The organism is Pseudomonas sp. R4-34-07, assembly GCF_003852375.1.
Taxonomy (GTDB): Bacteria; Pseudomonadota; Gammaproteobacteria; order Pseudomonadales; family Pseudomonadaceae; genus Aquipseudomonas.
Genome location: NZ_CP027760.1, coordinates 4234120 through 4290397, shown reverse-complemented (window position 1 = coordinate 4290397; position 56278 = coordinate 4234120). Strand labels below are relative to the sequence as shown.

54 protein-coding genes, 1 other RNA gene and 1 pseudogene (2 of these 56 running past the window's edge) are annotated in these 56278 nt (G+C 60.3%); 26 read left to right on the top strand and 30 right to left on the bottom strand.

What is annotated here, in order from left to right; translation table 11 throughout:
* From ligA to C4J85_RS19690, 6 genes are all read left to right on the top strand, one after another.
* A protein-coding gene (gene ligA, locus C4J85_RS19715) for an NAD-dependent DNA ligase LigA (protein WP_124410534.1) crosses the window boundary here: on the top strand, positions 1-1237 show its 3' portion. 1121 nt of this gene lie to the left of the window's left edge; only the last 1237 of its 2358 coding nucleotides appear in the window; its start codon lies off the left edge, out of view; its stop codon occupies positions 1235-1237.
* 162 nt (positions 1238-1399) lie between these two features.
* A complete protein-coding gene (locus C4J85_RS19710) occupies positions 1400-2566 on the top strand; it encodes a putative zinc-binding metallopeptidase (protein ID WP_124410533.1) in 1167 nt (388 codons plus the stop codon).
* Positions 2567-2790: 224 nt separating this feature from the next.
* Positions 2791-2887, top strand: an RNA gene (gene ffs, locus C4J85_RS19705) — signal recognition particle sRNA small type.
* Positions 2888-3015: 128 nt separating this feature from the next.
* Positions 3016-3450 carry a hypothetical protein gene (locus C4J85_RS19700; RefSeq protein ID WP_124363906.1) on the top strand — a complete coding sequence of 145 codons (435 nt, stop codon included), beginning with the start codon at positions 3016-3018 and terminating at the stop codon, positions 3448-3450.
* Positions 3451-3455: 5 nt separating this feature from the next.
* Entirely contained in the window at positions 3456-3731 is a 276-nt protein-coding gene (locus tag C4J85_RS19695; RefSeq protein ID WP_124410532.1) for a hypothetical protein, read from the top strand.
* Between the two features lie 29 nt (positions 3732-3760).
* A complete protein-coding gene (locus tag C4J85_RS19690; RefSeq protein WP_124410531.1) occupies positions 3761-5722 on the top strand; it encodes a hypothetical protein in 1962 nt (653 codons plus the stop codon).
* Between the two features lie 10 nt (positions 5723-5732).
* On the opposite strand, the gene C4J85_RS19685 is transcribed toward C4J85_RS19690, so the two are convergent.
* Positions 5733-6458 carry a retron system putative HNH endonuclease gene (locus C4J85_RS19685; RefSeq protein WP_124410530.1) on the bottom strand — a complete coding sequence of 242 codons (726 nt, stop codon included), beginning with the start codon at positions 6456-6458 and terminating at the stop codon, positions 5733-5735.
* A complete protein-coding gene (locus C4J85_RS19680; RefSeq protein ID WP_305955163.1) occupies positions 6455-7831 on the bottom strand; it encodes an AAA family ATPase in 1377 nt (458 codons plus the stop codon). The genes C4J85_RS19685 and C4J85_RS19680 overlap by 4 nt, the downstream gene beginning before the upstream one ends.
* A gap of 336 nt (positions 7832-8167) precedes the next feature.
* Here C4J85_RS19680 and C4J85_RS19675 point away from each other — a divergent pair, with 336 nt between their 5' ends.
* The 6 genes from C4J85_RS19675 to recR all read left to right on the top strand — a co-directional run bounded on the left by C4J85_RS19675 (position 8168) and on the right by recR (position 14185).
* A complete protein-coding gene (locus C4J85_RS19675; RefSeq protein WP_124367935.1) occupies positions 8168-9214 on the top strand; it encodes an N-acetylmuramidase family protein in 1047 nt (348 codons plus the stop codon).
* Between the two features lies 1 nt (position 9215).
* Positions 9216-9806, top strand: a complete 591-nt coding sequence (locus tag C4J85_RS19670; RefSeq protein WP_124367934.1) for a hypothetical protein — start codon at positions 9216-9218, stop codon at positions 9804-9806.
* 96 nt (positions 9807-9902) lie between these two features.
* Complete coding sequence (dnaX, locus tag C4J85_RS19665; RefSeq protein WP_124410529.1) at positions 9903-11966, top strand: DNA polymerase III subunit gamma/tau; 2064 nt, start codon at positions 9903-9905, stop codon at positions 11964-11966.
* A gap of 43 nt (positions 11967-12009) precedes the next feature.
* Positions 12010-12348, top strand: a complete 339-nt coding sequence (locus tag C4J85_RS19660) for a YbaB/EbfC family nucleoid-associated protein (RefSeq protein WP_124363899.1) — start codon at positions 12010-12012, stop codon at positions 12346-12348.
* Positions 12349-12481: 133 nt separating this feature from the next.
* Positions 12482-13516, top strand: coding sequence for an NADP-dependent oxidoreductase (locus C4J85_RS19655; RefSeq protein ID WP_124367932.1), 1035 nt, complete (start codon positions 12482-12484; stop codon positions 13514-13516).
* Positions 13517-13582: 66 nt separating this feature from the next.
* Positions 13583-14185 (top strand): recombination mediator RecR, encoded by a 603-nt coding sequence (recR, locus tag C4J85_RS19650; RefSeq protein WP_124410528.1) that lies wholly within the window; start codon positions 13583-13585, stop codon positions 14183-14185.
* A gap of 155 nt (positions 14186-14340) precedes the next feature.
* On the opposite strand, the gene C4J85_RS19645 is transcribed toward recR, so the two are convergent.
* Both C4J85_RS19645 and fnr read right to left on the bottom strand, forming a co-directional pair.
* Positions 14341-14889: an adenine phosphoribosyltransferase gene (locus C4J85_RS19645; RefSeq protein WP_124363896.1), complete on the bottom strand. Its 549-nt coding sequence runs from the start codon at positions 14887-14889 to the stop codon at positions 14341-14343.
* A 78-nt stretch (positions 14890-14967) separates the two neighbouring features.
* Complete coding sequence (gene fnr, locus C4J85_RS19640; protein WP_124363895.1) at positions 14968-15702, bottom strand: fumarate/nitrate reduction transcriptional regulator Fnr; 735 nt, start codon at positions 15700-15702, stop codon at positions 14968-14970.
* Between the two features lie 151 nt (positions 15703-15853).
* On the opposite strand from fnr, the gene C4J85_RS19635 reads away from it, so the two are divergent.
* A complete protein-coding gene (locus C4J85_RS19635; RefSeq protein WP_124410527.1) occupies positions 15854-16321 on the top strand; it encodes a hypothetical protein in 468 nt (155 codons plus the stop codon).
* Here C4J85_RS19635 and hemN read toward each other — a convergent pair whose 3' ends face one another.
* The 15 genes from hemN to ccoN (C4J85_RS19565) all read right to left on the bottom strand — a co-directional run bounded on the left by hemN (position 16322) and on the right by ccoN (C4J85_RS19565) (position 30608).
* Positions 16322-17704 (bottom strand): oxygen-independent coproporphyrinogen III oxidase, encoded by a 1383-nt coding sequence (gene hemN / locus C4J85_RS19630; protein ID WP_124367930.1) that lies wholly within the window; start codon positions 17702-17704, stop codon positions 16322-16324. It lies immediately after the preceding gene.
* Between the two features lie 102 nt (positions 17705-17806).
* Positions 17807-18490: a sulfite exporter TauE/SafE family protein gene (locus tag C4J85_RS19625; RefSeq protein ID WP_124407881.1), complete on the bottom strand. Its 684-nt coding sequence runs from the start codon at positions 18488-18490 to the stop codon at positions 17807-17809.
* Entirely contained in the window at positions 18483-18695 is a 213-nt protein-coding gene (gene ccoS, locus C4J85_RS19620) for a cbb3-type cytochrome oxidase assembly protein CcoS (RefSeq protein ID WP_124367928.1), read from the bottom strand. Before ccoS ends, C4J85_RS19625 begins: the two co-directional genes overlap by 8 nt.
* A 22-nt stretch (positions 18696-18717) precedes the next feature.
* Positions 18718-21162 carry a heavy metal translocating P-type ATPase gene (locus tag C4J85_RS19615; RefSeq protein WP_124407880.1) on the bottom strand — a complete coding sequence of 815 codons (2445 nt, stop codon included), beginning with the start codon at positions 21160-21162 and terminating at the stop codon, positions 18718-18720.
* Positions 21163-21281: 119 nt separating this feature from the next.
* On the bottom strand, positions 21282-21824 hold the full coding sequence (locus C4J85_RS19610) for a FixH family protein (protein WP_124410526.1): 543 nt from the start codon (positions 21822-21824) through the stop codon (positions 21282-21284).
* 15 nt (positions 21825-21839) lie between these two features.
* Entirely contained in the window at positions 21840-23243 is a 1404-nt protein-coding gene (gene ccoG, locus C4J85_RS19605; protein ID WP_124363889.1) for a cytochrome c oxidase accessory protein CcoG, read from the bottom strand.
* Positions 23244-23508: 265 nt separating this feature from the next.
* Positions 23509-23664 carry a hypothetical protein gene (locus C4J85_RS27540; protein WP_164487729.1) on the bottom strand — a complete coding sequence of 52 codons (156 nt, stop codon included), beginning with the start codon at positions 23662-23664 and terminating at the stop codon, positions 23509-23511.
* A 116-nt stretch (positions 23665-23780) separates the two neighbouring features.
* Complete coding sequence (gene ccoP, locus C4J85_RS19600) at positions 23781-24758, bottom strand: cytochrome-c oxidase, cbb3-type subunit III (RefSeq protein WP_124410525.1); 978 nt, start codon at positions 24756-24758, stop codon at positions 23781-23783.
* A complete protein-coding gene (locus C4J85_RS19595; protein WP_003193169.1) occupies positions 24755-24940 on the bottom strand; it encodes a CcoQ/FixQ family Cbb3-type cytochrome c oxidase assembly chaperone in 186 nt (61 codons plus the stop codon). The genes ccoP (C4J85_RS19600) and C4J85_RS19595 overlap by 4 nt, the downstream gene beginning before the upstream one ends.
* 5 nt (positions 24941-24945) lie before the next feature.
* Positions 24946-25554 carry a cytochrome-c oxidase, cbb3-type subunit II gene (gene ccoO / locus C4J85_RS19590; protein WP_124363885.1) on the bottom strand — a complete coding sequence of 203 codons (609 nt, stop codon included), beginning with the start codon at positions 25552-25554 and terminating at the stop codon, positions 24946-24948.
* On the bottom strand, positions 25554-26996 hold the full coding sequence (gene ccoN / locus C4J85_RS19585) for a cytochrome-c oxidase, cbb3-type subunit I (RefSeq protein WP_124363884.1): 1443 nt from the start codon (positions 26994-26996) through the stop codon (positions 25554-25556). Before ccoN (C4J85_RS19585) ends, ccoO (C4J85_RS19590) begins: the two co-directional genes overlap by 1 nt.
* Before the next feature lie 420 nt (positions 26997-27416).
* Complete coding sequence (gene ccoP / locus C4J85_RS19580) at positions 27417-28364, bottom strand: cytochrome-c oxidase, cbb3-type subunit III (protein WP_124367923.1); 948 nt, start codon at positions 28362-28364, stop codon at positions 27417-27419.
* Positions 28361-28561: a cbb3-type cytochrome c oxidase subunit 3 gene (locus C4J85_RS19575; RefSeq protein WP_124363882.1), complete on the bottom strand. Its 201-nt coding sequence runs from the start codon at positions 28559-28561 to the stop codon at positions 28361-28363. Before C4J85_RS19575 ends, ccoP (C4J85_RS19580) begins: the two co-directional genes overlap by 4 nt.
* Before the next feature lie 3 nt (positions 28562-28564).
* Complete coding sequence (gene ccoO / locus C4J85_RS19570) at positions 28565-29173, bottom strand: cytochrome-c oxidase, cbb3-type subunit II (protein ID WP_124367922.1); 609 nt, start codon at positions 29171-29173, stop codon at positions 28565-28567.
* 10 nt (positions 29174-29183) lie between these two features.
* The gene (ccoN, locus tag C4J85_RS19565) at positions 29184-30608 is read right to left on the bottom strand and encodes a cytochrome-c oxidase, cbb3-type subunit I (RefSeq protein WP_124407876.1); all 1425 of its coding nucleotides are present in this window, start codon (positions 30606-30608) and stop codon (positions 29184-29186) included.
* Positions 30609-30687: 79 nt separating this feature from the next.
* Between ccoN (C4J85_RS19565) and C4J85_RS19560 the strand changes: the two genes are divergently transcribed.
* Positions 30688-31380, top strand: coding sequence for an alpha/beta family hydrolase (locus C4J85_RS19560; protein ID WP_124367921.1), 693 nt, complete (start codon positions 30688-30690; stop codon positions 31378-31380).
* Positions 31381-31475: 95 nt separating this feature from the next.
* On the opposite strand, the gene C4J85_RS19555 is transcribed toward C4J85_RS19560, so the two are convergent.
* Positions 31476-33041, bottom strand: coding sequence for a PAS domain-containing methyl-accepting chemotaxis protein (locus C4J85_RS19555; protein WP_124410524.1), 1566 nt, complete (start codon positions 33039-33041; stop codon positions 31476-31478).
* A gap of 108 nt (positions 33042-33149) precedes the next feature.
* Positions 33150-34064, bottom strand: a complete 915-nt coding sequence (locus C4J85_RS19550; RefSeq protein ID WP_124367919.1) for a DMT family transporter — start codon at positions 34062-34064, stop codon at positions 33150-33152.
* Positions 34065-34217: 153 nt separating this feature from the next.
* Between C4J85_RS19550 and aceK the strand changes: the two genes are divergently transcribed.
* On the top strand, positions 34218-35948 hold the full coding sequence (gene aceK / locus C4J85_RS19545; protein WP_124367918.1) for a bifunctional isocitrate dehydrogenase kinase/phosphatase: 1731 nt from the start codon (positions 34218-34220) through the stop codon (positions 35946-35948).
* Between the two features lie 133 nt (positions 35949-36081).
* On the opposite strand, the gene C4J85_RS19540 is transcribed toward aceK, so the two are convergent.
* A complete protein-coding gene (locus C4J85_RS19540; protein ID WP_124410523.1) occupies positions 36082-37143 on the bottom strand; it encodes a hypothetical protein in 1062 nt (353 codons plus the stop codon).
* Between C4J85_RS19540 and C4J85_RS19535 the strand changes: the two genes are divergently transcribed.
* From C4J85_RS19535 to C4J85_RS19515, 5 genes are all read left to right on the top strand, one after another.
* On the top strand, positions 37111-37311 hold the full coding sequence (locus C4J85_RS19535; protein WP_124410522.1) for a hypothetical protein: 201 nt from the start codon (positions 37111-37113) through the stop codon (positions 37309-37311). The genes C4J85_RS19540 and C4J85_RS19535 overlap by 33 nt on opposite strands.
* Before the next feature lie 340 nt (positions 37312-37651).
* On the top strand, positions 37652-41563 hold the full coding sequence (hrpA, locus tag C4J85_RS19530; RefSeq protein ID WP_124367916.1) for an ATP-dependent RNA helicase HrpA: 3912 nt from the start codon (positions 37652-37654) through the stop codon (positions 41561-41563).
* 296 nt (positions 41564-41859) lie between these two features.
* A complete protein-coding gene (locus tag C4J85_RS19525; RefSeq protein ID WP_124367915.1) occupies positions 41860-42981 on the top strand; it encodes a beta-ketoacyl-ACP synthase III in 1122 nt (373 codons plus the stop codon).
* A 26-nt stretch (positions 42982-43007) separates the two neighbouring features.
* Complete coding sequence (locus C4J85_RS19520) at positions 43008-43622, top strand: RNA polymerase sigma factor (RefSeq protein WP_124367914.1); 615 nt, start codon at positions 43008-43010, stop codon at positions 43620-43622.
* Positions 43616-43849 carry an anti-sigma factor gene (locus tag C4J85_RS19515; protein WP_124410521.1) on the top strand — a complete coding sequence of 78 codons (234 nt, stop codon included), beginning with the start codon at positions 43616-43618 and terminating at the stop codon, positions 43847-43849. Before C4J85_RS19520 ends, C4J85_RS19515 begins: the two co-directional genes overlap by 7 nt.
* A 113-nt stretch (positions 43850-43962) precedes the next feature.
* On the opposite strand, the gene C4J85_RS19510 is transcribed toward C4J85_RS19515, so the two are convergent.
* Entirely contained in the window at positions 43963-45285 is a 1323-nt protein-coding gene (locus tag C4J85_RS19510) for a putative porin (RefSeq protein ID WP_124407869.1), read from the bottom strand.
* Positions 45286-45568: 283 nt separating this feature from the next.
* Here C4J85_RS19510 and C4J85_RS19505 point away from each other — a divergent pair, with 283 nt between their 5' ends.
* Positions 45569-46693: a GNAT family N-acetyltransferase gene (locus C4J85_RS19505; protein ID WP_124410520.1), complete on the top strand. Its 1125-nt coding sequence runs from the start codon at positions 45569-45571 to the stop codon at positions 46691-46693.
* A 205-nt stretch (positions 46694-46898) separates the two neighbouring features.
* On the opposite strand, the gene C4J85_RS19495 is transcribed toward C4J85_RS19505, so the two are convergent.
* The 4 genes and pseudogenes from C4J85_RS19495 to C4J85_RS19480 all read right to left on the bottom strand — a co-directional run bounded on the left by C4J85_RS19495 (position 46899) and on the right by C4J85_RS19480 (position 50604).
* The gene (locus C4J85_RS19495; RefSeq protein ID WP_124410519.1) at positions 46899-48731 is read right to left on the bottom strand and encodes an ABC transporter ATP-binding protein; all 1833 of its coding nucleotides are present in this window, start codon (positions 48729-48731) and stop codon (positions 46899-46901) included.
* Positions 48732-48825: 94 nt separating this feature from the next.
* Positions 48826-49389, bottom strand: a complete 564-nt coding sequence (locus tag C4J85_RS19490; protein WP_124371471.1) for a peptidylprolyl isomerase — start codon at positions 49387-49389, stop codon at positions 48826-48828.
* 3 nt (positions 49390-49392) lie between these two features.
* Positions 49393-49651 (bottom strand): annotated as a pseudogene (locus C4J85_RS19485) (alpha/beta fold hydrolase); the annotation flags it as partial.
* Positions 49652-49680: 29 nt separating this feature from the next.
* Entirely contained in the window at positions 49681-50604 is a 924-nt protein-coding gene (locus C4J85_RS19480) for a LysR family transcriptional regulator (RefSeq protein WP_124363864.1), read from the bottom strand.
* A gap of 49 nt (positions 50605-50653) precedes the next feature.
* Here C4J85_RS19480 and C4J85_RS19475 point away from each other — a divergent pair, with 49 nt between their 5' ends.
* From C4J85_RS19475 to C4J85_RS19465, 3 genes are all read left to right on the top strand, one after another.
* Positions 50654-50968, top strand: a complete 315-nt coding sequence (locus C4J85_RS19475; protein ID WP_124367909.1) for a 3-phosphoglycerate kinase — start codon at positions 50654-50656, stop codon at positions 50966-50968.
* A 151-nt stretch (positions 50969-51119) separates the two neighbouring features.
* A complete protein-coding gene (locus C4J85_RS19470) occupies positions 51120-51719 on the top strand; it encodes an FMN-dependent NADH-azoreductase (protein ID WP_124410518.1) in 600 nt (199 codons plus the stop codon).
* Between the two features lie 202 nt (positions 51720-51921).
* Complete coding sequence (locus tag C4J85_RS19465; RefSeq protein WP_124363861.1) at positions 51922-52785, top strand: carboxylate/amino acid/amine transporter; 864 nt, start codon at positions 51922-51924, stop codon at positions 52783-52785.
* Here the strand turns inward: C4J85_RS19465 and C4J85_RS19460 are convergent.
* Entirely contained in the window at positions 52778-53095 is a 318-nt protein-coding gene (locus tag C4J85_RS19460) for a hypothetical protein (protein ID WP_124410517.1), read from the bottom strand. The genes C4J85_RS19465 and C4J85_RS19460 overlap by 8 nt on opposite strands.
* 148 nt (positions 53096-53243) lie before the next feature.
* On the opposite strand from C4J85_RS19460, the gene C4J85_RS19455 reads away from it, so the two are divergent.
* The gene (locus C4J85_RS19455; protein WP_124363859.1) at positions 53244-53609 is read left to right on the top strand and encodes a histone-like nucleoid-structuring protein, MvaT/MvaU family; all 366 of its coding nucleotides are present in this window, start codon (positions 53244-53246) and stop codon (positions 53607-53609) included.
* A gap of 4 nt (positions 53610-53613) precedes the next feature.
* Here the strand turns inward: C4J85_RS19455 and C4J85_RS19450 are convergent, their stop codons facing one another.
* Both C4J85_RS19450 and C4J85_RS19445 read right to left on the bottom strand, forming a co-directional pair.
* Entirely contained in the window at positions 53614-54675 is a 1062-nt protein-coding gene (locus C4J85_RS19450) for an SDR family oxidoreductase (RefSeq protein WP_124410516.1), read from the bottom strand.
* A gap of 132 nt (positions 54676-54807) precedes the next feature.
* Positions 54808-55620 (bottom strand): DUF1206 domain-containing protein, encoded by an 813-nt coding sequence (locus C4J85_RS19445; protein WP_124407863.1) that lies wholly within the window; start codon positions 55618-55620, stop codon positions 54808-54810.
* A gap of 107 nt (positions 55621-55727) precedes the next feature.
* Here C4J85_RS19445 and C4J85_RS19440 point away from each other — a divergent pair, with 107 nt between their 5' ends.
* Positions 55728-56278 carry the 5' portion of a methyltransferase domain-containing protein gene (locus tag C4J85_RS19440; RefSeq protein ID WP_124410515.1) on the top strand. 211 nt of this gene lie beyond the right edge of the window, so 551 of the gene's 762 nt are visible here — the first part of the coding sequence; its start codon is at positions 55728-55730; its stop codon lies off the right edge, out of view.

The following is a 56278-nucleotide window of genomic DNA, read 5'->3' as shown; positions in this document are numbered from 1 at the left end:
GATCGGCGATACAGTAATCATCCGCCGCGCCGGGGATGTGATCCCGCAGGTGGTGTCGGTGGTGGCCGAGCGTCGCCCGGAGCACGCACGCGCCGTGCAGATCCCCGAGCACTGCCCGGTATGCGGTTCCCATGTGGAGCGCACGCAGCTGGTCAAGCGCAGCAAGGGCAAGGAAACCGTCAGCGAAGGCGCGGTGTACCGCTGCGTCGGGCGCCTGGCCTGTGGCGCGCAGCTCAAGCAGGCGATCATTCATTTCGTCTCGCGCCGCGCCATGGACATCGACGGCCTGGGCGACAAGACCATCGAGCAACTGGTGGATGAAAAACTCATCGGCTCGCCCGCCGACCTCTACAAGCTCAAGTACGAGCAGATCATCGACCTGGAAGGTTTTGCCGATATTTCCAGCAAGAAGCTGATCGCCGCCATCGAAAACAGCAAGACGCCGACCCTGGCGCGGTTTATCTACGCCCTGGGTATTCCCGATGTGGGCGAGGAGACCGCCAAGGTGCTGGCGCGCTCCCTGGCCTCCCTCGAGCGTGTGCAGAAGGCATTGCCGGAAGTGCTGACATACTTGCCGGACGTGGGCCTGGAAGTGGCGCACGAGATCCATAGCTTCTTTGAAGACAGCCATAACCAGGACGTGATCGGCGCGCTGCTTTCGCCCGATGAATGCGCCCTGCAATTGCAGGAGCAGGGCGACCTGAGCGCCGAATTCGCCGCCAGCACCACCCTGGGCGGCCTGCTCGACAAGCTGCACGTGCCCTCCGTGGGGCCGGGCGCGGCGCAAAAGCTGGCGGATAAGTTCGGCAGCCTCGAAGGCGTGATCAAGGCCGACTGGCTGGACATGCGCCAGGCACTGCCCGAGAAACAGGCCAAGGCCGTGCGTGAGTTTTTCGACAATCCGGACAACGCCCGCCACGCCCTGGCCATCGAGCAGCAGCTCAAAGACTTCGGCATGCACTGGCAGAGCGAGAAGAAGGTCGTCGAAGGCCTGCCGGAAGCCGGGCACACCTGGGTGCTCACCGGCTCCCTGGAGTTGATGAGCCGCGACGTGGCCAAGGACAAGCTGGAAAGCCTCGGCGCCAAGGTGGCCGGTTCCGTTTCGGCCAAGACCCATTGCGTGGTGGCCGGCCCCGGCGCTGGTTCCAAGTTGGCCAAAGCCAGCGAACTGGGGCTTAAAGTGCTGGACGAGGAGGCCTTCGTCGCGTTCCTGGCCGGGCACAATATCCCCGTATGACGATCGTTCCCACGCTCCGCGTGGGAATGCCACCCCGGACGCTCCGCGTCTGCTCTTCCAAGGCATGACGCGGAGCGTCACCGTATGCATTCCCACGCTGAGCGTGGGAACGATCCTGCGAGGGAAATGATCTAGTCTCAGTCATCCCAGGGAAAGATCGCCATGTTCCGCTACTTCGACCAGCTCAGCTCGCGTATCGCTGCACCGTTCATGGCCGGATCTTCGCGTAACAGCAAGGTATGGCAATGCCGCTGCGGCCAGTCGTTGTTCTTTCGCAACAGCCAATGCCTGGCCTGCTCGGCGCTGCTGGGCTATCACCCCTGGCAAAGTCGCCTGTCCTCACTGCAGCCCGGCCCCGCAGTCGGCACTTGGCTCATGGACGACAACCTCGACGCCGGCGCCTTTCGCCGGTGCGCCAACCTCGAGACCCCGGCCGCCTGCAACTGGCTGATCCCGGCGCATAGCACGTTGCCCTTATGCGTGGCCTGCAGCCTGAACCGCACCATCCCCGACTTATCCGTCCCGGAAAACCCCGAGCGCTGGCGCAAGGTGGAAACCGCCAAGCGTCGACTGGTGGCGCAACTGATCAGCCTGGGCCTGCAGGTGGTGCCCAAACGCGTCGACGAAGACACCGGCCTGGCGTTCGACTTCGTCGGCGTCGACCTGCAAGGCAATGCGCCCACCACCGGTCACGCCAACGGCCTGATCACCCTTGATATCAAGGAAGCCGACGACGCCCATCGGGAAAAGATCCGCGTGCAGATGCGCGAGCCCTACCGCACGTTGCTCGGGCACTTTCGCCATGAGGTCGGCCACTATTACTGGGATCGCCTGATCGCAGGCAGCCACTGGCTTGAGCCGTTTCGCAGGCTGTTCGGCGACGAACGCGCCAGTTACGCCGACGCCCTCGACCAGCACTACCAGAACGGGCCCCGCCCGGACTGGCAGCAAAACTGCGTCAGCGCCTACGCGACCATGCACCCTTGGGAAGATTGGGCCGAAACCTGGGCGCATTACCTGCACATGATGGACGCGGTCGACACCGCCTTGGGCTTCGGCATGAGCGCCCGCGAGATGGACCTGGATTACCAGCCGTTCCCCCTGACCACGCTGTACGACCCCGAGCACCCTGGCGGTGCGGCGTTCCTCTCCTTCGTCAACGCCTGGATCGAACTGGCCGGCATGCTCAACGAATTGTCGCGCAGCATGGGCCAGCCGGACTTTTACCCCTTCGTGCTGCCGCCAGCGGTGATCGCCAAGCTGCACTTCATCCACCTGGTAATCCAGGAAGAGGGCGGCAGGGCCGATGAGGTCCTACAGGCACAATGATAAAAAAATGTGGGAGGGGGCTTGCCCCCGATGACGGAGTGTCAGTCTACTCATCAGTGGCTGACCCACCGCCATCGGGAGCAAGCCCCCTCCCACATTGGATAGCGTCATTGTTGAAGGCCATGGCAAGTACTTGAAGCTTCTCATTTTTTACGGTTGTAACTTCCGATGAGATCGGTACAATGGCCCCGCTTGCCGAGAGGCGAGCGTCGTTATGGTGACCCCATCGGTCCCCCCGCAACGATTACCCGTGAACCTGGTCAGAGCCGGAAGGCAGCAGCCACAGCGGGAACATTGTGTGCCGGGGTGTGGCTGGTGGGGTTGCCTCCATAACGCCCCCTTCTGCTGTTCCTTTTCACTATCAAATCTGAAAATGCTTTAAAGCCATCTGCCATCTCGCAGTCCATGGCGGCATACTCTATTGCCTGGAATTTTTGGAGATAGCACGCGTGGAAAAAGTGGACGACCTCACTCGCGAAAAATTGCGGGATTGGCAGATGCGGCGCTTGGAAATCAAGGATCGTATTCAATCGTACCCTGAGCAGACTCTTGAATTATCGAAGGTGCTCGATCTCATGGACGATGAGCACGCAGAGATTCTCAGTCGGGCAGAAATAATCCGAACCGCAAAATCGGCTCCTGACGTCGCTATTGCCGGCGAGGAGATACAGCCTCCTTTGCAAACCGCCTACACGGTGGAGCTGAAGGTATCTGCATGCAGCGCTCAGGATTTACGCAGACTGCTCGACGTCGCTTTCTACGAATTGCAACAGCAGCTTGAGGCGAAGAAGACATTGGTAGCCAATGATCGACGGCGATACGGGGGCGGCATGTCGGGCACATTAGGCGACTATAACTTTGAGCTAAGCATCGGAGGGGAATAACCGCGATGGCTGATTCGTTTGTCCCAAAGGTGCCGGACTGGATGGATGCTCGGACCCTGGCAGAGCATCTTGTGCCTCTCCTTGAATATTACGACGTGAAATGGCGAGGACACGGTTTTATTTATGTCAACCATGAAAGCTACAATATCGTCACCGCCCAACAGATTTTGGCGGACTTGAGTACTGATCTAGGCGTATCGGTACACGAAGTACATTCCAGACTAATTGCATTGGGGTGGCTTAACGATGTCCGCTACATCGTAGTGAATGAGCAGAACTGACCGCACAATGCGCCTGACCGTGAGGAAGTATGCAACCGGAACATTTCGATTTATCCAGCCCGGTCTTTTTGCCTGTCACGGAAGAAACCTGTGCAGCCCTGCTGGGTTCCGAAAGCGCTAATGTATTGGCTAGGCTGACGGACCCGGAGCTGGCCGCGGTGCTGGTCATCCAGAATTTGGCACAGGCTCCGGAGAAGGAGCTGACCTGTACTGGCGCTGAGCGCATCCTGGCCAAATTGATCGGCTGGGCGGTAGACACTTCCACCTCCAGCGCGCCGACGTTGCTATCCGAAGCCCAGCGACTATTTGATCCTCGCAAATTGTATTTCGGCCTCAATGTCATCAAAAACTTGAAGCTGCGCCTGCTTCTGGCTGAAGAAATCGCGGCGCGTGATTATTTGCTACCCACTGGCAAATGGGATTTTGATTACAAGGTCCGCCATTTGCGCGGTAATGACCCCTTCAGCCAGCAGATGATTACACCCAAACACCGTGAGCACTGGCTCAGTCCGGCCCAAGACAAACTGGTGCGAACCTTTCGCGCGAATTTGAATGAAGACTTGCACGTTCAGGGGTACGCAGGGATCGGTAAAAGCCACTTGCTTGGAGCGTTAATGGAGTGCCTGCGCCCTGAAAAAACTTTGGTACTGGCGCGCACTGGCGCAAAACTGGCGACACTGCACGAGCGTATGGGCTTGGCACCGGACAGCAAGACCGGATCGACATTTGCTGCTTTTGCCAAGGCGCTGTTGCATGGTTCACGGCCAGTCGACGTTAGCCCGTCGCTTAAGTCTCCCAGCAAGCAAGCCGTGGCAGAGGCCTTGGATATCCACGGTTGGCGTAGTCATGATGGCCAAACGACTCTCGACGTTTGTCTGAAGGTACTCGAAAACTACTGTCAATCCGGACATCACAGCCTATCCAGCCGGCATTTCCCTCACTTCAAGCAGCCCTTGTCCAGCATGGATGCCCGAGTTTTATTGGAGTATTCAAGTCGCGTGTGGGCCTACCTTGATCGTAATACGCAATGGGCCTCCCAGACTGACTTCCCAGCATTGCTTCTGATAAAGCGCGCCTGTCTGGCTGGCTGCGCAGTGCCACCCCGGTATACCCATGTGCTGATTGATGAAAGCCAGGATATTCCTTCCTCCTTATTGCAGATCATCGAGCGCGGCCGCCAGGTTTTGATCACGCTGGGTGACGAATATCAGTTGGCCAAAGGAGAGATAGTCAGAAGAAAGCGTGAAGTTCGGCACTGTGATATCAGCTACTCCGTGCGTTCGGGTCGCAATGTGGAGCGTTTGGTCAACCCGTTGATCAGTGTGCATTCGGAGAAGAGCAAGATCCCCTTCGAGGGGGCTCGCGATGCCGATGTCGGCATCGAACATTACCCACAGGGTTTTGTGCCGCCAGAAGGTTGCGTGGTGTTGACGGCCTCCCACTGGGACACAATGAAATGGGCCATTCAACTGCATCAGGCCAACTGTCCGTTCGGGTTCCCTGACAGAAGAACGCAGCAGGATCTTGCAAGCTTCATGACCAGCGTCGTGGCGCTATTCAAACCGGACTTTTACAGCTCCGAGCACGACACCAAGGGCCTGCATGCTCATTTTAATGACATGGACGACTGGCAGCAGGTACGCAAAGCAAGTCAGTTCGATGAATCGTTTCTATGGATCGAGAACGAATTGGAAAGCGGTTTCAACGCCGCTGATATCACGCGCTTGAACCGCCTCAACGGTCATTCCGGCCAACACTGCATGCTGATGCTAGCTCAAGACGCCGGTGGCATGGAGTTCGACCGGGTGCTGCTTACTCCCGAGTTGTTGACCAATGTGAAGTTCAAGGATGCCTATGCATTCGATCAGCGACTCTGTGAGGTATACATCGCGATTTCCCGTGCCAGGGTGCAGCTATATCTGCCCTATGATGTCGTTGAGTGGATTGACTACCACAAGCAACAGAAAGCCCGTGAATTGCATGGCTTTTGAATGCCTTGTACTAATTGAAGTCAACGGAATTCTGGTCCAGGACCTCCTCTGCAATTTCTCCGAAAAATATCCTCGTGAGGCTGAAGAAAGGGCTTAGCTGTTTGCCGCGAGGAATGAGGTCTATACCTGCAAAGCAATGTAGGCTCATGTCTTGATCAATATGATTCTCGAACAACAACTGCAATTCGTCCCACCATTGCTGACGCAGATTCTGAAGGAAGGGGCTATTCAAATTGAGCAGACCGATGCTGTATAAAGCTCGGTCTTCGTCCTGCGCGGATAACTTATCGGCGGGCACTATGCGGCCATCGGACAGATAAGAGAAAAAACGGCTGCAGTCGGGTTGATGGCAGGAGACAAAGCGGTTGATATCAACGGCATCCGATTTTCCGAGGGCGTGTCCGCCGAAGACCTCTGATGCCCGTCCCTTGAATGCATGTAAATCGGTCTCACTGTCCAGGGCGGAAGCGGCGAGATTGCTATAGTCAAAAGTACGCTGAGGGTTCTGACTCTTGTTTTCGACGTGTTCTATATGAAAACCCAGGCCGATCTGGTCGGGTCGAATCTCGCTGTAGCAACACAGTCCATATTGCTCCTCCAGCAGGTAGTCTAGAACCTGTTGCTTATACCCAAACCCTGACCATCGACTGGCCGCCATTTTGGCAGAGGAAGGTGGATTTGCATGGGAGTGGTTCAATTGATAGGGACCATGGCCACGTTTGCGAACGGCCCTCATCTTTTAAGCGCTCTCTGCCGTTTGATGCTGCGCTGTAGACGCTGAAGCTGGGGGTGCTGGGGGCTCAATGCTTCTGTAAGCCGTTCCATCAATTCAATCGCAGGCTCTTCGTCATATCGCCCCTTGTCTACCCATTCGGTGAGTAGTAACAACTCAGGCTTTTCAATGACCGGCGGCTGAGGATCTACTTGCATTACGCTGTGCAGAACGCTGCTGCTCGGCTCCCCATAAGTCATCGCCAGGGGAGGCGAGGCGACCAGATTGCCTTGCACATCCTTGCCAATCACTCGAATGTTTTCGCGCCGCACTGTACTCAAAACTTGTGGGCTGTGTGTGGTAACAATGAATTGCATGGCCGGAAATGCCTCACGCAATGAACTCAGAATGGTTTGTTGCCAATGAGGGTGAAGGAACATGTCTACCTCATCGATTAAAGCGATGCCGTGTGTTTTCAAAGGGGCTTCAGCCTCCAGGTGCGGATTCAGCTTGCAAGCCCGAAAGGCAAGGTCCGCAACCATAGCGATGGCGTTACGCAGGCCATCGCTCAGCATTTCCACAGGCAATATGCCTTGTTCGGGATGATGCATGATCAACTGTTGTTGATGGCTCTCGCTGTACTCCAGGCTGTGCCAACCGGTTGGAGCTTGAATCAATCGATCAATCGCCTCTTTAATCGATTTGATGATTTGTCCGAATCGGATGCCAAGTTCAGACAGCTGTGCGTTGCGTTCCAAGGCAACCACTTGAGCTTCCCGATAGCTGCGATAGATCCAGCTATACCATGCTGTAAAGGTTTTGAAGCTTGACGAATAAGAGAGGCAATTCAGATAGCCCGATGTCCTGGAGTACTCAGATTTATCCAGGGTGGTTTGGGCGGCAGCCGAGGTAAAGCGCCCCTCAAACCAGAGCCGAGAGGTTCCCAGATAAGTGACTAGCGGTAATACGACAGACTCATCACGGCGTACTTTTTCCTGAAGGAATTTGCCATATCCCGTCAGTGCTTTAGAACCGCTGCCTGCGAGCGTGTTGGTCGATTTTTTCAAGCTCGTGCGTTGTTGCAACCAATGACGTTCCGGTTTGCCATCACCCCACGGGCCCGACGCCTCGATAATACTGGGTATTTGGGACTCCATATTGTCGTTGGTAAGGCGGGCTAAGCGTACGTCATCGATTTGAATTGTCGCGGATTTCCCGGTCTGGCTACCGAGGTCAAAACCTTTCACAAACGGCCATAATGCAACCCGGGCGGCATCCAGAATGGTGGTTTTTCCGCCTCCGTTGGAAGCAATCAATACAGTCAGATGGGGGTCGAAGTCGATCTCGAACTCTCCAAAGCAGCGGTAATTCTGCACGCGCAGTTTGTCGAGCCTCACAGTCGTTTCTCCGATTTGATTATCTGACTAGGCATAGGGTCGTCCTTATGCATTCCGGGGTGGTACAGCATACTAGAGGGGAGAAGGAAAACGTTAAGTAAAGCCGGGTGGAGTAACCGTTTATGCTTGAATGTCTGCAGACTTTCTTTGGCCGTCAGATGGAACTGCCGCCGGTGACGGCCTCTATCGATAGCTGTCTCACAACTTTTCTATACCCCTCTGGACAACCTCAAGGCACCTTGTTAGCTTCCGCCGGCCACTTGTTTCAGAGTATGACAAGGGCGTGGACTTGATATCGAAGCGCAATCGCTTCTTTACCTCACAAGGATGTCTGTCATGAAAAGCCTGCAAGGGTTGCCTCGTCTTATCAGTGCCTCGGTCGGCGCGCCCGGTAAAGCTCGCAACTTGCCTGCCGATGTTCAGTGCATCCAGTATTTATTCAACCTGATCATCCCCAAAATGGGTTTCCCCCTGCCCGAAAACGGCAAATGCGACGGCCAGTTGGTGCAGTGCATCAGCCAGTACCAGTTCCGTCATCTCAAATATGCCCACCCCGATGGCGTCATCGACCCCACCGGGCGCACCTTCAACAGCTTGATCGAAGAGGCGGTGAAGGTGCCGGTGCAGGCCTTCCCGACCACGCGTATTCCGAGCTTTCTCAACGCGTTCGGCAATAACAATGCCGATGCGGTGCAGGCCACGGTCAATGTCTACCTCAACCAGGTGCGCGCGGTGATCGAGGCCGAACGGCGTAACCGGCAGCTGATGATGCAGGCCACCTGCGACGGCGGAACGACGCTGAGCGAAACGGACTTCCAGAACGCTGCCAAGCAACTGGGCAACGGTATCTCGGTGAATGTCATCAAGGCATTCGCCACCGTGGAGTCGGGCGGGAAGGTGGGCTTCGGGCCGGCCAAGTTGCCGATCATCGCCTTCGAAGGCCATCAATTTCGCAAATACACCAAGCACATCTACGACCAGGCGCACCCGCTGCTGTCGTACATCTACAAGAAAAAAGCCGGGCCGCAGTGGCAGGCCAACAACAAGGATCAGGTCAAGGCCTGGGAAACCATGGCCACTGCGTTCGCGCTGGACCAGGAAGCAGCGTTGATGTCGGCCTCGTGGGGCATGTTCCAGATCATGGGGTTCAATTTCGCGTCGTGCGGGTTCAAGACGGTATTTGAGTTCGTAGCGTCAATGAAAGTGAATGCCGGCAATCAGCTCAAGGCCTACCTGGCCCTTTGCGGCAAAAATACCGCGTTGATGAGTGCGATGAAAAACAAGGACTTTACCGCCATGGCCCGCAACTATAACGGTGAGGACTATGGCAACTACGACGTGCTGATGAAGCAGGCCTACGACCTACTGGAAGGGAAGAAATAAGATGATTCGTTTTCTGGCGGTAGGTGTGTTGTCGCTGTGCGCCGTGGTGCCGGCCCTGGCAGGCTCGGCCGCGTTGCATTCGGGTAAGTACGAAGGGCTGATGCTGGCAGTGACGCCGCAGCAGCAGGTCGAAGGGTTCTACTCGGAAAGCCTGGGCGAGGGCGTGACGCGGGGCTGCAGGTTTTTTCTGCAGGGCACGCCCGCGGCGCTGACCACCTGGCTCGATGTGGCGTATCCCGGCAGCGTGGCGGCAGCGTCCGACGGGGTGAGCCTGACCGTGGCGCAAGGCCGTCAGCACCCTGGTTGCATCAATGTGTTGATGCCAGAGATTGCGACGGGCCTGGAGTTGAGCCAGACCGCCAGGAAAAAATGGATCGGCCTGGTGACGGTGTCGGCCGACAAGGCTTACCTGTTGAAAGCCCCGGGTGCCAAAGCCGCCAAGCGACCCTACATCGTCAAGAATGATGTGGTGGGGGTGCTGGCCTTCAAGGACGGCTGGGCGCAGGTCGAGTTCATCAATGCCGATGACCGTTCGTTCACGGGCTGGATCAGCCAGGAGCAGTACGCACGGTTGGTGGCGCCGAAGATTTAAACCGGCGGGAGGCGACTTTATGAGCGTGCCGGATGCAATTTCCCCCCTGCTCCGCTAGCATTACCGGCTTCCGCTTCCCAGTTGCGACGGTTTTCGATGAGTTATCAGGTTCTTGCACGTAAATGGCGCCCGCGCTCGTTCCGCGAAATGGTCGGCCAGACCCATGTGCTCAAGGCTCTGATCAATGCCTTGGACAGCCAGCGGCTGCACCACGCCTACCTGTTCACCGGTACGCGCGGGGTGGGCAAGACCACGATTGCGCGCATCATCGCCAAATGCCTGAATTGTGAAACCGGTATCACATCGACCCCTTGCGGCACCTGTTCGGTGTGCCGCGAGATCGACGAAGGGCGTTTCGTCGACCTGATCGAGATCGACGCCGCCAGCCGCACCAAGGTCGAAGACACCCGCGAGCTGCTCGACAACGTGCAGTACGCGCCGAGCCGTGGCCGCTTCAAGGTCTACCTGATCGACGAAGTGCACATGCTGTCCAGCCATTCCTTCAACGCGCTGTTGAAAACCCTGGAAGAGCCGCCGCCCTACGTCAAATTCATCCTGGCCACCACCGACCCGCAGAAACTTCCTGCGACGATTTTGTCGCGGTGCCTGCAGTTCTCCCTGAAGAACATGACCCCTGAGCGGGTGGTCGAGCATTTGACCCACGTGCTGGGCGTCGAGAATGTACCGTTCGAAGACGACGCGCTGTGGCTGCTTGGCCGCGCTGCCGATGGCTCGATGCGTGATGCCATGAGCCTCACCGACCAGGCCATCGCCTTCGGAGAAGGCAAGGTCCTGGCCGCCGATGTGCGCGCCATGCTCGGCACGCTGGACCACGGCCAGGTGTTCGACGTGCTGCACGCGCTGATCGAGGGCGACGCCAAGGCGTTGCTCGAAGCCGTGCGCCACTTGTCCGAGCAGGGCCCGGACTGGAACGGTGTGCTCTCGGAAATCCTCAATGTGCTGCACCGCGTCGCCATCGCCCAGGCATTGCCTGAGGGTGTCGATAACGGCCATGGCGACCGCGACCGCGTGTTGGCGCTGGCCCAGGCGCTGCCGGCCGAAGATGTGCAGTTCTATTACCAGATGGGCCTGATCGGCCGCCGTGACCTGCCCCTGGCGCCGGACCCGCGAGGGGGCTTCGAGATGGTGCTGCTGCGGATGCTGGCCTTCCGGCCCGCCGACTCGGCGGATGCGCCGAGACAGCCGCTAAAGCCAGTGGGGATCAGCCAGGCCACAGTTGATTCCGCCAAACCAGTGGCTGGCGCGGCGGTGGTTGCGCCAGTAGTGGCTGCGCCCGCAGCGGTTCCCCAGCCTGTGGTTGCCGCCCCGGTGGCCGCGCCTGAAGCGGTTATCGAGCCAGAACCAGAGCCTGAGCCGCAAGTCGCCCCGGTGGTCGATCTGCCCTGGAATGACCCGGTTGAAGCGCCCGTCGAGCCCGAGCAACAGCCCGCCGTGGAGCCGGTGCTGGACACCACTGGTGAGCAGCCGGAATTGACGCCCATGCCCACGCCGACCCCGGACAGCGTGGTGCCGGATGCGCCGGAGTGGGTATCCGCGCCTGTGCCCGAGCCGACTGTCGCCCAGGTTGAGGCGGCCACCCCCGGCATCGACCTCGACGACGAACCGCCGCTGGACGAGGACTACATCGAGCCGGACATGGATTCGGCCTACAGCTACCTGGACGAACTTGCCAGCGAACACACCGCCGAGCCGGCCCCCGAGCCGGAGGCGGAGCCTGCCGCCGCCCCGGCCACCGGCCTGGCCCTGCAATGGCTGGAATTGTTTCCAAAATTGCCGATCTCCGGCATGACCGCCAGTATCGCGGCCAACTGCACGTTGATTAGCATCGACGGCGACCACTGGCTGCTGCACCTGGACCCGGCCCACAGCGCCTTGTTCAATGCCACTCAGCAGCGCCGGCTCAACGATGCGCTCAACCAGTACCATGGGCGCACGCTGACCATCGCCATCGAGTTGATCAAGCCCGAGCAGGAAACCCCGGCCCAGGCTGCGACGCGTCGGCGCCTGAACCGCCAGCGCGACGCCGAGGCGTCGATCCAGGCTGATCCGCTTATCCAACAAATGATGCAACAGTTCGGTGCGGTCGTCCGTCACGATACTATTGAACCTGTCGAAGCCCCGGCGCCCCAGGCGTCATGAACCGGGCGACTAATTTGATCCACGTACTTTTGAGGTAATTCCCATGATGAAAGGTGGCATGGCCGGCCTGATGAAGCAGGCGCAGCAGATGCAGGAAAAGATGGCCAAGATGCAGGAAGAACTGGCCAACGCCGAAGTCACCGGTAAAGCCGGTGGCGATATGGTCAGCGTGGTGATGACCGGTCGTCACGACATCAAGCGCGTCAGCATCGACCCCAGCCTGCTCGAGGGCGTCAGCGATGACGACCGCGAAGTGCTGGAAGACTTGTTCGCCGCTGCCGTCAACGACGCCGTGCGCAAGATCGAAGCCAACAGCCAGGAAAAAATGGGCGGCGTGACCGCTGGCATGCAACTGCCACCGGGTATGAAGCTGCCGTTCTGATTGACCGGCTTTGCGCTGCACCCGAATGCCAGGCCTCGTGCCTGGCATTTTTGTATGTGCCTATTGGATCTGAACCCTGGTGCAACAATCAGGGTCTGCACCCTATACGCATGCATTCGCTAAGGAGCCCCTGATGCCTCAAGAACCGACGCTCAACCAACGCATCGTCCTGGTTTCACGCCCTCAAGGCGCGCCGACCCCGGAAAATTTCCGCCTCGAACGGGTAACACTGCCAGAGCTGGAGGATGGCCAGGTGCTGCTCAAGACGCTCTACCTGTCCCTGGACCCCTACATGCGCGGACGCATGAGCGACGCGCCGTCCTACGCCGCGCCGGTGGAAATCGACGAGGTGATGACCGGTGGCGCTGTCAGCCGTGTCGAGCAGTCACGTCATCCGAAATTCGAAGTGGGCGACCTGGTCGTGGGCTCCACCGGCTGGCAAAGCCACAGCATCAGCGATGGTCGCAACCTGATGCCGGTGCCCAATGGCTTGGCGAGCCCGTCGATGGCCCTGGGTGTGCTGGGCATGCCAGGCATGACTGCCTACATGGGCCTGATGGACATCGGCCAGCCCAAGGCCGGTGAAACCCTGGTCGTGGCGGCTGCCTCCGGTGCGGTGGGCTCGGTGGTGGGCCAGGTCGCCAAGCTCAAGGGTTTGCGCGTAGTGGGGGTTGCTGGCGGTGCGGACAAGTGCCGCTACGTGGTGGATGAGCTGGGCTTTGATGCCTGTATCGACCACAAGGGCGCAGATTTTGCCAACGAGCTGGCGCAGGCCTGTTCCAGCGGCGTGGACATCTACTATGAAAACGTCGGTGGCAAGGTGTTCGATGCCGTGCTGCCGCTGCTCAACCCCAAGGCGCGGATTCCGCTCTGCGGGCTGATCGCCGGGTATAACGCCCATGAAGCGCCAAGCGGCCCGGATCGCCTGCCGGCGCTGCAACGCACCTTGCTGACCAAGCGGGTGCGCATTCAGGGCTTTATCGTGTTTGACGACTACGGTGATCGTCAACCCGAGTTCCTGAGCGCCATGGCGCCTTGGGTGCGCGATGGCAAGATCAAGTTCCGCGAAGACGTGGTCGACGGCCTGGAGCAGGCACCTGAAGCCTTTATCGGTTTGCTCGAGGGACGCAACTTCGGCAAGTTGGTGGTGCGCGTCGCACAGGATTGAGCATTTGACGCTAATCCGAGGCGCGGGTATAAACCGCGTCTCGTTGTTTTGTCGGACCCTTCGCCCATGAGCTTCAGCCCCCTGATTCGCCAACTGATCGACGCCCTGCGTACCTTGCCGGGCGTCGGCCAGAAAACCGCCCAGCGTATGGCGCTGCAATTGCTGGAGCGCGATCGCAGCGGCGGCACCCGTTTGGCCCAGGCCTTGAGCCAGGCCATGGAAGGCGTAGGCCACTGTCGCCAATGCCGCACCCTGACCGAAGAAGAACTCTGCCCGCAATGCGCCGACCCACGTCGCGACGACACGCTGCTGTGCGTAGTGGAAGGGCCGATGGATGTGTACGCGGTGGAGCAAACCGGTTACCGCGGGCGTTATTTCGTGCTCAAAGGCCATTTGTCGCCGCTCGATGGCCTGGGGCCGGAAGCCATCGGCATCCCGCAACTGATGGCGCGGATTGAAGAGCAGGGCACCTTCAGCGAAATCATCCTGGCGACCAACCCGACGGTGGAGGGCGAAGCCACGGCGCATTACATCGCCCAATTGCTGAGCAACAAAGGGTTGATCACCTCGCGTATCGCCCATGGTGTGCCCCTGGGTGGCGAACTTGAACTGGTCGACGGCGGCACCTTGGCGCACTCCTTCGCCGGTCGTAAGCCGATCGCCCTCTAACGACCACTGCAAACACCAGATGTGGGAGGGGGCTTGCTCCCGATAGCGGTGTATCAGCCAATGAATCTGTTGACTGACATATCGCCATCGGGAGCAAGCCCCCTCCCACAGTTTGATTGGTGAACACAGTGTGGGAGGGCCTGTCAGGGCACTACTTATCGCTCGGTCAGGGCAAACTGCGTCAGGCAAAACGTCGGGATGCCCATGTCTTCCAAGCGCTGCGACCCACCCAGCTCCGGCAAATCGATGATCGCCGCGGCTTCAAATATTTTTGCGCCCATGCGCCGCACCAGGTTCGCCGCAGCAATCAGGGTGCCGCCCGTGGCGATCAAGTCATCGAACATCAGCACCGAGTCACCTTCGCACAGGCTGTCGGCATGCACTTCAAGGAAGGCTTCGCCATATTCGGTCTGGTAACCCTCAGCCAGGACGTCGGCCGGCAGCTTGCCTTGCTTGCGGAACAGGATCAGTGGCTTGTTGAGCTGGTAGGCGATGATCGAGCCGATCAGGAAACCGCGCGCATCCATCGCGCCGATATGGCTGAAATCGGCTTCGACATAGCGTTGGGCAAAGCTGTCGGCGACCAGGCGCAGGGCACGGGGTGATTGGAACAATGGCGTGATGTCACGGAAGATTACCCCAGGCTTGGGGAAGTCGATGACGGGGCGGATCAGGGATTTGATGTCGAACGAATCGAAAGTCATCGTCGAAGAGTCCTGGGCGGAAAACGGACTCGAAGTATACCTGCGGCCTCGCGGGTTCGCTTGGCCGCAGGCCCTGGATCACATTTCCAGGGAACCGCCGGCCAGCGCGCACAGCTGGATGGGGTCGAGGATATGCACTTCCTTGCCCTCGGCGGCAATCAGCGCATTTTGCTGGAAGCGGGTAAATACGCGGGACACGGTTTCCACCGCGAGGCCCAGGTAATTGCCGATTTCATTGCGCGACATGCTCAGGCGGAACTGGTTGGCCGAAAACCCGCGGGCGCGGAAACGCGCCGACAGGTTGACCAGGAACGTCGCGATGCGCTCGTCGGCGGTTTTTTTCGACAACAGCAGCATCATCTGTTGATCGTCACGAATCTCGCGGCTCATCACGCGCATTAACTGACGGCGCAATTGCGGCAGTTGCAAGGCCAATTCATCCAGGCGCTCGAAGGGGATTTCACACACCGACGTAGTCTCCAACGCCTGGGCCGACACCGGATGAATCTCAGTGTCCATCCCCGACAGCCCGACCAGTTCGCTGGGCAAGTGGAAACCGGTGATTTGCTCTTCGCCACCATCGCTGAGGCTGAACGTCTTCAACGCCCCTGAGCGTACTGCGTAGACCGAGTCGAACTTGTCGCCCTGGCGAAACAGAAACTCGCCTTTTTTCAGTGGGCGGCCGCGTTTAACGATGTCGTCCAGCGCATCCATGTCTTCCAGATTCAATGAAAGTGGCAGGCAGAGGGGGGCCAGGCTGCAATCCTTGCAGTGGGCCTGCCCGTGAGCGCGCTGTTTAACTGGCTCGGACATTTCTTAAATCCTTGTGGGAAAACACACATAAGACGTAAGGGTAACGCACCGGGGGGCGACGAGGCCAGCTTCAATGAGAAACCGTTGGCGGTATAAAGATTCTGCGCTTGAGGTCGATACAGGGGCACATCCATTAGACGGAGCTCGGATCATGTCTGTTATCAGTGCCTACAACCCTGCTGTCCGCGTCCCGTTTGTGCCTGATGAAAAGGCTTCGAACGAGGCCGACGAAAAAGCCCCGGCGATTGAAAAAACCACGCAGACCAAAGTGGTTGAAGGTGTGACTGTGACTATTTCCGCTGCTGCCTTCCAGGCTGCAGGGGCGGCCAAGAGCAGCAATTCGGACATCGATGACAGTGGCTTGGACGACAGCACCAAGCAGGTCCTGAAAATGATCCGCCAGTTGAAGCAGCAGATCGCCGAAAAACAAGCCGAGCTGGCGGCGGTAGCCGCTGCCAATAACCTTTCTCCTGAAGAGGCTCGCGCCCGTACCAGCGCGCTGCAGAGCGAGATCAGTTCGCTGCAGGCGGGCCTGATGTCCGCTCAGACATCGCTGGCCAAGTCGATGAAGGGCATGAGCGCCGAGGACTCGATGAAAGCCGCCTCGCTGTCGATGTAATCAAATCACCCGCGAGAACCGCTGCCGGTTCTGGTGCTCGAGGTATGCATCGAACACCATGCACACCGAGCGCACCAGCAGGCGCCCGGCCGGCAGCACGCGGATGCCCCGGGCATCCAGCTCGATCAGGCCGTCCGCGGCCATTATCTGTAACTGCGGCCACAGCTCGTCGAAATAGCCGCGAAAATCGATATTGAACCTCTGCTCGATGCCCGCGAATTCCAGGCTGAAATGGCAGATCAACTGCTGGATCACGTCCCGCCGCAGACGGTCGTCGGTGGTACAGATCAGGCCGCGACTGGTGGCCAGTTGCGCACCGGCCAAGGCGTTCTGGTACTGGTTGAGGTCGCTGCTGTTCTGGCAATACAGGTCGCCGATCTGGCTGATCGCTGAAACCCCCAGCCCAATCAAATCGCAATGCCCGTGCGTGGTGTAGCCCTGGAAATTGCGTTGCAGCGTGCCTTCTTCCTGGGCGATGGCCAGTTCGTCATCCGGCAGCGCAAAATGATCCATGCCGATGTAGCGATAACCCGCCTGGGTCAACTGCTCGATGGTGGTTTGCAGCATCAGTAATTTTTCTGCCGGCGAGGGCAGGTCTTCGGTATGGATCCGCCGCTGCGGCATGAAGCGTTCCGGCAAATGCGCGTAGTTGAACACCGACAGGCGGTCCGGTTGCAGGCCGATGACTTCCTCCACGGTGCGCGCAAAATTGAGTGGCGACTGCTTGGGCAGGCCGTAGATCAGGTCGATATTGATCGAGCGAAATTGCAGGGTACGCGCCGCGTCGATCACCGCGCGGGTTTCTTCCAGGCTCTGCAGGCGATTGACCGCCCGTTGCACCTCGGGGTCGAGGTCTTGCAGGCCGACGCTGACGCGGTTGAAGCCCAGTTCACGGAGCAGGCCCATGGTTGCCCAATCGGCTTCGCGAGGGTCGATCTCGATGCCGTAGTCGCCCGAATCGTCCTCCAGCAGATTGAAGTGCTGGCGCAGGTGGGTCATCACCTGGCGCAGCTCGTCATGGCTGAGAAAGGTCGGCGTGCCGCCCCCCAGATGCAGTTGCTCCACCGGCTGTTTCGGGTCGAGGTGGCAGGCCACCTGCTGGATCTCTTGCATCAGGCGTTGCAGATAGGCCTGGGCGCGACCACGGTCCTTGGTGATCACCTTGTTGCAGGCGCAGTAGTAGCAAATGTTGGCGCAGAACGGCACGTGCACATACAGCGACAACGGCCGTACGGCCTTGCGACTGTCGCGTAGCGCATGGAGCAGGTCGAAGGAGCCGACCTGGCTGTCGAATTGTACGGCGGTGGGGTAGGACGTGTAGCGCGGCCCCGCCAGGTCGTAGCGGTGAATCAGATCTGTGTCCCAACGAATGGCGTCGAGCATGGGCGCGGTCCCCCGGATTGGCTAGTCGGCCGAGTCTAGGGGCAGGGTGGGGAGGGCATGTTGATTTGCATCAACGGGGAGCGGCGCTATGCCACAGGCGTGTCAGTGCCCCATCAGCCAGTGCTGGTGCGGCCCAGGCAAGGTCCAGAGGCCGAACAACACCACCAGCACACCACCGGCCATGCGCACGCTGCGCTTGCGCAATAGCGCGGTGACACGTTCGGCGGCCAGCCCGGTCGCCAGCAACACCGGCCAGGTGCCTAGGCCGAACGCCAGCATCAGCAACGCGCTGTCCAGTGCATTGCCCTGGCTGGCGGCCCATAGCAGGGTGCTGTAGACCAACCCGCACGGCAACCAGCCCCACAGCGCGCCCAGCAGTAGCGCGCGAGGCAGGCTTGAGACCGGCAGCAAGCGGTTGGCAACCGGCTGGATATGCCGCCACAGGCCGCGACCGAGGCGTTCGACTCGGGTCAGGCCGCTCCACCAACCCGCCAGGTACAGGCCCATGCTGATCAGCAGCAACCCTGCGAGCACGCGCAGGAACATCGCCCCCGGGCTGTTGGCCACGGCCCAGCCGGCGAGGCCGATCAGCAACCCCGCCGCGGCATAACTGAGGATGCGCCCCAGGTTGTAGGCCAGCAGCAGGCGAAACCTTCGGCTGCGCTGCTCCGGGGGAATGGCCAGGGTCAGCGCCCCCATCAAGCCGCCGCACATGCCCAGGCAATGCCCACCGCCGAGCAGGCCGAGGATCAGCGCAGAAACCAGCAAAGGCGCCAGCTCAAGCATGGGGCGGCTCTTTGGGCGGTTGCTCGGTGCGGTTGGCTTCGTCGACAGCGGCCAGGTGATTCGGGTCCTGGTCGTCGAACAGCACGCTGTGGGCCGGGCCGTCGAGGTCTTCGTACTGGCCGCTGTCCACGGCCCAGAAGAAAATGTAGATGGCCACGCCCACTAACAGCAGCGCCGCCGGAATCATCACGTATAGAGCTGGCATCTGCACTCCATGCCCGCGCGGCTCAAGCCGGCAGCGGGCGGTTTATCAAGGGGGCACTGGCGGCCGGCACGCTGGGCAGGCGCGTCAGGCGCAGGGCATTGAGCACCACCGTCAACGAGCTGAGGGACATGCCGATGGCCGCCCAGATGGGGGTGATCCACCCCAGGGCCGCGAACGGCAGCATCAGGCCATTGTACAGCCCGGCCCACAGCAGGTTTTCGATGATCACCCGGCGTGTGCGTCGCGCCAAGGTAAAAGCCTGCACCAACGCCTCCAGGCGGTTGGACAACAGCACCGCGTCGGCGCTGGTTTTTGCCAGGTCGGTGGCCGAACCCATCGCCACGCTGATATCCGCAGCGGCCAGGACCGGCACATCGTTGACACCGTCGCCGAGCATCAGCACCTTGCGGCCTTCCCGGTGCAGGCGTTGCAGCACTTGCAGCTTGTCGTCGGGGCGCAGGCCGCCGTGGGCTTCATCGATGCCCAGCTCAGACGCGACACTGGCGACCATCGGCGAGCTGTCCCCTGACAGCAGCAGCGTGCGCCAGCCGCGCGCCTTGCACGCGGCAAGCAGGGCTGGCGCATCGCTGCGCAGGCGGTCGTCGAGCACGAACCAGGCGAGCGCGCCGCGTTGATCACCCAACAGCAGCCATTGTCCGGCTTCGTCTGGTGAAGTTGGGATGGGGGCGCCACTGAGTTCACAGACAAAAGCGGCTTGGCCAATGCGCATCAGGCGTTCGCCCACGCGGCCTTCCAGGCCCAGGCCGGGGCTGCTCAAAACGTCATCGGCAGCCAGGGGGGCACGGCCGAAGGCGCGGGCAATCGGGTGTTCGGAGCGGTTTTCCAGCGCGGCGGCGAGGCCCAGGCACTGCTCGCTGTCCAGCTCGCCCAGGGGCCGGATGGCCCTCAACGCCAGGCGTCCTTCGGTGAGCGTGCCGGTCTTGTCGAAAATCACCGTGTCGATCTGGTTGAGCCCTTCCAGCACATGGCCACGGGTCAGCAGCAAGCCAAGGGTGTGCAGCGTACCGGTGGCGGCGGTGAGTGCGGTGGGGGTGGCCAGGGACAGCGCGCACGGGCAGGTCGCTACCAACATGGCCAATACAATCCAGAACGCCCTGGAGGCATCGAGCTCCCACCACACCAGGCCGATTACCGCAGCCGCCAGCAGGGAGCCCAGCAGAAACCACTGTGCGGCGCGGTCGGCGATTTGCGCCAGGCGCGGTTTTTCGGCCTGGGCACGCTCCAGCAGGCGCACGATGGCAGACAGGCGTGTGTCGTGGCCCAAGGCACGCACTTGGACGGTCAGCGCGCCTTCGACGTTGAGCGTGCCGGCGGTGACGGCATCGCCGACCTGCCGGGGCTGCGGCAGGTATTCGCCGGTAAGCAGGGATTCGTCGACGCTGGATTGGCCTTCGAGAATCACGCCATCCGCTGGCAACACCGCGCCAGGGTGGACCAGCACCCGATCATCCAAGGTCAGTTCGCCGAGCAGGATGCGTTCGCTCTGCCCGTCCGCGGTCAAGCGCAGGCACGAGGCGGGCAGCAGGTTGACCAACTGCGCGGTGGCGGCGGCCGTGCGTTCGCGGGCACGTCGCTCCAGGTAGCGGCCGGCCAGCAGGAACAGCGCGAACATGCCGACCGCATCGAAGTACAACTCGCCCACGCCGGTGATCGCGGTCCAGATGCCCGCCAGATAAGCCCCGCCAATGGCCAGGGACACCGACACGTCCATGGTCAGGTGGCGGGTGCGCAGGTCGCGCAGCGCCCCTTTGAAAAACGGCGCACAGCTGTAGAACACGATGGGGGTGGTCAAAAACATCGCGACCCAGCGCAGGATGACATGCAACTCGGGGCTGAGGTCGATATTGAATTCAGGCCAGGTGGCCATGGTCGCCATCATGGCCTGGAACCACAGTAACCCGGCAACGCCCAGTTGGCGCAGGGCCAGGCGATTCTCGCCGGCCAGTTGTTCGGCGGCACGGTCCGCTTGATAGGGATGGGCGGCATAGCCGATATGGCGCAGTTCACTGAGCACCTGGCTCAACGGCAGCTGCCCGTCGGCCCAGCGCACGTGCAGCCGGTGGTTGGACAGGTTCAGCCGCGCCTCGGCCACAGCGGGCAGGCTGCGCAGGTGTTTCTCGATCAACCAGCCACAGGCCGCGCAGCTGATGCCTTCCATCAGCAGGGTGGCTTCGGCGAATTCGCCGGTGTGGCGTACGAAAGGCTTTTGCACATCGGCGCGATCGTACAGAGCCAATTCATCGATAAGCTGCACCGGCAGCGCTTCGGGGTTGGCCGAGGCTTCGCTGCGGTGCCGGTAATAGCTTTCCAGCCCGCCTGCCACAATCGCCTCCGCCACCGCCTGGCAACCCGGGCAGCACAGTTCGCGGCGCTCGCCGAGGATTTGTGTGGTGAACCGGCTGCCGGAGGGGACGGGCAGGGCGCAGTGGTAGCAGGGGGTGATCATGGTTCGGGATCTCAGATCGTTCCCACGCTCTGCGTGGTAACGCCTCGCTGGACGCTCTGCGTCCGCTTTTATGGCGCTGAGCGCCACGGGCTGCATTCCCACGCGGAGCGTGGGAATGATCAGTTACTTTTCAGGTCTTCGGCACCCTGCAACGGCTCATCGCCGAGCAACAAGTCTGTGTCGTGGCTGACCTCTTCTTCTTCGAACAGGCGCCAGGTCTTGTCGCCTTCCACGCCGAGCAGTTCCACGAAGCGGCGCCCTTCGACCTTGTCGGTGACCTGGCCGATGTAGCGGCCCGGTTCGCTGGCGCTGCGGGTCAGGTTGATCTTGCGATCCTTCGCCGGCTGGGTCGGGGAGATCAGGTTCAGCTCCAGGGTGTTCGGGTTGCTGTAGCCGGTGAGGTGCAGCTCGACTTCTCCGGTCAGCGCGTCCAGGTGCAGCTTGCCGCGCAGTTGCAGGGTCTGGGCCAGGCGTTCGCGGTCCAGGGAGCGGTTGATGCCTTTGCCGGCCTCGTAATAGTTGTCGTTGACCAGGTTGTCCGGGTGGTTCACCGCGATGGTCACCATGGACAAGGTCAGGGTCACTGAGCAGGCGAGGATCGCGATGATGATCCAGGGCCAGAGGTGCTTGTACCAGGGGCTTGCGGCAGTGGTTACGGGCATTCTCGTGTTCCCTGTCTAACGGACTTGTGGGCCGATGAATCGGCTCTTGGCTTCAATGCGGACGCTGTTGTCGTCGGCGTCCTCAAGGATGAACGTTACCTCGTTGGTGCTTGACGGCAACTGCTCGGGCGCACTCGACAATTCTACCGGCATGCTGACGATGTCGCCGGCGGCCACCTTGATTTCGCGTCGGCCTTGCAGCTTGAGGTCGGGCAGGCCGGCAGCGTCGAGCACGTAGGTGTGGTCGCGCTGATCCTTGTTCATGATTTTCAGGCTGTAGACGTTTTCGATGCGCCCTTCGGCGTTTTCGCGGTACAGCACGCGGTCCTTGCTCACGTCGAAGCCCACCAGCGAACGCATGAAGAACGCGGCCACCAGCAGGCTGATCATCGCCAGCAACACCAAGGCGTAACCGATCAGGCGCGGGCGCAACTTGTGGGTTTTCTGTCCGGACAGATTGTGCTCGGTGGTGTAGCTGATCAGGCCGCGTGGGTACTCCATCTTGTCCATGATGTTGTCGCAGGCGTCGATGCAGGCAGCGCAGCCGATGCACTCGATCTGCAGGCCGTCGCGGATGTCGATGCCGGTGGGGCACACCTGCACGCACATCGTGCAGTCGATGCAATCGCCCAGGCCCTGGGCCTTGTAGTCGACCCCCTTCTTGCGCGGGCCACGCACTTCGCCACGGCGTGGGTCGTAGGAAACGATCAGCGTGTCCTTGTCGAACATCACGCTCTGGAACCGCGCATAGGGGCACATGTAGATGCACACCTGTTCGCGTAGCCAGCCGGCGTTGCCGTAGGTGGCGAGGGTGAAGAAACCCACCCAGAAATACGACCAGCCGTCGGCCTGGCCGGTGAAAAAGTCCAATACCAGTTCGCGGATTGGCGAGAAGTAGCCGACAAAGGTCAGGCCGGTGACAAAACCGATCAGCAGCCACAGCGTGTGCTTGCTGAATTTGCGCAGAAATTTGCTGACGCCCATGGGCGCCTTGTCCAGCTTGATGCGCTGGTTGCGATCGCCTTCGGTAACCTTTTCGCACCACATGAAGATCCACGTCCACACGCTTTGCGGGCAGGTATAGCCGCACCAGACGCGGCCGGCGTAAACCGTGATGAAGAACAGGCCAAACGCCGCGACGATGAGGATGCCCGACAGCAGGATGAAATCCTGAGGCCAGAAGGTTGCGCCAAAAATAAAGAACTTACGCTCCGGCAGGTTCCACCACACCGCCTGGTGGCCGCCCCAGTTCAGCCACACCGTGCCGAAGTACAGCAGGAACAGGCCGGCACCGCCGAGCATGCGCAGATTGCGGAACAGCCCGGTGAAGGCGCGAGTGTAGATTTTCTCTCGTGACGCATAGAGATCGACGGTTTTGGCAGGCGGGGTAACGTCGTGTACCGGTATCTGGTTGCTCATCATTGCATCCCACGGCGGTGGAGATTTGCCTCGGCCAGTACGTGCCAACCGGGGTCAAATTAAGGATGTTGCAGTGGCCTAATGATACGCCCCCGGTGGTGCGTGAAGGGTGCGACCTTTGGTCGCGTTGGGGGAAATCAATTGATGGTGTACGTGATCTGGATCAATTGACTTGTGAAGTATGGTTGGTTTTGCGGCTACGGTGGGGTGGAGGGCCCTGATGCTGTTCAGTAACTCTTTATCTGAAATCACTGCCTGGAAGAGTTCAGTTCTGGAGCGGCCTATGGACGATAGTTGCGCGATCAGGGCTGAATTCGATGCGCTCTTCTGGCATTTGAAGCATTTCAACAATGTCTGAATGATTGGGCTTGAGCGCTTCTTTCGGATCTTTTTGCTGGGGGCTTTCTGGGGGATTGTTCATGTTTGAGTCTCGATGAAAGTGCCGAAGTCCAAACTAAATGACTGTCTCTCAAGGTGCAATGAACAAAAATGGCCCTGTCAGTTTTCGCTGATAGGGCCTTTTTCACTACCTTTTCGTTATGGCTCCTCAGCCTTCTTATCCCCATGGGACAAGCTGTAAACATACGCCGCCAACAAGTGCACCTTGTCATTGCCCTGCAGTTGTTCCTGCGCTGGCATCTGGCCCTGGCGGCCATAGCGAATGGTCTGCTGCAGTTGGGCGAAGCTCGAACCGTAGATGAACGCACCCGGATGAGTCAGGTCCGGTGCGCCCATGGCCGGGGTGCCTTTACCGGCCGGGCCGTGGCAGGCCACGCAGTTGGCGGCGAAGAGTTTTGCGCCGTTGGCGACGTCGGCCTTGGCGCCTTCCGGCAGCTTGCGGCCGTCGAGGTTGGTCACCACGAACGCCGCTACGTCAGCCACGCCTTGCTCGCCGATCACTTCGGCCCAGCCTGGCATCACCGCATGGCGGCCCTGCATGATGGTTTGCTTGATGGTCGCCGCGTCGCCGCCCCAGCGCCAGTCGGCATCGGTCAGGTTGGGAAAACCGTAGGCGCCCTTGGCGTCGGAACCGTGGCACACCGAGCAGTTGGAGGCGAACAGACGGCCGCCCATCTTCAGGGCTTGCGGGTCCTTGGCGACTTCTTCAATCGGCATCGAGGCGAATTTGGCGAAGATCGGCCCGAACCTGGCCTCCGACCTGGCCATTTCCTTTTCCCATTCGTGCACGCCGGTCCAGCCGGTCTGGCCGTTGGCGAACGCGGTTTGCTTGTCGTTGTCGAGGTAGTTGTAACCCGGCAGCAGGCCTTTCCAGTTGCCCAGGCCAGGGTACAGCGCCAGGTAGCCGAGGGCGAAGATGATGGTGCCGACGAACAGCATGAACCACCATTTGGGCAGCGGGTTGTCGTATTCCTCGATGCCGTCGAACGAGTGGCCGACGGTCTCGTCCGTCTGTTCGGCGCGCTGGCCCTTGCGGGTCGACAGCAGCAGCCAGGTCAGGGCGAAGATGGTACCCAGACTGAGGACTGTGACGTACAGGCTCCAGAACGTAGTCATTCTTTGTTACTCCTAGACGCTTGCTCGACGTGCTTGATGGCTTCCGGGTCATCCGCAAAAGGCAGCATGGTCGCGTCGTCGAATTCCGATTTGCGCCGTGGGCTGAACACCCACAGCGCCAGGCCGATAAAGGCCACCATCACCACGACGGTGCCCAGGCCACGAATCATTCCGATATCCATGCCGGTCACCGTTTGCTTTTGATGAGGGTGCCAAGGCCCTGCAGGTAGGCCACCAACGCGTCCATTTCGGTCTTGCCTTTGACGGCGGCTGCCGCACCGGCGATGTCTTCGTCGGTGTAGGGCACACCCAGGGTGCGCAGCACTTCCATTTTTTTCGCGGTGTCCTTGCCGTCGAGCTTGTGTTCCACCAGGAACGGGTACGCCGGCATTTTCGATTCCGGCACCACGTTGCGCGGGTTGTACAAGTGCGCGCGGTGCCAGTCATCGGAGTAACGCCCGCCCACGCGTGCCAGGTCCGGGCCGGTACGCTTGGAACCCCACAGGAACGGGTGGTCCCACACGCTTTCACCGGCGACCGAGTAGTGGCCATAGCGTTCGGTTTCGGCGCGGAACGGGCGGATCATCTGTGAGTGGCAGCCCACGCAGCCGTTGGCGATGTAGACGTCGCGGCCTTCCAGTTCGAGGGCGGTGCGCGGTTTCATGCCTTCGACCGGCTTGTTGGTCACGTCCTGGAAGAACAGCGGGACGATCTGGGTCAGGCCGCCGATGCTCACGGCGATGACCATGAAGAAGGCCAGCAGGCCGATATTCTTCTCGACTACTTCATGCTTCATCAGTGGGCTCCCACGACGGCGATCTTGGCGGCGGCTTCAGCTTGCTCAGGGTCGGAGGCACGCACGGTGCGCCAGACGTTGTAGGCCATGAACAACATGCCGGTGGCGAAGAACGCACCGCCCAGGGCGCGCACGATATAGCCCGGGTGGCTGGCTTGCAGCGCTTCGACGAACGAGTAGGTGAGGGTGCCGTCATCGTTGATCGCGCGCCACATCAGGCCTTGGGTAATGCCGTTGACCCACATCGAGGCGATGTAGAGCACGGTGCCGATCGTGGCCAGCCAGAAGTGGGTGTTGATCAGCCCGACGCTGTGCATCTGCGCGCGCCCGAACAGCTTGGGGATCATGTGGTACAGCGCGCCGATGGAGATCATCGCCACCCAGCCCAGGGCGCCGGCGTGGACGTGGCCGATGGTCCAGTCGGTGTAGTGGGACAGCGAGTTGACGGTCTTGATCGCCATCATCGGGCCTTCGAAGGTCGACATGCCGTAGAACGCCAGCGACACCACCAGAAAGCGCAGGATCGGGTCGGTGCGCAGCTTATGCCAGGCGCCCGAGAGCGTCATCATGCCGTTGATCATGCCGCCCCAGCTCGGCGCCAGCAGGATGATCGACATCGCCATGCCCAACGACTGCGCCCAGTCCGGCAGCGCGGTGTAGTGCAGGTGGTGCGGGCCGGCCCAGATGTACAGGGTGATCAGCGCCCAGAAGTGCACGATGGACAGGCGGTAGGAGTAGATGGGACGTTCGGCCTGCTTGGGCACGAAGTAGTACATCATCCCGAGAAAACCGGTGGTGAGGAAAAAGCCCACGGCGTTATGCCCGTACCACCACTGGATCATCGCATCCGTCGCGCCGGCATAGGCCGAGTAGGACTTGAACAGGCTGACCGGCAGGGACGCGTGGTTGACGATGTGCAGCATCGCCGTGACCAGGATGAAGGCCCCGTAGAACCAGTTGCCGACATAGATGTGCTTGGTCTTGCGCTTGACGATGGTGCCGAAGAACACCACGGCGTACGTCACCCAGACAATGGCGAGCAAAATGGCGATCGGCCATTCCAGCTCGGCGTATTCCTTGGTGGTGGTGTAGCCCAGGGGCAGGCTGATGATGGCGCCGACGATGACCGCCTGCCAGCCCCAGAAGGTAAAGGCGGCAAGGCCATCGGAAATCAGTCGCGTCTGGCAGGTGCGTTGCACGACGTAGTAGGAGGTGGCAAACAGCGCACATCCACCGAAGGCAAAGATCACCAGGTTGGTGTGCAGCGGGCGCAGGCGGCCGAAGGTCGTCCAGGGCAGGTCGAAATTCAATTGCGGCCAAACCAGTTGCGAGGCGATGAACACCCCGAGCCCCATGCCAAGGATCCCCCAGACCACCGTCATGATGGCGAACTGGCGAACGACCTTATAGTTATAAGCAGTCGGACTGATTGCTGTGCTCATTCTAAGGTTCCACGGTTTAGGTTTTTTTATAGGTAAAATCGGCCGCAAGTATGTAGAAAGCGAGGGGCCATTGCAACGCAACGACTGACCTGTATCAATGCGTTCCACGCCAGATTCTGCGCCCTTTCCATGTTTGATGTAAGGATAAAATAGAAATCGAAAGCTGATCGAGTGGACAAGAAAATTTCGGAGCCTCGACAGCGGTTGTCGCGTACGCCGAAATCGCTTCGCTTGAAAGCAAGCGTAGACCCGAATCTGAGGTGGGGAAAGTTGGACTTGGGAAGGGTGCGACACTTAGTCGCGCAAGCAGTGGCGAACCGTGGCGAGGGAGCTTGCTCCCGCTGGAGTGCGAAGCGCTCCCAGATTTTTGGGGCCGCTTCGCTGCCCAGCGGGAGCAAGCTCCCTCGCCACAGCTAATGGTTATTGAGGTTGGCTTTCCGGCGTTGCACCGTCAGCGTTATGGGAAAGGCTATAAACATAAGCCGCCAGCAGATGCACCTTGTCATTGCCTTGCAGCACTTCCTGCGCAGGCATCTGGCCCTGGCGACCATGACGGATGGTCTGTTGCAGCTGCGCCAGGCTGGTGCCGTAGATAAACCCTGCAGGCTCGGTCAGGTTTGGCGCGCCCATGGCTTCCACACCGTGGCCCTGCGGCCCGTGGCAGGCAACGCAGGTGGTGTTGAATGCAGCCTGGCCCGCCGCCAGGTCGGCCGTGCTGTCGGCCGGTAAGGGCAACTTGGCCAGGTCGTGGCGTACATACGCGGCAACATTCTTCACCCCATCCTCGCCCAGCACTTCACCCCAGGCCGGCATCGCCGCGTGGCGACCGCCCAGGATGGTGGCCTTGATCGCTGCGGCCGAACCGCCCCAGCGCCAGTGGCTGTCTGCCAGGTTGGGGAAGCCGTACGCGCCCTTGGCATCCGAGCCGTGGCACACCGCGCAGTTGGAGGCGAACAGGCGACCGCCCATCTTCAAGGCTTGCGGGTCCTTGGCCACTTCTTCCACCGGCATCGCTGCGAATTTGGCGTAGATCGGCCCGAACCTGGCGTCGGCCTTGGCCATTTCCTTGTCCCATTCCTTGGTCGACGTCCAGCCGTCTTCATAGCCCGGCAACACGCCTTTCCAGTTACCCAGGCCCGGGTAGAGAATCAGGTAGCCGACGGCAAACACCAGCGTGCCGACGAACAGCATGAACCACCACTGGGGCAGCGGGTTGTCGTATTCCTCGATGCCGTCGAAGGCGTGCCCCATGGTCTGGTCGACGCTGCCGTGGGTTTCGCCCTTGCGGGTGCCGATCAACAGCCAGGTCAGGCCGATCAGGCTGCCGAGGGTCAGTACGCAGATCCATGCACTCCAGAAGGTAGTCATGGCCGAGTGCTCCTTGGTGCGGGCGCTTCTTGAGCGTCGGAGGGAGAAGGTTCATCGGCGAACGGCAGCAGGCGCGCCTGCTCGAAGTCCGCGTTGCGGCGGTTGTTGAACACCCACAGCGACAAGCCGATGAAAGCGATGGCGACCACCAGCGTGCCGAGGCCGCGGATGGTGCCCGCGTCGAATTCAAATCCCATGGCTCACCTCTTGCTCTTGATGGCAGTGCCGAGCACTTGCAGGTAGGAAACCAGCGCGTCCATTTCGGTCTTGCCCTTGAGGCTGGCGACCGCACCACGAATGTCGTCGTCGGTGTACGGCACGCCCAGGGTGCGCATGACGTTCAGTTTGGTCTCGGTGTGGCTGCTGTCGACCGGGGCCGTCACCAGCCACGGGTAGGCCGGCATTTTCGACTCGGGCACCACGTTGCGCGGGTTGTACAGGTGCGCGCGGTGCCAGTCGTCCGAGTAGCGTGCGCCTACGCGGGCCAGGTCCGGCCCGGTGCGCTTGGAGCCCCACAGGAACGGGTGGTCCCATACGCTTTCGCCGGCCACCGAGTAATGGCCGTAGCGTTCGGTCTCGGCGCGGAACGGGCGGATCATCTGCGAGTGGCACTGCACGCAGCCTTCACGGATGTAGATGTCGCGGCCCTCCAGTTGCAGCGCGGTGTAGGGTTTCATGCCTTCGACCGGCTTGTTGGTCACGTCCTGGAAGAACAGCGGGACGATCTGGGTCAGGCCGCCGATGCTCACGGCGAGCACCATCAGCAGCATCAGCAGGCCGACGTTTTTTTCAATGACTTCGTGTTTCATCACAACCTCCTCAGGCCAGTTGCGCGACAGGCACGGCGTCGGCGGGCTGCACCGCGCGCACGGTGCGCCATGTGTTGTAAGCCATCAGGAACATGCCGCTGAGGAACACCGCACCGCCCACCAGCCGCACGATGTAGCCCGGGTGGCTGGCCACCAGGGTTTCGACGAAGGAGTAGGTCAGGGTGCCGTCCTCATTGATCGCACGCCACATGAGGCCCTGGGCGATGCCGTTGACCCACATCGAAGCGATGTAGAGCACGGTGCCGATGGTGGCCAGCCAGAAGTGCGCGTTGATCAGGCCGAGGCTGTACATCTGCTCGCGCCCGAAGACTTTGGGGATCATGTGGTACAGCGCGCCGATTGAAATCATCGCCACCCAACCGAGTGCGCCGGCGTGTACGTGGCCGATGGTCCAGTCGGTGTAGTGGGAGAGGGCGTTGACGGTCTTGATCGCCATCATCGGGCCCTCGAAGGTGGACATGCCGTAGAACGCCAGGGACACCACGAGGAAGCGCAGGATCGGGTCGCTGCGCAACTTATGCCAGGCGCCCGAGAGCGTCATCATGCCGTTGATCATGCCGCCCCAGCTCGGTGCCAGCAGCACCAGCGACATCACCATGCCCAACGACTGTGCCCAATCCGGCAACGCGGTGTAGTGCAGGTGGTGGGGCCCGGCCCAGATATACAGGGTGATCAGCGCCCAGAAGTGCACGATGGACAAACGATACGAATACACCGGGCGTTCGGCCTGCTTGGGCACGAAGTAGTACATCATCCCGAGAAAGCCGGCGGTGAGGAAAAAGCCTACAGCGTTATGCCCGTACCACCACTGCACCATCGCATCCGTCGCACCGCCGTACAGCGAGTAGGACTTGGTCAGGCTGACCGGGATTTCCAGGTTGTTGACGATATGCAGGATCGCCACGGTGATGATGAATGCGCCGAAAAACCAGTTACCCACATAGATGTGCTTGGTGTTGCGCTTCATGATCGTGCCGAAGAACACGATGGCATAGGCCACCCAGACGACGGTGATCAGGATGTCGATCGGCCATTCCAGCTCGGCGTATTCCTTGGAGCTGGTGTAGCCCAGCGGCAGGCTGATCGCGGCCAACAGGATGACGAGCTGCCAGCCCCAGAAGCAGAATGCGGCGATTTTCGGTGCGAACAGCTGTGTCTGGCAGGTGCGTTGCACCGAATAGAAGGAGCTGGCGAACAGTGCGCAGCCACCGAAGGCAAAGATCACGGCGTTGGTGTGCAGCGGGCGCAGGCGACCGAAGCTGGTCCAGGGCAAATCGAAGTTGAGCGCAGGCCAAACCAATTGGGCCGCGAGAAAAACCCCGAGGCCCATGCCGACGATGCCCCACACCACCGTCATAATGGCGAATTGGCGGACCACCTTGTAGTTATAGGCGGTACTTAAAGTAGTGTTCATGGTTCCCCATCCACGGTTCAACCCAAGCCGGTGCGGCACTTGGGCTGGAGTTATAGGCAGACTAAAAAGCGAGGCAAGCATGGGCAAAGAGCACAAGGCCAGTATTGACGGGGATCAATGGGCGCAGTGTGTGCGTGAACGCGGCTGGTTATGGGATGTCGCAGCGCAGGCGATTTCAGGCGAGCCCGTCACGTTGATCCTGGCCCACGGCGCCGGCGCGCCGATGGACTCGGCGTTCATGAACGACATGGCTGCGCGCCTTGCCGGGCATGGCGTTAACGTCGTGCGCTTCGAATTTCCCTACATGGCCCAGCGCCGATTGGACGGAGGCAAGCGCCCACCGAACCCGGCGCCGAAACTGCTGGAGGCATGGCGGGAGGTGTATGCCCTGGTGCGGCGTCATGTCGCGGGCAAGGTGGCGATAGGCGGCAAATCCATGGGCGGGCGGATGGCCAGTTTATTGGCCGATGAACTGGGCGCCGCTGGGTTGGTGTGCCTGGGCTATCCGTTCTATGCGGTGGGCAAGCCGGAAAAACCTCGGGTAGAGCATTTGGCTGTGCTTAAGACGCCAACGCTGATTGTGCAGGGCGAGCGGGATGCCCTGGGTAATCGAGCGGCGGTGGAGGGGTATGACTTGTCGCCTAGCATCGAATTGATGTGGCTGGTGGCGGGGGATCATGATTTGAAGCCGTTGAAGGCTTCGGGGTTTAGTCATGAGCAGCATCTGGAGGCTGCGGCGGTGAAGGTGGCTGGGTTTCTTGGTGCCGGTTAGGGCCCTATCGGGGGCAAGCCCCCTCCCACATGTTGACCATATTCCAACGTTGGAACTCGGTCGAATGTGGGAGGGGGCTTGCCCCCGATAGCGGTCTACCGGTTAAAACGCTCCACCAGCGAATACTGGGTATTGGCGGTATGCGTCAGCTCTTCACTCAACTGCGCCGAGCTCATCGCCTGCTCCGAGGTCTGGTCCGCCAGCAACGCAATGGTGCTGATGTTACGGCTGATCTCTTCGGCAACGGCACTTTGCTCTTCAGTCGCGGCGGCGATCTGCGTGGTCATGTCGGTGATATTCGCTACCGCCTCACTGATACCCACCAACGCCTGATCCGCTTCCATCACCCGTGCCACACCCTCTTCGGCCTGGCGATGCCCGGCGTCCATGGTTTGCACGGCGGCGGCGGCAGTCTGCTGCAGTTTGGCGATCAGCGTGTGGATCTGCCCGGTCGATTCGGCGGTGCGTTGCGCCAACTGGCGTACTTCATCCGCCACCACCGCAAACCCACGGCCCATCTCACCGGCGCGCGCCGCCTCGATGGCGGCGTTCAAGGCCAGCAGGTTGGTCTGGTCGGCAATGCCTTTGATCACATCCACCACGCCGCCGATTTCATCACTGTCCTTGGCCAATTGCGTGACGGTGATACCGGTTTCGCCCACCGCCACCGACAGGCGCTGAATCGCCTCACGGGTTTCCCCGGCGATATCGCGGCCGCGACCGGTCAGGCGATTGGCTTCCTGGGTGGCATCTGCCGTGCGCTGCACATGACTGGCGACTTCCTGGGTGGTCGCCGCCATCTGGTTGACCGCAGTGGCTACCTGCTCCGTCTCTACGCGCTGGCGCTCCAGGCCGCTGGAGCTGTTGTGCGCCAGGGTGTTGGACTGCGCGGCCTGGTCGTTGAGGTGTTCGGCAGTGTCCTGCAGGCGGGTGAGGCAGGTCTTCAGACGCGCTTCCTGGCTGAGGATCGACATTTCCAGCCGCGCCTGGGCGCCGCGGCTGTCGGTGTACATCTGCGCGATCAACGGGTCGGAGGTGGTCTGCTCGGCCAGGCGCAGCAAACGCTTGAGGCCGCGCTGTTGCCAGCTCAGGCCCAGCAGGCCCAACGGCACCGACAGCGCTGCCGCCAAGGCGAAACCCCACTGGGACGTGAGGGTGGCACCGATCATGAAGCTCAATTGGCTGACCAGGATAAACGGCAGCCAGTCCTGCAGCACCGGCAGCCACTTGTCCCGCTGGGGAACGGCCGACTTGCCCTGGTTGATGCGTTGATAGAGCGCTTCGGCCCGGCGGATCTGCTCGGCGGTGGGCTTGATGCGCACCGATTCGTAGCCGATCACCTGGTTGCCGTCGAAGACCGGTGTCACATAGGCGTTAACCCAGTAGTGGTCACCGGTCTTGCAGCGATTCTTGACAATGCCCATCCATGGCAAGCCTTGTTTGAGCGTCGACCACATGTGCGCGAACACCGCCGCCGGAACGTCCGGGTGACGCACCAGATTGTGCGGGGCACGGATCAGTTCGTCGCGGGTGAACCCACTGATTTCGACAAAGGCGTCGTTGCAGTAGGTGATCACACCCTTGGCGTCTGTGGTGGAGATCAACCGTTGCTGAGCGGGGAAGGTACGTTCGCGCTGGGTAACGGGTTGGTTATTACGCATGATTGTTCAATCCGCAAGGCTTTCAGGGGTTATCGGCCATGCCGGGCATTTATTTAACTTATTTTTGCAACAATCCGCTGGCAATGGTCGCGCGCAAACCGCCGAGCCTCACTGTGAGGCTGACAGCGCATCCTCGACCCGAGCTTTTTGTGGCCGCAACACCAGCCACAACGCGCCGGCGATCAACACCCCGCCATATACGTGGGCCATCGACAGCGGCTCATCCAGCAGCAACGCGCCCCACAGTACGCCGAACGGCGGGATCATGAAGGTCACGGTCATCGACTTGACCGGGCCGATGGAGGACAGCAGGCGGAAGTACAGGATGTAGGCGAACGCCGTGCACACCAGCCCCAACCCCAGCAGCGACGCCCATACCTGCCAGCCTCCCCAACTCGCCGGCGGCTGACTGATGGCGCTGTAGGCAAACAACGGCAGCAAGAACAATGTAGCGCCCAGCATGCTGCCCAAGGCCGACAGGCGACTGTCCAACCCGCCGCGCTGATCCAGCCAGCGCCGCGCCAGAAAACCGGCAAAGCCATAGCAGGTGGTCGCCAGCAGGCACGCCATTGCGCCCATCAACAATTCCAGATCAAAGGCCACCGGCCCCGCACGCGTGAGCACGGCCACGCCAAACAGCCCCAGGGCTACACCCGCGATTTTCGACGGTGTCAGGCGTTCGCTGAAGAACAACCCGCCAATCAGTACGCCCATCAGCGGCGTGGTGGCATTGAAGATCGCCGAATAACCCGCGGGCAATACCTGCGCCGCCACCGAGTACATGGTCGCTGGGATCCCTGAGTTGATTACGCCCAGCAGCAGCACCGTCTTGAACTTACCCTGGAAATCCCAGCTCACGCGCATCAACGCCAGGATCACCAACAAGCCTGCGGCGGCAATCGACACGCGGAAAAACGCAGTCGGCACGCTGCCGATTTCCGGCGCGATGATGCGCATGAACAGGAAACTCGCGCCCCAGATGGCGGCCAGTCCCAGCAAGTACAGGGTGTCGACAGGTTTCACGGAAAACTCCTACACGATCAGGCCGGGGAGTGTTGCCCAGCGTTCCGGTCGACACAATCGCTAAGTACGGCGGCCGGTGAAAAATCCTCCTTCTCCTGCCTGGGTTCACTGGCTAAGCTCAGGGCTTCCCGATACCCGTTCGAGGTTTTTCGCATGCCGCAGTCCGCCCTTGCTATCGCCCGGATGATCCTCGACGGTTTCGACGACTACCGTGAGCACTTTCGCCAGATCACCGATGGCGCTCGCGAGCGTTTCGAAAAGGCCCAATGGCAGCAAGGGCAAGCCGCTTCGGCGGCGCGCATCAGCCTGTATGAAGAGAAAGTGGGTGAGGTCACGGCGCGTCTGCGGGCTGCTTTCGAGGCGGGCGTGTTGCAGGACATCGAGCTGTGGCCCCAGGTGAAAAGCGCCTACATCGGCCTGATTGACCTGCGCTTTGACGATGAGCTGTCCGAAACTTGGTACAACTCGGTCTTCTGCAGCCTGTTCAGCCATGACCTGATCAGCGACGGCTGCATGTTTATCCACACCACGCGCCCCACCCAGCGTCTGGCGCGGGCGGCGCAGACCCGCATCTACACGCCTGCAGGCAACATGGCGCAGATGCTTGCGCAGATTTTTGCGGACTACAGCTTCAGTGAACCCTACGCCGACTTGCCTGCCGACCTGCAACGCCTGGAAGCCCAACTGCGCGAAAACCTGCCGGACTGGGTGTGCAAAGACCCGGACCTGAACGTCGAGCTGTTTTCCTCGGTGCTCTACCGCAATAAAGGCGCCTACCTGGTGGGGCGTATCTACACCCGCGACGAACAATGGCCGCTGGTGATCCCATTGCTGCACCGCGAAGGGCGGGGTATTCAGATCGATGCGTTGATCACCGACGAAGCTGAGGTGTCGATCATCTTTTCCTTTACGCGCTCCTATTTCATGGTCGACGTGCCCGTGCCTGCCGAGTTCATCGACTTTCTCAAGCGCATCCTGCCCGGCAAACACATCGCCGAGCTGTACACGTCCATTGGCTTCTATAAACACGGCAAGTCGGAGTTCTACCGCGCACTGATCAATCACCTGGCCACCACCGATGACCAGTTCATCATGGCGCCGGGCGTGCGTGGCATGGTCATGAGCGTGTTTACCCTGCCAGGCTTCAACACCGTGTTCAAGATCATCAAGGACCGTTTCTCACCGTCGAAAAACGTCAACCGCGCCACGGTGATCGAGAAGTACCGCCTGGTCAAAAGTGTCGACCGCGTGGGGCGCATGGCCGATACCCAGGAGTTCGCCGACTTCCGCTTTCCCTTGAGCAAGTTCGAGCCCGACTGCCTTGCCGAGTTGTTGGAAGTGGCCGCCAGCACCGTCGAAGTGGAAGGTGACACCGTGCTGATCCGCCACTGCTGGACCGAACGGCGCATGACCCCGCTCAACCTCTACCTGGAAAACGCTAATCCCGCCCAGGTGCGCGAAGCGCTGGAAGACTACGGGCTGGCGATCAAGCAATTGGCGGCGGCGAATATCTTTCCCGGTGACATGCTGCTCAAGAACTTCGGCGTCACCCGTCACGGCCGGGTGGTGTTTTATGACTACGATGAAATCTGCTTTCTCACCGAGGCCCACTTCCGCCACATTCCCGCGCCGCGTACCCCAGAGGATGAAATGGCCTCTGAACCGTGGTACTCCATTGGCCCGCTGGATGTGTTTCCTGAGGAATTCCCGCCTTTTCTGTTCGCCGACGCCGGCCAGCGCAAGCTGTTCGATGAGCTGCATGGTGAGCTGTATAACGCGGACTATTGGAAAGGGCTGCAGGAGGCTATTCGCGCGGGGAAGGTGATTGACGTGTTTCCGTATCGGCGCAAGGACCCGCGTGATGAAGAGGGGCTGGCGAGTTGAAGAGGTAAGCGTGGCCCAGTGGCCGACTGCGATGTGCAATCAGCCACTGGACGCCTGTTTTTGAAGCGCGTGGTCGAGCTCTTTTGGCCGGGCTGGGTTGAAGCTGGTGTACGGTTGTTTAAATCGCTATGCGTTACGGTTGCGTAGCGGTCAAGCGATGAAGGGCCAGCGTGTTTGTCAGATCGGTGTAGATAGTGCGCAAATCGGTGTTCAGTTCAGCGACCAGCGCTCGCTGTTTATTGCGATCTTTAAGTTGACTGATCGCCGCGTGTTTGACTTGCATGTTGTTTGCGGAATCAATCACTGCCTTGAACTGCGCACGTTCCTCGGCAATGCCAGGTTGTTCCGTACGGGGCACTGCGTTCAGTTGTACAAAGGCCTTTTCGATGACGGCCAATTCCAGTTTGATTCGGCGGTTGTTTGGCGGGGTCAGCAGCAGCGCAGGGTTCATGCCCTCAATCGAGCTGCCATCAAGGTTGCCGTTGCGCCAGGCGTCGCGCAAATTGACCAAGACGTCCCGTGCGGCATCGACCGCCTGGGCCGAGAGTTTCTCCCCCAGGCCGTTGCGCTGCACGGTCTCGACTGTGCGTTCCAGTCGGTGGAGTGTCAGTTCCACCGGTGCCAGTTGCTTGTGCCGCTCCAGACTCTGCTCCAGGCGTTTACGCTCCGGGGCCAGGCCAACGGAGGATTTGAATTGGCTGCTGCCTTTCAAACGGCCCGTTGCCCATGCATTGCGAGACTCTGTCATGGCGTTGCGTTGCCTGAGAAAGATCTCTTCCTCGGCGTGAGACAGAGGCTGCGGCTCTTGCCTGATGTGGTGGTCCAGCAGGGCAATCTCCTTCTCCAGAGCGTTGATATGTTTGACCGCCTGTTCCAGAGTGTGCCCACTCAGCTGGTTGCTCAGGGGTGCAGGCGGCAGGACGGCAACCGTTACCGGGTCCAGCTCGCAGGACGGTGGCGCGATGGCGGCGGCCCACGCTGCGCGTCGACCCAGCAGGGCATCGCGGCGCTCCACGCGAGCGGTCAGTTGCTCGTAGCGTTGCTGGAGGGCGTGCAGGCTTGTTTTGTCATCCGGTTGCACGGCGAAGTGTTTGTGGCTTTCCTGGTCTAAGGCTGCAAGCGCTTCATCAATCCTTGAACTGTGCATCCAGGCCTGAAGCTGATGGCCTTTTTCCTGCGCGGCACGGTCGGGCATTCGATTGATAGGGCCAAACAATGCGTGTTCAAGGTGCCGGCATTTGTCGAGCATGTGCCGGTGGCCTTGCCCTATCAGGCTTTCAACCACCGCTTCATGGATGGCGTGGGTTTGCTGGAACAGCCTGCCCACGGTGGCGCCGGGTTGGTAGGCGGGCAATGGTTTTGATCCGAACATAATGGTTTCTCCGATACGGTGGGCATGAGGTTTTTCCTTGGCGAGCCGCGTGGGGTGGGTGTGCGGGTGAGGGCGCGTGCCGCAGTAAATCGCGCCGGATCGTCACCATGCCAGATGCGCGTTCTGATAGCCCTGCGTGAAAAGTCGAATGAGAGAGTAGGTGGCACGACCCCGTCGAGCTAAAAATAGCCGGCTCACGCGTATGAAGCGGCCGTGTTGCCGTGATGAAAGGGCTTGGCTCGTTTACAAGGACAGAAATCTGCGACAATTGCCGTCTACGATCATGTCACCGCAGGCTTACCTGCCTCATTAAAAGACCTTTGCGTACCTGATGACCGACCAAGCGCCCACCATCGACCAACTGCTTAAAACCCTCGATCACGCCATGCTTGCCGACCGCAACCGCTTGCGGCGCCAGTTGCTTGAGCTGCGCAAGAAGCCCGATGAGCAGAAGCTGGCGCAGTGGGTATCGCGTATGCAGGCGTCCTGCGCCCAGGTCACGGCGCGGCGGGACAGCCTGCCGGTGATTCGTTACGACGACAGCCTGCCGATTGCCGCCAAGCGCGATGAAATCAAGGCTGCGCTGAACAAGCACCAGGTGCTGATCATCGCCGGTGAGACCGGTTCGGGTAAAACTACCCAGTTGCCGAAGATTTGCCTGGAGATCGGCCGCGGCCAGTTTGGCCTGATCGGCCACACCCAGCCACGCCGGATTGCTGCGCGCAGCGTTGCCAGCCGCGTTGCCGAAGAGCTGGCGACGCCGCTCGGCGCGCTGGTCGGCTATCAGGTGCGCTTCGAGGACCAGAGCGACTCCAATACGCTGATCAAACTGATGACCGACGGTATTCTACTGGCGGAAACCCAGAACGACCGCTACCTGGAACGCTACGACACGATCATCGTCGACGAAGCCCATGAGCGCAGCCTGAACATCGACTTCCTGCTGGGTTACCTCAAGACCCTGCTGCCGCGTCGCCCGGACCTGAAAGTTATCATCACTTCCGCGACCATCGACCTGGAGCGTTTCTCCAAGCATTTCGACGATGCGCCCATCGTGGAGGTATCAGGCCGTACCTTCCCGGTGGACACCTGGTACCGCCCGCTGACCCTGGAGCAGGACGAGGAGGGCAACCGCGTCGAAGATGACTTGACCGTCGACCAGGCGATCCTGGCCACCCTCGACGAAATCGCCGCCTACGAGCGCAGCGAACGCCGCAGCCCCGGTGATGTGCTGGTGTTCCTGCCCGGCGAACGCGAAATTCGCGACGCCGCCGAGATGCTGCGCAAGGCGCAGCTCAAGCACACTGAGATCCTGCCGCTGTATGCGCGCCTGTCACCCGCCGAGCAACAACGCATTTTCCAATCACACCCAGGCCGGCGCGTGGTGCTGGCAACCAACGTCGCGGAAACCTCGCTGACCGTGCCGGGCATTCGTTATGTGATCGACAGCGGCACCGCACGCATCAGCCGCTACAGCTACCGCGCCAAGGTGCAACGCCTGCCGATCGAGGCGATTTCCCAGGCCAGCGCCAACCAGCGCAAAGGCCGTTGCGGCCGGGTCGAGCCGGGCATCTGCATTCGCTTGTACAGCGAAGAGGACTTTATCGGGCGCCCGGAATTTACCGACCCTGAGATCCTGCGCACCAACCTTGCCGCCGTGATCCTGCAGATGCTGCACCTGCGCCTGGGTGAAATCACCGACTTTCCGTTTATCGAACCGCCGGATGGCAAGGCCATCAGCGACGGTTTCAACCTGCTGCAAGAGCTGTCGGCGGTAGACCGTAACAGCCAGCTCACACCATTGGGCCGCCAACTGGCGCGCCTGCCGGTGGACCCGCGCATGGGCCGCATGCTGCTCGAAGCGGCCAAGCTCGGCAGCTTGCAGGAAGTGCTGATCGTGGCCAGCGCCATGTCGATCCAGGACCCGCGCGAGCGCCCGCCGGAACGCCAGCAGGCCGCCGACCAGGCCCATGCGCAGTGGAAAGACCCGGATTCGGACTTCGCCGGGTTGGTCAACCTGTGGCGCGGCTTTGAAGAACAGCGCCAGGCACTAACCGCCAGCCCGCTGCGCAATTGGTGTCGCAAAAACTTCCTTAACTACCTGCGCCTGCGCGAGTGGCGCGATTCCCATCGCCAGTTGAGCCTGATCTGCCGCGACATGCAGCTGACGATCAACAAGGAACCGGCGGACTTCCCGAAATTGCACAAGGCGGTGCTGTCCGGCTTGCTCAGCCAGATCGGCCAGAAGACCGAGGACGGCGACTACCTCGGTGCCCGGCAGCGGCGTTTCTGGATTCATCCTTCCTCGGGCATCGGCAAGAAGCGCCCGCAATGGCTGATGACCGCCGAACTGGTGGAAACCACCAAGCTGTATGCGCGCATGGTGGCCAAGATCGATGCCGACTGGATCGAACCGCTGGCCGGGCACCTGATCAAGAAAAACCACTTCGAGCCCCATTGGGAGAAAAAGCGTGGCCAGGTGGTGGCGTTTGAACAGATCACCTTGTTCGGGCTGATCGTGGTCGGACGCCGGCCGGTGCATTACGGGCCGATCGACCCGGTGGTGTCCCGCGAGCTGTTCATTCGCGAAGGCCTGGTGCGTGGAGAGATCCAGTCCCGAGCCAAGTGCCTCACGGCCAACCAGCAACTGCTGGAGCAGCTCGACGAACTGGAAGCCAAGGCGCGCCGTCGCGACATCCTGGCCGACGAGGAAACCCTCTACGCCTTCTACGATGCGCGTTTGCCGGCAGAGATCCACCAGACCGCCACCTTCGACAGCTGGTACAAGGTCAACAGCCAGAAAGACCCGCAACTGCTGATCATGCGCGAGGAAGACGTGCTGGCCCGCGAAGCCAGTGAAGTCACCGCCGCGCATTACCCGGACACCTTGCACCTGGGCGACCTGGCCCTGGCCTTGAGTTACCACTTCGAACCCAACCACCCGCGCGATGGCGTAACCCTGCGCGTGCCGGCGCCGCTGTTGCCGGCGTTGCCCGCCGAGCGTCTGGAATGGCTGGTGCCGGGAGTGATCGAAGCCAAGTGCATCGCCCTGGTGCGTAACCTGCCCAAGGCGCTGCGCAAAAACTTCGTGCCGGTGCCGGATTTCGTCAAGGCGGCGCTGCAGCGCATCGAGTTTGGCCAGGGTTCGCTGCCCCAGGCATTGGGTCGCGAACTGTTGCGCATGACCGGTGCGCGGGTCAGCGATGAAGCCTGGGCGGAGGCCGCACAGCAGGTGGAAAACCATTTGAAGATGAACCTGGAAGTGGTTGACGGCGAGGGCAAATTCCTCGGCGAAGGCCGTGACCTGGCACAGCTGACCGCGCGTTTCGCCGAAGCCAGCCAGGCCGCCCTGGCGGTGCCGCAAACCGCGAAAAGCCAGCAGCCGGTGCACGCCAAGGTGTTTGCACCGGTGGCCGAGAAAACCCAGCAAAACATCGCCGGCCTGTCGATGACGGTGTACCCCGCGCTGGTGGAAGAAAACGGCACGGTCAAGGAAGGGCGTTTCTCCACGGCCGCCGAGGCCGAGTTCCAACATCGGCGTGCCTTGCAGCGCCTGTTGATGCAGCAACTGGCGGAACCGGCGAAATTCCTGCGCGGCAAATTGCCGGGACTGACCGAGTTGGGCCTGTTGTACCGCGAACTGGGGCGTGTCGAGGCGCTGGTGGAAGATATCCTGCTGGCCAGCCTCGATACCTGCGTATTGGAAGGCGAAGCCACGTTGCCGCGCGATGGCGCTGGGCTGGCCGCGCTGGCCGAGCGCAAACGTGGCGGTTGGACCGAACAGGCCGAGCGTCTGGCGCGCCTGACCCTGGAAGTGCTGAAACTCTGGCACGGCCTGCAAAAACGCTTCAAAGGCAAAATCGACCTCGCCCAGGCGGTGGCCTTGAACGATATCAAGCAGCAGTTGAGCAACCTGGTGTACCCAGGGTTTGTGCGCGAGACCCCGGCCCAATGGTTCAAGGAGTTGCCGCGTTTCCTCAAGGCCATCGAGCTGCGCCTGGAAAAACTGCCGAGCCAGGTGCAGAAGGACCGTGTGTGGAGCGCCGAGTTGAGTGGCCTGTGGGCGCAGTACCAGAATCGCCTGAATAAACATGCCCAGGAAGGCAAACGTGATCCGCAGCTGGAGCTCTATCGCTGGTGGCTGGAAGAATACCGGGTGTCGTTGTTTGCCCAGCAACTGGGGACCAAGGTGCCGATTTCAGATAAGCGCTTGAGCAAACAATGGAGCCAGGTCGAGCCCTGAAGCATTCCCGGTTTCCTGAACTGAACAGGGTCAAATGTGGGAGGGGGCTTGCCCCCGATAGCTGTGTATCAGGTGCAGAGTCTGGCTCTGACACACCGCCATCGGGGCCAAGCCCCCTCCCACAATGAGATGTTTGTCTGGCATATGGCGCCAAATCACCGGCGTTGTGGCAAACTTCGCGGTTACAAGATGAATAAAGCGTTGCCAGTTCGATGCCTGCTGGACGGAATCGAACGACTTACAGTTTGGTACGACGGTACCAATATCTTCTGCCTGACAGATTTAGAGGAACGACCGTGCATAACGTCGTCATCAGCGGCACTGGCCTGTACACCCCGGCCAACAGCATCTCCAACGAAGAGCTGGTGCAGTCTTTCAATGCCTATGTGCAGCAGTTCAACCGCGAAAACGCCGCTGCCATCGAGCGCGGTGACGTGCAGGCGCTGACTGAGTCCAGTGCGGCGTTCATCGAAAAAGCCTCGGGCATCAAGAGCCGTTTCGTGATGGACAAGGACGGCATCCTCGACCCTCAGCGCATGGCCCCACGCCTGCCCGAGCGCAGTAACGACGAATGGTCGGTGCTCTGCCAGATGGCCGTCGGCGCCGCCGAACAGGCCCTGCAGCGCGCAGGCAAGACCGCCGCTGATATCGATGGCGTGATCGTCGCCTGTTCCAACCTGCAGCGCGCCTACCCGGCCATCGCCATTGAGGTTCAGGAGGCCCTGGGTATCCAGGGCTTCGGTTTCGATATGAACGTGGCGTGTTCCTCGGCCACGTTTGGTATCCAGAATGCCGCCAACAGCATCCAGCTGGGCCAGGCCCGGGCGATCCTGATGGTCAATCCGGAAGTCTGCACCGGCCACCTGAATTTCCGTGATCGTGACAGCCACTTCATCTTTGGTGATGCCGCCACGGCGGTGATCCTCGAGCGGGCTGACCTGGCGACGTCCGAGCATCAGTTCGATGTGGTGAGCACCAAGCTGCTGACCCAGTTCTCCAACAACATCCGCAATAACTTTGGCTTTCTCAACCGCACGGCGGAAGAGGGCATCGGCGCACCGGACAAATTGTTCGTGCAGGAAGGCCGCAAGGTGTTCCGCGATGTGTGCCCGATGGTGGCCGAGCTGATCGCTGCGCACCTGGCGGAAAACCAGCTGGGCGTCAACGATGTGAAGCGCTTCTGGCTGCACCAGGCCAACCTGAGCATGAACCACCTGATCGTGAAAAAACTGCTCGGCCGCGAGGCCTCGGTGGAAGAAGCACCGGTGATCCTCGATACCTACGCCAATACCAGCTCGGCGGGTTCGGTGATTGCGTTTCACACCTATCAGGACGACTTGCCCAAGGGCTCCGTGGCGGTGCTCAGCTCGTTCGGTGCGGGCTATTCCATCGGCAGTGTGATTCTGCGCAAACGCTGATGCGCGCGTTTACATCGAGGTGTTGAATGGCCGCAGCGGACGACGCGCACCTGCTTGAACGCCTGCTCAAGGGCGAACAGCGGGCCTACAAGGAACTGGTCACCACTTACCAGAGTGCGATGCGGGCGGTGGCCTACGCCATCGTCGGGCAGCGGCATGCCGACGAGGTGGTGCAGGATGCCTGGTTGTCGGTGGTCCGCAACCTCGCCAGGTTCGAAGGGCGCTCCAGTTTGAAGACCTGGCTGCTGACCATCACGGCGAACGCCGCCAAGGGCCGCTACAAGCAAAATCGTCGCGAGGTGTTACTCGACGACCTGCCTTCCCCCCATGGCACCATCGGTGATGAACGCTTCACCCCGGACGATGGCCACTGGGCTGTCGCGCCTTATGCCTGGCACCAGGACACGCCGGAAGCCTTGCTGACCGAGGAGGAATTGCGTAAATGCCTGGAGCATACGATTCTGAGCTTGTCCGAGTTGCAAGGCAGCGTGCTGGTGCTGCGCGAGCGCCAGGGCCTGGAGCTGGAAGAAATCTGTAATCTTCTGACGCTCTCACTCTCCAATGTGCGCGTGCTGTTGCATCGGGCACGGCTTAAAGTCTTCGCAACCGTGGAGCATTTTGAGGAAACGGGCGAATGTTGACGTGTAAAGAGCAAGTGGCGCGTTCCAGTGACTACCTCGATGGGCAATTGACCTTTCGTGAGCGTCTGCTGGTGCGTCATCACTTGATGTTCTGCCCGAACTGCCGGCGCTTCATTCGTCAGATGCGCCTGATGCAGGCGACGTTGCGGATCATGCCGCAGGAGCCAGTGAAAGATGCGGACGCACTGGCCGAACGGCTCGCCGCCGAACGGCGCAAAGACCTGTAGGAGCGAGCTTGCTCGCGAAAAACGTCAACGATAACGCGGGTATCCTGGATAACCGCGCCTGTTCGTTCTTCGCGAGCAAGAACTAGGCGTCCCCTCGCTCCTACAGGGTGAGGTCAGAACTTGGCTTCAGCATCCAGTTGCAGGGTGTTGGTGTTGGCATCACGCTGGGTACGGCTGGCGTAGTCAGCCTTGGTCAGGAAGTAGGTGGCGCCCAGGGCGAAGTTCTTGTCGATGTCGTAGCTGACCTTCATCTTGTGACCGCGCGAACCGGTGGTGCCGTTGGCGAAGTCCGAATCGGTGAAGGCGCCCACGACCGCGTCGCGTTGTGTATCGCGGTAGTTGTAGTCGAGGTTGAAACCGAACACCTTGGACTTGGCACCCACCAACCAGGCGGTGTCCTGATCGGTCACGGCATCGTTGTTTTTCACGTACTGGCCGTAGAAGGCCAACGGCACTGCCAGGCCGCCGATGTCCGCCTGGGCAAAACCTTCATACAGGCGGAATTCATTATTGGCCGAGTTGCCGTTGACCGCCAGTGCGCAAGGCGTGGTGGTGGTCGTGCAGCGGCTGTCCTTGTCGTTCTGGTAAGCGTAGACGCTGCCGCCCAGGGTCATTTTCAGGTTGTCGGTGAGTGAGAAGCGCGTGCCCAACTGGCCGGAGGTCAGGCGCAGGTCGTGGCGGAATTGCACGCCGTCGCCGTCGACGTTGTCCTTGAGGTTGTAGTTACCCAGGCTGCCGAACAGTTCGGCACTGCCGCCCAGTGGGTATTTGTAGGTGACCGCCAGGCCTTCTGGGTTGATGTCGCTGTCCCAGATCACATCGCCCATGCTCACCCACGGTTGCAGCATCTTGCCGCCGATCACGTGCAGGTTCTTGATCTGGTCCGGGTGGTAGTCGATGTAGCCGAGGTCCAGCCAGATCGATTTTTTATCGAAGTAACCATCCTGGTCCTGGTTGGTGGAGCGCGCATCGTCACCGCCGCCCGTGGCGATACGGATACCGGTGTCCACTTGCGGGTTGATTTCAGTGTAGGCACCCAGACGAGCCCGGATACGTTGACGGTCCTTGTCACGCCCACCGTTGTTGGGCTCGCCATCGATCTTGATGGTTTCCTGGCGAAAGCGCACATCGCCCTTGAACTGAGTCTTGGCGGCCCAGGCCAGCTTCTGGTCGAAGCTGCTCAGCTCGTTGGTTTTTTTCGCGGTGGCCGCGATCTGTTCGTTGGTCTCCTGTTGGGCTTGCCGGGCGATCTGCTGTTCTTTCTGGTCTTTGGCCAACTCGTTTTGCAATTCGGTGTACTGCGAAGCGGTGATCTGGCCGTTGGCCTTGAGCATGTCGAGCAACTTAGCGTCGACTGCAGCGCTGGCCGGAACGCTGAGGGCCAGCATCAGGCCGCCACACAGGGCCGCCGCAGTTTTAGTGGAAGCAAGACGCATATCAATCTCCGAAAGTGAGGAGGGATACAACCCCTCCAGGACACAACCGACCGATGACGGACGGAAAAAAATGCCACCCGGCAACCCGGGTGCTCTGAAAACAGGCGTCAGTATCGCGGCGGTTTATGACGGAGTAGTGGCTAAGTGATTTCATCTGCATGACAAATTGTTTGCCGATGGAACTATCGGTTTAGAGCTGTGTCCGGCCATTTTTGGTGATGTGCATAGGGCTGTGATAGGCGATACTCGCCAGGCTTTCACGTCAGAAACAGAGAGGATGCCGATGCCGTTGCAACGCCTGCACAGCCTGTCCGAAATCACCCCACAGGCCTGGGATGCCCTGGTGCCGCAGGCCCAGCCGTTCGTGCGGCATGCCTTCCTGAGCGCGCTGGAAGACAGTGCCAGCCTGGGGCCCCATTCGGGCTGGCAACCGGAGCATTTGCTGCATTGGGACGGTGATCGGCTGGTGGCCGCGTTGCCCGGCTATCGCAAGTGGCATTCCTACGGCGAGTACGTGTTCGATCACGGTTGGGCTGACGCCTGCGCGCGCGCCGGCATCGACTACTACCCCAAGCTGCTGACGGCTGTGCCGTTCAGTCCGGTCAGCGGCCCGCGGCTGTTGGCCGCCAATGCCGAAGATGGCTTCGAGCTGTTGAACAGCCTGCCCGGTTACCTGGAAATCGAAGGGCTCTCCAGCGCCCACATCAACTTCACCGACACGTTGGCCGACGACGCACTGGCCCGGCAACCCGGCTGGCTGCAGCGCCTGGGCTGCCAATTCCACTGGCAGAACCGTGGCTATCGCGACTTCCAGGACTTTCTCGACGCACTGAGTTCACGCAAGCGCAAACAGATGCGCAAGGAACGCGAGCAGGTGGCGGGGCAGGGCATTGAGTTCGAGTGGCTGCAGGGGCATGAGCTGAGTGAAGCCCAGTGGGATTTTGTCTACGCCTGCTACGCCAACACCTACGCGGTACGTCGCCAGTCGCCCTATCTGACCCGGGCGTTTTTCAGCCTGCTGGCCGAGCGCATGCCCGAGGCGATCCGCGTAGTACTGGCCAAACAGGGCTCACGCCCGGTGGCCATGGCGTTCAGCCTGATCGGTGGCGACAGCTTCTACGGCCGCTACTGGGGCTGCCTGGCCGAATTCGACCGGTTGCATTTCGAAACCTGTTTCTACCAGGGCATGGACTACGCCATCGCCCATGGCCTGCAACGCTTCGACGCGGGCGCCCAGGGTGAGCACAAATTGATTCGCGGGTTTGAACCGGTGATCACCCGTTCGTGGCATTACCTGCGCCATCCGGGGTTGAAAAACGCCGTGGAAGATTTCCTCGAGCGTGAGCGAGTGGGGGTTCTGGCGTATGCCGAAGAGGCGAGGGAGGCCCTGCCTTATCGGCAGGGCTGACTGCCCCTTGCCCTAATGCCAGTCAGTTAAGAAGTAGAAAGGGTAAAAAGTAACCTGTGGCGAGGGAGCTTGCTCCCGCTGGACTGCGCAGCAGTCCCATTTTTGGGGCCGCTTCGCGGCCCAGCGGGAGCAAGCTCCCTCGCCACAGGTACAGTGTTCGTCCTTAACTGACTGGCATTACCCCTTGCCCTGGGTTTCGATGCCTTCAATCGATCCCGACAAACCCACCCGTCTGATGCTGCCACAGCCGCGCATACAACCCGCCGTGTGCCAGCAACTGGGCATGGCTGCCACTCTCGGCGATCTGGCCTTTCTCCAGCACCACCAGGCGGTCCATTCGCGCAATGGTCGACAGGCGGTGCGCAATCGCAATCACGGTCTTGCCCTGCATCAGGGTTTCCAGGCTCTCCTGGATCGCCGCTTCCACTTCCGAGTCCAGCGCTGAGGTGGCTTCGTCCATGATCAGGATCGGCGCGTCCTTGAGCAGCACACGGGCAATGGCGATCCGTTGGCGTTGCCCGCCGGAGAGTTTCACGCCGCGTTCGCCCACGTGGGCATCCAGGCCGGTGCGACCTTCGGCGTCCGACAGCAGCGGGATAAACTCGTCGGCGCGGGCCTTGTGCACGGCGGCCCAGAGTTCGTCGTCGGTTGCATCCGGCTTGCCATACAGCAGGTTGTCGCGGATCGAGCGGTGCAGCAGCGAAGTGTCCTGGGTAATCATGCCGATCTGCGCGCGCAGGCTTTCCTGGGCGACTTCGGCGATGTTCTGGTCGTCGATCAGGATGCGCCCGCCTTGCAGGTCGTAGAGGCGCAGCAGCAGGTTGACCAGGGTCGACTTGCCCGCGCCGGACGGGCCGATCAGGCCGATCTTTTCCCCCGCCCTGATTTCAAGGTTGAGGTCGCCAATAATTCCACTCTGCTTGCCATAGTGAAAATCCACCTGCTCGAAACGCACCTGGCCATGGGGCACGCTCAGGCGCGGGGCGTTGTCGCGGTCTGTCACCGCCAGCGGCTGGGCGATGGTTTTCAGGCCGTCCTGCACCATGCCGATATTTTCGAAAATGCCATTGACCACCCACATGATCCAGCCGGACATGTTGACGATACGAATCACCAGACCGGTGGCCAGGGCAATCGCGCCCACGGAAATCAGCGACTGGGTCCACAACCACAGGGCCAGGCCAGTAGTGGTGACGATCAACAGGCCGTTCAGGAGGGTGATCACCGTGTCCATGCCGGTCAGCACGCGGGCGGCCAGCTGGGCTTTTTCGGTTTGCTCGATGATCGCTTCCTTGGCGTATTCCTGCTCATTCTGCGTATGGGCGAACAGCTTCAACGTGGTGATGTTGGTGTAGCCATCAACGATGCGGCCCATCAACTTGGAACGCGCCTCGGAGGAAATCACCGAGCGCTCTTTGACCCGTGGTACGAAGTAGCGCAGTGCCAGGCTGTAGCAGATGATCCAGGTGATCAGCGGCACCATCAGCCGCCAGTCTGCCTCGGCAAATAACACCAGGGAACTGATCGCATAGATCGACACGTGCCAGATGGCCTCCGCCGTCGCCACGGCCGAATCGCGCAGGGAGTTGCCGGTTTGCATGATGCGCTGGGCGATGCGCCCGGCGAAATCGTTCTGGAAGAAGTTCAGGCTCTGCTTGAGCACGTAGCTGTGGTTCTGCCAGCGAATCAGGCTGGTCATGCCGGGGTTGATGGTCTGATGCACCAGTAGATCGTGCAGGCCGTTGAAGATCGGGCGCAACAGCAGCGCGACCACGGCCATCCAGATCAACTCCGCGCTGTGGACCTGGAAGAAATCCGCCGGCGGCGTGCCCTGGGCCAGGTCGATGATGCGACTCAGGTAGCTGAACAGCGCGACTTCGATGAGCGCACCGACCAGTCCCACCACCAGCAATGCGGCGAAGCAGGGCCATACCTGGCGCAGGTAATAGAGATAGAAGGGCAAAACTTTTTCGGGAGGGGCCGCGCTGGGAGCATCGCGGAAGATGTCGATCAGTTGTTCAAAACGACGATAGAGCATTAGGCTTGACGCCCGCCGTGCGGGCTCTCCTTTCAAATGCGCACGCTGCCTTGTGAGCAACGTGCGGAGCTACTTGCAGGTCTACCCGCAGACCTCAGTCGATGCGCTTGGCCGACTTGATCAGGACGGGATCGATTGGCACGTTCTGCATGCCTTGCTTGGTAGTGGTCTGGGAATTGACGATGACATCGACCACGTCCATGCCCTTGACCACTTTGGCGAATACGGCGTAACCGGCATCGCGACCCGGGTCGAGGAAGGCATTGTCGGCCACGTTGATGAAGAATTGGCTGGTGGCCGAGTCGGGATTAGACGTACGAGCCATGGACAGCGTACCGCGAACGTTATGCAGGCCGTTGCTGGCTTCGTTCTTGATCGGTGCGTCGGTCGGCTTCTGCGACATCTGCTGGGTGAACCCGCCGCCCTGGACCATGAAGCCTGGGATCACACGGTGAAAAATCGTGTTGGTGTAGAAGCCTTTGTCGACATAGGCAAGAAAATTCTTGGTACTGATCGGCGCCTTGACCGGGTCCAGTTCGATTTCAATGTCGCCATTGGTGGTGGAGATCAAGACGTGGGGCGCCTTGGCGGGCTCGGCCGCCATCAGGTTGGCAGCGAACAGAACGGAACCGGCAAAGAAGGCGATTTTTTTCAGCATGGGTCAGTGATCCTGGGTAGTGGCATCGACGGAGTTTAGAAAGTCGAGCAGGGTAGCGTTAAAGACTTCGGGTTGGTCCAGGGGCGTGGCATGGCGGGAATCTTCAATCACCACCAGTCGCGCGTTGGGCAGCAGTTTTACATAGATTTCTTTCTGCGCCACGGGGGTGTAATCGTGGTCGGCGCTGATGACCAGGTTGGACAGGTGATTCTGGAGCGTTGTTCCTGCCGCCACAGCGCACTATCGCGTCGAGCTTGCACAATTGAAAGCAGGCCATGGGTGAACTCCGTCTCAGGCTTGCCGAGGGGCCGCGAAGGGCGCGTCCAGCGGAGCGGTATCAAAGGTGCGCAACAATTCCACGAGGATCTGCGTCGCCGGGCCCAAGGGTTTGTCCTTGTTCGAATACAAATAGAACGTCGGATGGCGGCTGCCGCCCTGTTCCAGGGGCAGTTGCTTGAGCACGCCTTCGGCAAGTTCGCGCTCGATCATGTGCCGGGGCAACCAGGCAAAACCCAGGCCGCTGCCCACAAACGCGGCGGCGGTGGCCAGGCTGCCGACGGTCCAGCGCTGTTCGGCACCGAGCCACCCCACATCGCGCGGTTGCTGGCGGCCGGAGTCACGGATGACCACCTGCATCTGGCTTTCCAGGTCCTGGAAGCTCAACTCACGGTTCATGCGGTGCAACGCATGCTCGGGGTGGGCCACGGCGACGAATTCCACATCGCTCATTTCCGTGCCCAGGTAACCGGCGATGCTGAACCCGCAAATCGCCAGGTCGGCCACGCCTTCTATCAGCAGCTCTTCGACGCCGGAGAGCACCTCCTCACGCAAGCGCACCCGGCACCCTCGGCTCTGCGGCATGAATGCGGTCAGGGCGCGCACCAGGCGCGCATTGGGGTAGGCCGCATCCACGACCAGCCGCACCTCGGCTTCCCAGCCTTGTTCCATGTGATGGGCGAGGTCTTCCAGTTGACTGGCGTTTTTCACCAGTTGCCGCGAGCGGCGCAGCAGCACTTCACCGGCATCGGTGAGCACCGCCTTGCGCCCATCGATGCGCAGCAGCGGCACGCCGAGCTGGTCCTGCATGCGCGCCACGGTGTAGCTCACCGAGGACTGCGAACGGTGCAGCGCTTCGGCCGCCTGGGCGAAGCCGCCATGGTCGACCACGGCTTGCAACGTGCGCCATTGATCGAGGGTAACGCGGGGCGCTTTCAAGATGAGCTCCTCTTGTCCTAAGCTGGCGGTCCTTATTGGAGACTGCCGAATGAGAAAATTCTGTTGTGTGTTGCTGGCGCTGCTGCCGATGAGCGCGTTTGCCTATCCCATCGACGTGACCAAAAAGATCGAGGGTGTAAGCATCGATTACACCGCGTCCGATGTGGACGGCGATATCAGTTCGATTCAGCTCAACAACTACGGCACGACAGCGGCTGTGTGTTCGGTGGTCTTCACCAATGGCCCTGAAGCGCCGCGGCGTCGTACCGTCACCGTACCGGCGGGCAAAAGCACCAACACCACGGTCAGGTTCAACCGCGCGATCATCAAGATGCGCATTGCCCTGAGCTGCGCGCCGAAATAAAGCAAAAGCGGAGCATGCCCAAGGGAATACTCCGCTTATAAACAAATTTCTAGATGGGTTATAGCAGTTTTTTGTGCTTTTTAATCGAACGGGCCCTGGTTAATCTTTTCTCCATCGACTTACAGCATTTACCGATGGAGCCTACATAGCCATGTCCAACGTTCTGATCATCGAAAGCAGCGCTCGCCAGCAGGATTCGATTTCCCGCCAACTGACCCAGCAGTTCATCAGCCAGTGGCAGGCGACTCATCCTGGCGATCGGATCACCGTGCGCGACGTGGCGCTCAACCCGGTGCCCCACCTCGATGCCAACCTGCTGGGCGGCTGGATGAAGCCCGCCGAACAGCGCAGCCCGATCGAGCAGGCATCCCTGGACCGCTCCAACGCATTGACCGACGAGCTGCTCGCCGCCGACGTTCTGGTGATGGCGGCGCCGATGTACAACTTCGCCATCCCCAGCACCCTCAAGGCCTGGCTGGACCATGTGCTGCGCGCCGGGGTTACCTTCAAGTACACCGCCACCGGGCCGCAAGGTTTGCTGACTGGCAAGCGCGCCATCGTGCTCACCGCCCGTGGCGGCATTCACACCGGCGCTGCATCGGACCATCAGGAACCGTACCTGCGCCAGGTCATGGCCTTTATCGGGATTCACGACGTCACCTTCATCCATGCCGAAGGCGTGAACCTGAGCGGTGACTTCCAGGAAAAAGGCCTCAACCATGCAAAGGCGCTGCTTGCCCAAGTGGCTTGATCCTTTAATCGCCAGATAATCCCCCGGTGTTTATCTAGGACCACGCAATCCCTTCAAGTACGCGTACCGAACCTCCCTTTGCACTTGTGCTCCTGAGTGCTCCTGCCCGACTGCCGCTTTAGCGAGGTCGGGTTTTTTTTGCCTCGAGTTTCTTCAAACATCGAAAAGCTTTAATGTCGCGCCCATTCGAAACGAGGCGCACATGGGCTATCTACTGGTTGTTACCCTGATTCAGGCATTTTCCTTCAGTTTGATCGGCGAATACCTCGCCGGTCACGTCGACAGCTATTTCGCGGTACTGGTGCGCGTGGTCCTGGCCGGGCTGATCTTCATTCCATTGACCCGCTGGCGCGCGGTGGAACCGGCGTTCATGCGCAGCATGCTGATCATTGGTGCGCTGCAATTCGGCGTGACCTACGTGTGCCTCTACCTGAGCTTTCGGGTACTCACGGTGCCGGAGGTGTTGCTGTTCACTGTCCTCACACCGTTGCACGTGACCCTGATCGAAGACGCGCTCAACCGGCGCTTCAACCCCTGGGCACTGGTCGCCGCGCTGGTGGCGGTGGCGGGCGCGGCGGTAATCCGCTTCGACCAGATCACGCCGCACTTCCTGATGGGCTTCCTGTTGCTGCAACTGGCCAACTTCACCTACGCCGCCGGGCAAGTCATGTACAAGCACTTGGTGGCGCGCTATCCAAGTGATCAGCCGCACTACCGGCGTTTCGGCTATTTCTACCTGGGCGCCTTGGTGGTGGTGTTACCTGCGTTCCTGCTGTTCGGCAAGGCGGACTTCCTGCCCCAGGCCCCGCTGCAATGGGGCGTGCTGGTGTTCCTGGGACTGGTCAGCACTGCGCTGGGCATGTACTGGTGGAACAAGGGGGCCTGCCTGGTCAATGGCGGCACCCTCGCGGTGGTGAACAACCTGCATGTGCCGGTGGGGTTGTTGCTGAACCTGCTGATCTGGAACCAGCATGAGCCGCTGGGACGACTGGCCCTCGGCGGCCTGGTGATTCTGGCGGCGGTGTGGGTCAGTCGGTTGGGGATCAAGCGGGCGTCGCTTACATAGCAGCGAGAGACTTGTGCCAGGCCGAATAGGGCGTGTTTTTCACCTGACATTGATTGAAGTCGGGTGAACCGTCATCCCACCAGACCGGCCCGCGCTCGCCCAGATCAACCTTGGCCTTTTGAACCTTCGCCCTCGCGCTTTTCAGCTGGCCCTCATCACCTGACGCTTTGGCGGTTTTTACTTCACGACGTGCATCCATAAGCTGGTTAACCAAACGCTGCCGAACGTCTGAGGGTAGTAAAGGATTACTGCACCGCCAGAGTTTGCCATTGACTAGGAAATAGCGGCCATCGGGCGTCGTTGGATACATCAATGGGCGTCTCCTACTCTTATACTCAATGACCTTGTTCCGTTACCTGGGATTCAATTTATTAATAGGGCGTACGCTTACAGTTCTATCAGCTCATGCTCGGGGCTTTTTTGGTGTAACGTAACAACACATCTAGAAGAGGTTTCCAATGTCTAAACTCGCAGAATTCCGCCAGCTCGAAAAACACCTCGCCGAACAGCTTCAGGCCCTTGAAGCTTTGAAGGGTGATGCCGGCCTCAAGAAAGAAATTGAATTCGAAACGAAGCTGCGCGATTTACTCGCAAAATACAGCTACAGCCTGAAGGACGTTATCAACTTGCTTGATCCACAAGCAGGGCGTCGCGCTCCAGCCGTCGAATTCAAAGCCGGCAGCCGCAAGCCACGCCAGTTGAAAGTTTATAAAAACCCTCATACCGGTGAAGTCGTCGAAACCAAGGGCGGCAATCACAAAACGCTAAAGGCTTGGAAAGCAGAACATGGCTCCGCGACTGTTGAGTCCTGGCTGGCCAAGTGACGACCTAAGGTATCAAGTGCATATCGCGTAGTTTGTCGAACACGTCGAAAAATGCTTGATCGCTCGCCTGGTAGGCGGTAAAGCCCATCGCACGGCTTTTCGACATATCCGTGACAACTTCAATGGGGCGACCAAGGTCTGCATCCGTGTGCCACGGGGACACCAGGCGACCTATATCGGGTTCTTTCAGGCCGTGTTCCGCGACCATTTGCGCCCATACGGCTTGGTCGTTAGCCATCTGCTTTTCAAGGGGTGAGAGTGACGCGGGATAATCGGCCGCAGGCAGGGCGAAATAGTCGGCAATTCGGCCCCACATCCATTTCCAACGAAATACATCACCATTGGTGACGTTGAATGCCTGATTGGCCGCAGCCGGCGTGGTGGCCGCCCACAGTTGTTGTTTCGCCAACTGCCGTGCGTCCGTCATATCGGTGAGGCTGTCCCACTGCACTTTTGATCCGGGAAACACAAAAGGGCGATGGGTTTGTTTGCAAATCGAAGCATAGACGGCGAGGGTGGTTGCCATATTCATCGCGTTGCCTACCGCAACCCCGGTGACGGTATGCGGGCGATGAACGCTCCACGTGAAGCCGTCCTTTTCAGCGGCGGCGAATAGTTCGTCTTCCTGGGCGTAGTAGAAATTTTCGATATCCAGACGACCCTGTTCTTCGCGAAACGGTGTTTGCGCTAGGCTGCCCTTACCATACGCTTCGAACGGGCCGAGGTAATGTTTCAGGCCAGTAACCAGGGCCACGTGCTCAACGCTCTTGGCTGGGCGAATGGCGGTGAGCACGTTGCGTACCATGGCGGCATTAACGCGAATGTTCTCGGCCTCCGTAGCTTGTCGTGACCACGTGGTAATGAACACATGAGTGGGTTTCAAATCCGCCAGCGCCTGTTGCAGCGAAGCTGGATCCTGAAGATCTGCCGCGACAGGGATAACACCTTGCGCTTGCGACGGGTGCCTCGACAGCGCGGCGACCTGCCAGTTGTTCTCGATTAGTAACTGAGTGATGGCGCTGCCGACGATTCCGCTGGCGCCCACGACTAAAGCTGTCTGGCTCATACGTTTCTCCTGGATTTAGGTTTGGGAGTCCGCCTGAGCAACAGAGGTTCAACCTGAACCTGAACCGGATCCGCATTGAGCTGCGCGGCACAAGGTAGAACTGGACTAACCATTCGCTGAGCCGGCACGGAACTACGGCCTCGGCACCCCCGGAACATCCATATTGATCTTGCGCCAGAAGGCTTCAGAGAAGCTGTAAGCCGAGAACGCAATCAGCCCCAAGGCCATCACCATCAACATCAGCCATCCCGCTGGAAGATTCTGCAGTGCGTCCAGGGCTTCTTTCATGCCCGGTGGATTCATGGCTTGATAAGTGGAACCGCTGATTGCCAGCAGCAATGCGATCTCTATAAAAACTACTCCACGGGCAATTAGACCGAACCGCGACACTGGGCGGACGTACTGCATGACGTCTTCATCGGCCTCAAAATATTTCTCGAACGAGGCTTTCCACCCCTTGATGATATGAGCAATACCCACACCCAGCGGAACGAGTGCGATCAGGTACACCAACACATTCGAGTGATCCCATGACAAGAGATGCGCCAGCCAGTCTTTGGTCTGCCCGCTGGAATTACCCGAGCTTTTAATGCCGCTAATAAGCAAACCCAATGCAAAGAGCGCGAGAGCGCCGTTAACCATACCCCCCGCTAAGAGACCCGCGCGAATCACCAAGCCTTTAAGTTCTTTGCCATGATGGTCCACATCACGCGTAGCTTGCAGAACGCGCCAAGCCGCAAATGCGAGTAGGCCCGCCACCACAAGCCCAACGAGAAAATAGCCGAAGGGCTGGCTTAGCAGTGCTTCCAGGCTCTTGTGGCTGTCTTTCGGCTTTGTCGAATCCTGTGCTGCCAGCAGTGCGAAGATGCCGATGATCAAATACAGCACGCCCCGAGCGGCGTAGCCTCCCCGAGCGAGTATTACCAGGCCTTGTTGTGCGGACATTCGATGTATTCCCGAGCTTTGATACAAAAGCAGACCCCTCTCGCTGGGTGGGGTTCTATTAACAGCAAGCGTCCGTCAGACTCCGGGCTGAATTTCGGAGCCAAGACATGAACCTTGCCAAGCGTGACTTCACCAAACAACTTCTTATTGATGCTGGGATACGTGAGGGGATGCGTGTTCTGGATGTCGGCTGCGGAACGGGGGACGTTTCCTTCCTGCTAAGCACACTGGTCGGCAAGACGGGCGAAGTCGTCGGGGTTGATCACGATGATAATGCGCTTGCTACAGCACGCAAACGCGAGGCATCCGCTAAGTACCCTGTGCCCACTTTCATTCAAAGCGGATTACTCGACCTGACTGAATCTATCGGCATGTTCGACGCCATCGTGGGCAGACGAGTGCTCATGTACCAGGCAGATACCGTGGCCACCGTCAGCGCACTGGCCAAGCATCTTCATCCAGGCGGGGTGATGGTTTTCCAGGAGCATGATACGACGATGGCCCCAGCCAGCATTGACGCCTTCCCCCTGCACAGAACGGCGCAAGGCTGGATACAGCAGATGATCGCGCGCGAAGGCGCCGACTTGCATATCGGCTTTAACCTGCACGGTATCTTCACCACTGCCGGATTGCGTGTCGCGGATGTGCGTGCCGAATG

Coding starts and splice junctions, on each gene's coding strand:
- ccoN (WP_124363884.1), bottom strand. CDS start 26,996: ATGAGCACAGCAATCAGTCCGACTGCTTATAACTATAAGGTCGTTCGC.
- C4J85_RS19615 (WP_124407880.1), bottom strand. CDS start 21,162: ATGATCACCCCCTGCTACCACTGCGCCCTGCCCGTCCCCTCCGGCAGC.
- C4J85_RS19510 (WP_124407869.1), bottom strand. CDS start 45,285: ATGCGTCTTGCTTCCACTAAAACTGCGGCGGCCCTGTGTGGCGGCCTG.
- ccoO (WP_124367922.1), bottom strand. CDS start 29,173: ATGAAACACGAAGTCATTGAAAAAAACGTCGGCCTGCTGATGCTGCTG.
- C4J85_RS19475 (WP_124367909.1), top strand. CDS start 50,654: ATGAGAAAATTCTGTTGTGTGTTGCTGGCGCTGCTGCCGATGAGCGCG.
- hemN (WP_124367930.1), bottom strand. CDS start 17,704: ATGCTCGACGCCATTCGTTGGGACACAGATCTGATTCACCGCTACGAC.
- C4J85_RS19685 (WP_124410530.1), bottom strand. CDS start 6,458: ATGAGGGCCGTTCGCAAACGTGGCCATGGTCCCTATCAATTGAACCAC.
- recR (WP_124410528.1), top strand. CDS start 13,583: ATGAGCTTCAGCCCCCTGATTCGCCAACTGATCGACGCCCTGCGTACC.
- C4J85_RS19670 (WP_124367934.1), top strand. CDS start 9,216: ATGATTCGTTTTCTGGCGGTAGGTGTGTTGTCGCTGTGCGCCGTGGTG.
- fnr (WP_124363895.1), bottom strand. CDS start 15,702: ATGTCCGAGCCAGTTAAACAGCGCGCTCACGGGCAGGCCCACTGCAAG.
- C4J85_RS19470 (WP_124410518.1), top strand. CDS start 51,120: ATGTCCAACGTTCTGATCATCGAAAGCAGCGCTCGCCAGCAGGATTCG.
- hrpA (WP_124367916.1), top strand. CDS start 37,652: ATGACCGACCAAGCGCCCACCATCGACCAACTGCTTAAAACCCTCGAT.
- C4J85_RS19495 (WP_124410519.1), bottom strand. CDS start 48,731: ATGCTCTATCGTCGTTTTGAACAACTGATCGACATCTTCCGCGATGCT.
- C4J85_RS19675 (WP_124367935.1), top strand. CDS start 8,168: ATGAAAAGCCTGCAAGGGTTGCCTCGTCTTATCAGTGCCTCGGTCGGC.
- ccoP (WP_124410525.1), bottom strand. CDS start 24,758: ATGACTACGTTCTGGAGCCTGTACGTCACAGTCCTCAGTCTGGGTACC.
- C4J85_RS19695 (WP_124410532.1), top strand. CDS start 3,456: ATGGCTGATTCGTTTGTCCCAAAGGTGCCGGACTGGATGGATGCTCGG.
- C4J85_RS19625 (WP_124407881.1), bottom strand. CDS start 18,490: ATGCTTGAGCTGGCGCCTTTGCTGGTTTCTGCGCTGATCCTCGGCCTG.
- C4J85_RS19660 (WP_124363899.1), top strand. CDS start 12,010: ATGATGAAAGGTGGCATGGCCGGCCTGATGAAGCAGGCGCAGCAGATG.
- C4J85_RS19690 (WP_124410531.1), top strand. CDS start 3,761: ATGCAACCGGAACATTTCGATTTATCCAGCCCGGTCTTTTTGCCTGTC.
- C4J85_RS19535 (WP_124410522.1), top strand. CDS start 37,111: ATGGCCTTTTTCCTGCGCGGCACGGTCGGGCATTCGATTGATAGGGCC.
- C4J85_RS19595 (WP_003193169.1), bottom strand. CDS start 24,940: ATGGATATCGGAATGATTCGTGGCCTGGGCACCGTCGTGGTGATGGTG.
- C4J85_RS19490 (WP_124371471.1), bottom strand. CDS start 49,389: ATGCTGAAAAAAATCGCCTTCTTTGCCGGTTCCGTTCTGTTCGCTGCC.
- ccoP (WP_124367923.1), bottom strand. CDS start 28,364: ATGACTACCTTCTGGAGTGCATGGATCTGCGTACTGACCCTCGGCAGC.
- ccoS (WP_124367928.1), bottom strand. CDS start 18,695: ATGCCAGCTCTATACGTGATGATTCCGGCGGCGCTGCTGTTAGTGGGC.
- C4J85_RS19560 (WP_124367921.1), top strand. CDS start 30,688: ATGGGCAAAGAGCACAAGGCCAGTATTGACGGGGATCAATGGGCGCAG.
- ccoN (WP_124407876.1), bottom strand. CDS start 30,608: ATGAACACTACTTTAAGTACCGCCTATAACTACAAGGTGGTCCGCCAA.
- aceK (WP_124367918.1), top strand. CDS start 34,218: ATGCCGCAGTCCGCCCTTGCTATCGCCCGGATGATCCTCGACGGTTTC.
- C4J85_RS19635 (WP_124410527.1), top strand. CDS start 15,854: ATGTCTGTTATCAGTGCCTACAACCCTGCTGTCCGCGTCCCGTTTGTG.
- C4J85_RS19540 (WP_124410523.1), bottom strand. CDS start 37,143: ATGCCCGACCGTGCCGCGCAGGAAAAAGGCCATCAGCTTCAGGCCTGG.
- C4J85_RS19645 (WP_124363896.1), bottom strand. CDS start 14,889: ATGACTTTCGATTCGTTCGACATCAAATCCCTGATCCGCCCCGTCATC.
- C4J85_RS19520 (WP_124367914.1), top strand. CDS start 43,008: ATGGCCGCAGCGGACGACGCGCACCTGCTTGAACGCCTGCTCAAGGGC.
- C4J85_RS19575 (WP_124363882.1), bottom strand. CDS start 28,561: ATGGGATTTGAATTCGACGCGGGCACCATCCGCGGCCTCGGCACGCTG.
- dnaX (WP_124410529.1), top strand. CDS start 9,903: ATGAGTTATCAGGTTCTTGCACGTAAATGGCGCCCGCGCTCGTTCCGC.
- C4J85_RS19460 (WP_124410517.1), bottom strand. CDS start 53,095: ATGTATCCAACGACGCCCGATGGCCGCTATTTCCTAGTCAATGGCAAA.
- C4J85_RS19445 (WP_124407863.1), bottom strand. CDS start 55,620: ATGTCCGCACAACAAGGCCTGGTAATACTCGCTCGGGGAGGCTACGCC.
- C4J85_RS19465 (WP_124363861.1), top strand. CDS start 51,922: ATGGGCTATCTACTGGTTGTTACCCTGATTCAGGCATTTTCCTTCAGT.
- C4J85_RS19455 (WP_124363859.1), top strand. CDS start 53,244: ATGTCTAAACTCGCAGAATTCCGCCAGCTCGAAAAACACCTCGCCGAA.
- ccoG (WP_124363889.1), bottom strand. CDS start 23,243: ATGAGCAACCAGATACCGGTACACGACGTTACCCCGCCTGCCAAAACC.
- C4J85_RS19710 (WP_124410533.1), top strand. CDS start 1,400: ATGTTCCGCTACTTCGACCAGCTCAGCTCGCGTATCGCTGCACCGTTC.
- C4J85_RS19450 (WP_124410516.1), bottom strand. CDS start 54,675: ATGAGCCAGACAGCTTTAGTCGTGGGCGCCAGCGGAATCGTCGGCAGC.
- ccoO (WP_124363885.1), bottom strand. CDS start 25,554: ATGAAGCATGAAGTAGTCGAGAAGAATATCGGCCTGCTGGCCTTCTTC.
- C4J85_RS19505 (WP_124410520.1), top strand. CDS start 45,569: ATGCCGTTGCAACGCCTGCACAGCCTGTCCGAAATCACCCCACAGGCC.
- C4J85_RS19555 (WP_124410524.1), bottom strand. CDS start 33,041: ATGCGTAATAACCAACCCGTTACCCAGCGCGAACGTACCTTCCCCGCT.
- C4J85_RS27540 (WP_164487729.1), bottom strand. CDS start 23,664: ATGAACAATCCCCCAGAAAGCCCCCAGCAAAAAGATCCGAAAGAAGCG.
- C4J85_RS19655 (WP_124367932.1), top strand. CDS start 12,482: ATGCCTCAAGAACCGACGCTCAACCAACGCATCGTCCTGGTTTCACGC.
- C4J85_RS19610 (WP_124410526.1), bottom strand. CDS start 21,824: ATGCCCGTAACCACTGCCGCAAGCCCCTGGTACAAGCACCTCTGGCCC.
- C4J85_RS19515 (WP_124410521.1), top strand. CDS start 43,616: ATGTTGACGTGTAAAGAGCAAGTGGCGCGTTCCAGTGACTACCTCGAT.